We start from the raw sequence: 57,671 nt of genomic DNA, 5'->3' as shown, positions 1-57,671 counted from the left end.
TTGTCGTTGATTTTATTGATATGGAATCGCGACGCGACCAACTGCAAGTTCTGGAACACTTTAATAAAGCACTTAAAGCAGACAAAGCTCGTCCCCAGATTGCTCAACTAACTGAACTAGGTTTGGTAGAACTGACTCGCAAGCGTCAGGGTCAAAATATTTATGAATTGTTTGGTGAAACTTGCCCCACCTGTGGCGGTTTAGGACATACCGTGCGTTTGCCTGGAGAAATCGAAAACCGATTCCCTACACCAACAGAAATACCAGAGCGTGAGCGTTTTGTTTCTCCTCTGCCTCATAGAGAACCGCGTCAGCCATCTGCCCGCATCCCAGAACCACGAGAAACCTATGATGGATTTGGGGAACCATTTGATGGTGATTCGGAATTGAGTAATCTCAATCTGATCAATCATCCTAGTTATCAAGAACTTAACGATAATAAGCGTCGTACCCGCACTCGTCGCAGTCGGATTGGTAGTATCAATGGATTAAACGGAAAAGATGAAGCGCGGACTGGTAGTAATCCACTGGCTTTTGTCAACGAGCCAGACCTAGACCTGGATGGTGAACCAGAACTAGGAGTAACACCAGAAATTCCCTCACCTACCCTTGGGAAACCAGGTTGGAATGAAAGAATAGAACGCACTAAAATTACCAAGGCAGAGCCAGTCAAACCAGTGGTAGAACCACCGGAAATTAGGACTGTAGAAATGACGCTCCAGGAACAGGATATGTTTGCCTTAATGGGAATCTCTCCCTTGGTGAAACTGGAGCAAGAAGTAAAAAATCCTAAGTCTGTGATTATTAACGTGATTCAGCCCGGTCAACTACCAACTACGCCAACTGAATCAATCCCAGAACCAATTAGTGGTCAAAGAGCAACATCTGAACTTACCCCAAGCAGAATACCGATACCAAAAGTTATTGAGCCAGAACAAAAATTCTCAATCCAGGAGACAACCCAAGAGACAACTGAACCATCAGGGTTTACTGACAGCCCCTCGGCACCCTTGATGAACATAGATGAGAGTGATGCTAATAGCACCACCACTGCCAATCGTCGCCGCCGCCGTCGTTCCTCAGCCATCGACGACAATTAATTTGCCTTATGGTAGAAATACAGCAAACTGCTGCTAATTGTTCGCCAGCACCTCTGGAAAAATCCAGTTGGCTGGAGTTTTCTACCTTGTCAGGGATTTCGGGGCTAGTTGCAGGTGTAGATGAAGTAGGGCGAGGTGCTTTATTTGGTCCTGTGGTAGCCGCAGCCGTTATCCTGCCAGATTGTGCTTTGCCAAAACTAATGGCAGCTAAAATTAAAGACAGTAAAAAGTTGTCTAGTCAAAGGAGAACTCAGCTAACGCAGCAAATTTGTGGGCTGGCTGTAGATTGGAAAATTGGGTTTGCTTCCACTGCGGAAATTGACAAGATAAATATTTTGCAAGCGACGCTGTTAGCAATGAAGCGGGCTGTACTGAAGTTAAAGGTACAGCCTGCACTCTGCTTAGTTGATGGCAATCAGTTAATCAAAGACTTGCTAGTGCCACAACAAACAATAGTCAAAGGGGACGAGCGATCGCTTGCTATTGCCTCTGCCAGTATTGTCGCCAAAGTTTGGCGTGACGAGCTAATAATGCGTTTAGCATTAAAATACCCAATGTACAACTTGGAGTGTAACAAGGGTTATGGTAGCCAGCGGCATTTGCTGGCTCTGCAACAATACGGACCATCGCCCCTACATCGCAAGTCTTTTCGTCCTTGCCAAATTAAAGTACTTGATATTCAGTGATGCAATAATTACTCAGGATTCAACATTGGCAGTTTACCACTGTCGCCGTCAATTCCTTGATTTTTCGTTTGTGATATTACCCAGTAGCGATAATCTGCCAAAAGTTGATGTAATAGCCGTTGCTTGACCGTCAACAGCACGCTTTTTAGCAAACCATTGCCAGTAGCCTCTAAAATTGGCTTGGGGGTCAGGGAAAATGGTGGTGGCAAATCTATCTGTACTTCTAGATCAGCTCTTCCTTGTAGGCGAGTACCAGTGCTTAGCTCTTTGGGAGATAAATGCCCTTTTAAATTGAGAGCAAAACGCTGATTAATATACTCGAAACCCAGAATTTCACAGCCGAGCGATCGCAAATAAATTACGTCATTTGATTCTGTCCAAACTCTCATGTCTACAGTCGGTTGAATACTCAGTGACATAAAAGTCAGTGGACGCATTTTCAAGCGAAATATCTCTTCAGAAAGCTGCTGAATCCGGCTATTGTCAACCAAAGCCTTAACCAGACGTTGAGGCTGACGTAAATAGTGCTGAATCGGAATAGGCTCCTCTGGGACGGCGATTTCAACCGATTGGGAGGCAGTAAACCGGGTAGCCATGAGCTAATAAAAATATATGTTTCTCAATTTTAATATTTTTTAACAAATTAGATCTGATTAGAGAAAAGTAGAAAATTTATTTACCATCAAAATTATAGTTGCTGATGACGTATACATCATCAGCAAAAAGTTGGTAGGCTCATTATTATCTTTTGTTAAAGAAAGTCTGGATTAGAAATTAAGCATTGACAAAAAATTACAAATATGTAGCAAAAACTAATAAAATTTCTCTGAAGTATTGAAGAGAAATTTAGGGAAAAAGCAGCCTGCAAATCTGACTGTTGAAAAACTGGTATGATAGCTTATTTACTTAAATTCATCATCCGATTTATTTGTATATGAATAAAAATATCTCGGATGAAATTCTTTTTTATAAATCTTTTTCAATCCCCAGTCCCAGTGAAACTCTCAACTCAAGGCTAAAGACATGACTATATTGATCGCACATTTAGGGCCTCCTGGCACTTACTCAGAACAAGCAGCTGTTTTTTATGCCAATTGGTTGGGCACAAGTACGGGGGTTGAAGCTATGTTATGCCCCTACCCCAGTATTTCCCAATCACTGCACGCCGTTGCTAAAGGTCAAGCCGAGTTAGCTGTTGTGCCAGTGGAAAACTCTATTGAAGGTAGTGTAACCATGACACTAGATACGGTGTGGCAATTGGACGACTTGCGAATTCAGTTAGCCTTGGTATTACCCATTGTTCATAATTTAATTTCTTGTGCGACTAGCTTAGATAACATTCAAACTGTTTACTCTCATCCCCAAGCTTTGGCTCAATGTCAGGGATGGTTAGAGCAATTCCTTCCACAAGCACAAATTATCGCCAACAATTCGACAACCGAAGCACTAGAGCGATTGGAGCAAGAGCCGACAACGGCAACTATCGCCTCTAGTAGAGCCGCTCAACTCCACAATCTGCCCATACTTGCCACTGCTATTAACGACTATCCAGAAAACTTTACTCGTTTTTGGATAGTGAATCATAGCGAAGCAAATGCTGGGTCTGAGAAGTTGAAACCAAGTGCTAGCCACACATCCTTAGCTTTTAGTGTACCTGCCAACATACCAGGAGCGTTGGTCAAACCCTTACAGATTTTTGCTCAACTAGGAATTAACCTCAGTCGGATTGAATCTCGTCCAACGAAGCGATCGCTAGGCGAATATTTATTTTTCATTGATATAGAAGCAGACGCCAACGAAACACAAATGAAATCTGCTTTAACAGAATTAAGTATCTACACAGAGATTCTCCGAATTTTAGGCACTTACAATGTTTTACCAGTGAGCGCTCTTTAGTCATTGCTTAGTTGTGAGTTGTCGTTTGTCTTTTGCAAATTACCAACGATTTCTTAATGGTACAAGCCCACGGATTGATACGTGAAATCAATCAAAGATCCAAAATTGCCAGACGCCCGGTATTGATCTGTGGGTCAATCCAAAATCCCAAATCGTCTGACTTATGACTAATAACTAATCATGATTTCTGATTAAATGTGTCTTTAAGAACAGACCGAGCTGCCAAGTGATTACGAGTAGAAGTTAAAATTTCTGCTTCGCGCTCTAGACGAGTTGCAGTATCTTGCATTTCTAGCAATAACTGTTGTTCTGCGGCTACACCATAGAGGTTACTAGCTACCCAATAAGATAGCTCTATTGGCAGGTCAGGCAAATCTTCTGGTAACTCAATATTTTGTTCGGTTAATTTTGCTGACAGTCGTACAACATCCCGCAGTAATTGTTCTACTTCTGAAGCCAAAGGTCGCAAATCTTTAGTTGGTGGGTGGTCTTCAATCCACTCTACTAAACCAACACGGTATGGCTTTTCACGAACGTACTCTAATACGCGAAATCTTTGCTGCCCCAAAGTCAACATTTTCATCCGATCGTCTGGCAGGCGCTGATGATGAACAATTTCGGCACAGCAGCCAGTGTTTGCAATCGTACCTTTAACTGGATCGAACATCAAAACACCGAACCTACGATCGCTTTCCAAAATCGTGTTCATCATGATTCGGTAGCGAAATTCAAAGATGTGCAGGGGCAATGGTCTGGTAGGAAACAGAACTACTTCGGGTAACGGGAACAGAGGTAGTTCGCGAACTGCAATTTTAGAAGATGATGCCATTGTTACCTTGGTATAAACTTAATCTTTAAAATTTATTTTTCTCTGCTTTTCCCGTACTATGTCTACATTCTATCATTTGTTTTGTGGCTAAATAAAAAGCCCTGAGATATATTTCTTCAGGGCAAGGTAAATATTCATACTGATATCATTATTCTTGCCTTACAAAGCCTAAGGGAAGGAAACTTCTCCTCAGACTTTGTACTTTGTTAGTCGTCCTTTGTCTATTGACCAATGACTTATGACTAAAGACTAATTAAAGTTTGACTTCGATATCTACACCAGATGGTAAATCCAATTTCATCAGGGCATCAATAGTTTTAGAAGATGGCTGGTAAATATCAATAATCCGTCGATGAGTACGGGTTTCAAAGTGTTCCCGTGAATCTTTATCTACGTGAGGTGATCGCAGTACACAGTAGATCCGGCGTTTTGTTGGTAAAGGAATGGGACCAATCGCTGTAGCATTGGTGCGGTTAGCGGTGTCTACAATCTTCTCGCAAGATGTATCTAATAGGCGTCGGTCAAAAGCTTGTAAGCGAATTCTAATTTTCTGCTGCTGTAGAGTTGCCATTTTTAATTGTCCAGGTTCTGCGTAAATAGGAAAGTAGTAAGTCAGGAGTGGGTAATGGGGGATGAGGGAGAGAGAGTGTGTCGGCATCTTTTTTCCTACTCCCTAATTTCCACTCCCTTTAATCAAAGGAAGAGAAAGGAGCAGAGAGGCATCATACCATCTCTGCTCCTTTGTTATGAGCAAAAAGGTGCTATTTCAGAATTTTGGAAACGACACCAGCACCAATGGTGCGACCACCTTCGCGAATAGCGAAGCGCATTCCTTGTTCAATAGCGATCGGGTTGATCAATTCTACTGTCATCTTGATGCGATCGCCTGGCATCACCATTTCTGCTTCACTACCATCATCAGAGGTAAAAGTTTTGATCGTACCGGTTACATCCGTTGTCCGCACATAGAACTGGGGACGATAACCAGCAAAGAATGGAGTCTTGCGACCGCCTTCTTTTTCTGTTAAAACGTATACTTCACCTTCAAATTGAGTGTGAGGTGTAATCGAACCAGGTTTAGCAATTACCATACCCCGTTCAATATCAGCCTTTTGGATACCTCTGAGTAGTACGCCAGCGTTATCCCCAGCCATACCTTGGTCGAGACTCTTCTTGAACATCTCAATACCAGTTACGGTGGTGGCGCGAGTATCTCTAATACCCACTAGTTCAACGTTATCGCCGACTTTAACTACACCCCGTTCAATCCGACCAGTGGCAACAGTACCACGACCTGTGATGGAGAATACATCTTCTACAGCCATCAGGAAGGGCTTGTCAACATCCCGTTCGGGTGTGGGAATGTAAGAATCAACAGCATCCATCAGTTCGTAGATTTTGTCTACCCACTTATTTTCTCCCCGTTGGGTCTTGGGATTTTTGGTCATTGCTTCTAGAGCTTGAAGACCAGAGCCTTTGATGATGGGGATGTCATCGCCAGGGAAATCGTAGCTAGAAAGCAATTCCCGCAGTTCTAGTTCTACTAGTTCCAAAAGTTCTTCGTCATCCATCAAGTCTTCTTTGTTTAAGAAGACAACCAGACTAGGAACGCCTACCTGTTTTGCCAGCAGGATGTGTTCGCGGGTTTGGGGCATAGGACCATCGGTAGCAGCAACCACTAGGATGCCACCATCCATTTGCGCTGCCCCAGTGATCATGTTTTTCACATAGTCAGCGTGTCCGGGACAGTCTACGTGAGCATAGTGCCGCTTTTCGGTTTCATACTCTACGTGAGCGGTATTGATGGTAATACCCCGTGCTTTTTCTTCTGGTGCGTTATCAATTTGGTCGTAGCCTTTAGCTACAGCTTGGCCCATAGCTGCCAAGGTCATTGTGATGGCTGCTGTCAAGGTAGTTTTACCATGGTCAACGTGGCCAACTGTACCGATATTAATGTGGGGTTTAGTCCTTTCAAACTTTGCGCGTGCCATGAATCCTCGTTTCCTTTTTTAATTAAGCGTTCCCTTTGCTTTTTGCGATGATAGTTTCAGCTACGCTGCGAGGCACCTCTTCGTAGTGGCTGAACTCCATAGTGAAGATACCACGACCTTGGGTCTTCGACCGGATATCAGTGGCGTAGCCGAACATGGTCGCCAGTGGAACTTTGGATGCCACCTTAGCGAGTCCCTGTTCAGTGCTTTGGCTTTCAATCTGCCCCCGCCGGGAGATGAGGTCGCCAATGACGTTCCCGATAAAGTCTTCAGGAACTTCCACTTCAACTTTCATCATAGGCTCTAATAGTACTGGTGAAGCTTTAAGCACAGCTTCCTTCATTGCCATTGAGCCAGCAATTTTGAAAGCCATTTCCGAAGAGTCTACATCGTGGTATGACCCATCAATTAGCGTCGCTTTAACATCAATCAGCGGATATCCAGCTAGAACACCGGATTCGCAGCTTTCTTTCATTCCTTGTTCTGCTGGGCCGATGTATTCTTTAGGCACACTACCGCCAACAATTTTGGAAACAAATTCAAAACCAGTACCAGGTTCTCCAGGCTCCAAATCGATCACAACATGACCGTATTGACCTTTACCACCACTTTGGCGGATGAATTTGCCCTCGATTTTGTTCACAGCTTTCCGAATTGTTTCTCGGTAAGCTACTTGCGGTGCACCAACGTTGGCCTCCACCTTGAATTCTCGTAACATTCGGTCTACTAGAATTTCTAGGTGTAATTCTCCCATCCCTGCGATCACGGTTTGGTTTGTTTCCGGATCGACGTTGACACGGAAGGTAGGGTCTTCTTCCGAGAGAGATTGCAGAGCCTTGGATAATTTATCCATGTCATTCTTGGTTTTGGGTTCAACCGCTACCGATATCACAGGCTCAGGAATGAATAGGGATTCCAGAATTACTGGCGAAGCATCATCACAGATTGTGTCACCTGTCAAGGTATCTTTCAATCCCAAGGCTGCTCCCAAATCACCGGCTCGCAGTTCATCCACATCTTGGCGATCGTCTGCCTTCATCAGAACTAAGCGGGAAATCCGCTCTTTTTTATTTTTAGTAGCATTGAGAACGTAGCTACCCTTTTTCAGCACACCAGAATAAACGCGAACAAATGTTAGGCGACCGTAAGGGTCAGCCATAATCTTGAATGCTAAAGCCGCTAGGGGTTCGTTGTCATCAGCCCGCCGCTCAACAGTATCGCCATTGGGCAGTATGCCTTGAATTGGCGGCACTTCACTTGGTGCTGGCAGGTAATCGACAACGGCATCCAGCATCAACTGGACGCCTTTGTTTTTAAATGCCGAGCCACAAAGTACTGGTACGATTGTGCCAGCAATTGTGCCTTTACGCAGAGCAACAGCGATTTCGTCTGCTGTAAGTTCTTCGCCATCGAAGTACTTAGCCATCAGAGTATCATCAGTTTCTGCCACGGCTTCTACTAGCTTCGTGCGGTATTCTTCTACCTGCGCTTGTAATTCTGCGGGAATATCGGTTTGCTGAATATCAGTTCCTTGATCGTTTGCGTAAATATACGCACACTGCTTTACGAGATCAACAATCCCTTGGAAGTCGTTTTCGCTACCAATTGGCAGTTGAATGGCGATCGCATTTGCCCGCAGGCGATCGCGCATTTGCTCGTGAACTTTATAAAAGTTCGCTCCTGTGCGATCCATCTTGTTGATGAAGGCGATCCGAGGCACTTTGTAGCGGTCTGCTTGCCGCCACACTGTCTCCGACTGCGGTTGCACGCCGCCCACAGAACAAAATACCGCGATTACACCATCCAAAACGCGCATGGAACGCTCAACTTCAATGGTGAAGTCTACGTGACCTGGAGTATCGATAATGTTAATTTGATGATCTTTCCAGCTGGTACTGATAGCAGCAGCAGTAATGGTAATTCCCCGCTCCCGCTCCTGCTCCATCCAGTCTGTGACGGCAGTTCCTTCATGAACTTCGCCGATCTTATGAATTATCCCAGAGTAAAACAATATTCTCTCTGTTGTTGTTGTTTTGCCCGCATCTATATGCGCCGCAATACCGATGTTGCGTACTTTCTCTAGCGGGATCGTGCGTGCCACAATTACCTCCTATATTTTTTGCCTCATGATATCTTGTATATTACTCTTTGTTAAGATTCTATACTTTTACGGAAAACCGTCTTTTTTTGTAAATCTACGATATACCGCTTCAGGAATACGATATATCGCTTTTTTACCTAGTAACGATAGTGTGCAAATGCTTTGTTAGCTTCTGCCATCCGGTGCGTTTCTTCGCGCTTCCGAATGGCATTTCCAGTTTCGTTAGCAGCGTCCATTAACTCATTTGCCAGTTTGCTGGCCATTGTCCGCCCTGGTCGAGATCTAGAAAATTGCACCAGCCAACGCAGTGCTAGGGTAGTACCCCGTTCTGAACGCACTTCCATTGGTACTTGGTAAGTAGCTCCGCCGACTCGCCGAGCCTTGACTTCTACTAGAGGTGTAGCATTCCGCACTGCTCTTTCAAAAGTTTCTAAGGCATTATTGCCAGTGCGTTCCTCAATAGTTTTTAATGCATCATAAACAATTCTGGCGGCAAGCGATTTCTTGCCGTGACGCATGATCCGCCTGATAATCATGCTCACAAGGCGACTGTTATATACGGAGTCAGACGGAACTGGGCGCCTTTGAATAACACCACGACGAGACATACTTCACCTTTCATTCGGATTTGGCAACGAAATTATATGCTATCAGACACCGGAAACTAAAAGCGGTGGAACCCAACCCTCAGACTTCCTCAATTTTTTTCGAGCGTTGCAGCTGCCAATTTTTGATTTTAGATTTTAGATTAAAAATTTCCGCTAATATGCCCCTAACCTTGCAGTTGGAACAATTCAAAAATCAAGACTCTGTAAGTCTCATTCCTTTGGGGATTCGATAAAATCCAAAATCGCAAATCTAAAATCTCAAATTGTTTGACTTGCTATTTGCAACTAAATACTCAAAGCGATAACATTCTAAACCTGAAAATATCCAGATGAGAATTCTGTTGTTACAGGATTCTCCTCAGAAATTCTACACTTGCTCGCTGAGTGTAGGGTATAGCTTGCTTGATTGCTCCAAACAAATAAAACAGTCTTCATGAGTGCTGCAAGAACACAGGTGGCGATCGCTTTTTGTTCCTGGGCGTTTCTAGGGCAGACGATTAATCGTGTTTAGTGCGATTAATCGCCTAATCCTATTTTTTCGCTTCTTTTGGACGTTTGGTTCCATATTTGGAACGGCCTTGCTTGCGGTCTTTGACTCCGGCTGTATCTAAGGTGCCACGGATGATGTGGTATCTCACGCCTGGTAAGTCTTTAACCCGACCGCCACGAATCATAACAACTGAGTGTTCTTGCAAGTTGTGACCAATCCCTGGAATGTAAGCTGTAACTTCAAACCCAGAGGTAAGTCTTACTCTTGCTACTTTGCGTAGAGCTGAGTTAGGCTTTTTTGGTGTGGTCGTGTATACTCTGGTACAAACTCCCCGTCGTTGGGGGCATTGTTTCAGAGCCGGGGACTTGGTTTTCTGACGCGCTTGCTCGCGTTCATTACGTATTAGCTGCTGTATTGTTGGCATGAGTTACAGCGCGTAAAGCTGCTTATGGTCTAAGTTTTAACAAATCCTGATTATATCTTTTTTTAAGGCTTTATGTCAATTGTCATTTGTTCTTCATTCTTGGCAAATTAGTAATTACTGATGGAGAACGAATTGCCACAAGTACAGGTAGCGATTGCCTGGGGGTTATGAAAGCGAAAACCACCACCCATCAAGTCTTCTGAATAATCTACTGTTAACCCGTTGAGTTGATTTAAACTTTCGGCATCTACGATTACGTGAATTTCGTCGAAGTTAAAAACCCGATCGCCAGCTTTTATTGCTTCATCGAAGGACATATCGTAAAATAACCCGGAACAGCCACCTGGTTTTATTGCCAATCGAAACAAGACATTTGGCTGTTGCTTAGACTTTATTCGCCCGATTTCACTCGCGGCTGCTTGACTCAGATGAATCATGAAATTCGTTTTTGCAATTGAATAACCTATCTTAATTCTACAGATTGGTTGACCAATGCTTAATTTATCAGATGCTGCGTCTAGCTTACTTCTATGTAGAGTTAAGCTGGAATTTAAATTTATCAAGACTCAATTTATACAGCAAAATTTCAACTTCAAAAGACGAGTGAATATTTTTGTTGACTTTTGATGCTTGATAAATATTTTTGTCTCCAGTAGCGAGCAATTTTTTTGTTTTAGAGGGTTACGGGAGTCTATGTATTTAGTTTATCTAAATGGAGATTGCAATTTTAGCTTCACCTAATATTCGCCCGATAGAGCGATCACTCTTACTACATATTACTACATCTATATGACTAACATAGTTCAATCCCCACCTCAACTAGGCAGGGACTTCTGGTGTGCAGTAGTGACTAAAGACAATTTGCACAAAAAGGTATTCAGTTTTCGGTTTAGAGCTTTTTTTATGGCGCTCTTTTAGTTTTAATCCTTGGTACGAGCATAATCGTCTTGGTAGCGAATAATATCGTCTTCACCCAAATATTCGCCATTTTGCACCTCAATCAAGACCAAAGGAATCACACCAGGATTCTCTAAACGATGAGCTGTACATTGGGGTACATAAGTTGACTCATTATTACTCAGCAATACTTCTTTATCGCCACAAACCACCCTAGCTGTACCAGAGACAACAATCCAATGTTCGCTGCGGTGATGATGCATTTGTAAACTCAGGCGATGTCCAGGCTTAACTTCGATCCGCTTGATTTTGTATCCGCGTCCTTCTTCCAATACTGTAAAAGCACCCCAAGGACGTAACTCAGTTGCAGCAACGCTTTTGGAACTAATAGCTGAAGGTAAATGTAGAGTGTCAGTCTGTGTAGTTTCTTGATATCGAGCCATAGTTACCTCATTTGAAGACATAACAAACCGTTGGTACTCTTAACTATTGATGAAAAATATAGCGCTATCTTGCAACCTGAAAAATGAGTAATTTTGTTGCACTCTGCTAAAGATAACAAAATCAAACGTTATGGTGTAAACTATCACTCTTAAAACTTTTAGGTCTACACTAAATCTTCATCAAGCAAAATAGCAGCTTGTTCTAAACTTTAAAAAGGGCATGGGGAGATAAAGCAGATAAGGGGCACAGGAGAAGTTGCAGTAAGTTTTTCCTTTCTGCCCTCATCCTCTTTCCCATGCCCCAATTCTCTATTTTTGCAGAAAAATACCAATACCATTGTGGACACGAGCAGCGGTACTAGGGAAACGGTCAAGGAGTTGTCCTCCTAAATAAAGGCTGGTTGAACTACCACCGTCCAAATTTAAAGCGTCCACACAACCCATCTGTTGCATTAGTTGGGCGTGTTCTGCCAATGTAGGGCCATAACCACCGACACGATTATGGACGGCAGTTATCATCAGTGTGCCTGTTGGCGTTGTGCAAATACCGCTACGAATAGCTTTTTCTGCAATAAAGGCGTTGCTGAATTTTTCGGCTTTGGCATCAAGGACAATTTGACGATTTTGGATTAATAGCGGTCCTGCTCCGATAATGTGGGGATAACGACTAAAATCAGTGGGAGCAGCGGCGTTGGAAATATTGACTGTGGTGCCGACAGGTAACTGTGAGGCACTAGCAGTAGCGCTGGCACGTAAGGTTAGCAGGTAGCCATCCTGGGGAATAGGAATCGCCTGCTCACCAACTTTGCCGCCTGGTAGTTGATTAGTAATTTGTTCTTTCTGTACCACCAGAATAATTTCGTTGTCTGTTAGGGGTGTGTAAGTAGTGCCCCATGCAGGAGTATAACGAGCAATACCACTCTGGACATAGCCACTATTGAGAAATAGGATTGGTAAGCGTTGGTTATTTCCAGTGATTAAAGTTTCTTCTAAAGTAAGGCGACCGAAGTAAAATTGACCAGAATTATTCCAAGCGATCGCTCCTCGGTTAAGAATAGGACCTGATAACCACTGACCATTTTGGCGAATCGCACCCAAGGGCAATTTATTATTGCGGTTAAAATAACCACCGTTAATTGCAGCTACCGCTAAGTAGCGTTGTGCTGTTTGAATTAAGGGAGCAGTACCAGTAAGTGTATCAGGGCTAACCCAAATCGGTTTTAACGTTAGCCCAACTCTGCGGGGATTAACTTCTAACCAAACTACCGGAAAGCGTTCTTTGCCCAAGTTAATATAATGCTGTCGCCAGAGCAATCCTGGTGCCCAAGTAATATCTCGCTCTTCTAAAGGATCGGGTCGAATGTCGATAATTAGGCGATGGGGATCTGCTACGGTAGTCACTTGAGGCGATAGACCAAAGGGAACGCTCAAGCGAATAATTGTTTGGTTCTTCACCATTTCCACTTTTTGAATTAGTGGTTCTGGGGGTGGTAGTGGTGGTACAACTGGCGATAATTGTTTGAGTATATCTGGGAGTAATGTTGGTGGCGCTACTGGTGGTGGCTGAGGAGTATAGCGTTCTATTAAAACGGGATCGGCTATTGCATCCAGGGTAACTGTCCACTCTCGATTCGGTGGTGTGGTAGATTTTAGCGGTGGTGTATCTGGATCGGGGGATGTAGTTGGAATTGTTTTAACAGCCGATCCTTGTGCAACTTGCCAGGGAGTTGGACGATTTAAATCGACAAGAATCCGAGTTGGTTGTAAAGGAGTAACACTTACGTCTGGAGGTTGCTGGTTGTGAATAATGTTTGTTACTTGGGCTTTTGGGGTGGTAATCACTAGGGTGTTACCATTGGCTTGCATCTGCCATCCAGCTGTTCGAGCAAAATTAGTAATATCCACATAGCGATATCCTCTTAGGAGGGTAGTGCTTAAAACTAATGGCTTGCTCACCGAAGAAAACCACTGTATTGGTTGCCTAGTCCAATTGCTAGTGTTTAAAAAATTTACTCCAATTAATTGCCGGAATGCACCGTCACTGAGATGAGTTGCCATTTGATTGGCTGTTCCAGGCTGCTCTAACCAAGTTCCCGGTAAGGTACGCCCATTGAGGGAAATTTGATTGCCAAGGGAAGGCGATCGCACCGCCGATAAGGGAGATACTGGCGTCTGTGAAGTTAACCTTGGTATTTGTTTATCGTTTTTTGGGGACTCCTGGGCGTTAGCATAAGCAGTAGCTAAGCACACCACTGTCAAAATTATTAGTGACAAAGTAGCTTGGATCGACTTGCTATTCCCTATCAGCGAAATAACACTGGAGTATTGTTGTTGCCAACAATTCGGCATTTTTACCATAATTTACTACGTATTTTTCAAAACTATCACCCAAGGTATAAACTAACTAATTATTTGCAAATATAAAAAACATCAGTTTTTTTGCAAAAAAACATGATACTATATATATTGGATTGTTGTCTCTTTTAAAAAGAAACAATAATTTAGCCGCCTAAACGACTGTAACCAAGTGTTCTAAGTGGCACTAATACCAATCACACCATACACGGTAGTCTAAGTTATCAAAACTGGATTAAGATATTCAATCCTCATTGTTAGTTGCGACTGTTGCTACGTCAGTGGGGTGCAATTGCTAGTGAGATGGGTGGCAACTGGTAAAGAGAAATTTTTGGGAATTGTCAAATGGGTATATATTGTAATACGCTGATTTTATTGCTAGATCGGGATGATTTTGATTTTAAAACCTAGTGCAGCGTTTAATTGTTGTGTAGTAGGGGAGCCAAAAGAGGCTCTACAAACAAGTAGCTAGTGTGCATCTGGAAAGAGGGAATTGAGAAAATACTTAGCTTCACAATATAAGAAAGAAAATGTCAGGGCAATAACAATGTCTTGGCTAAAATAGGTTGTCTAATAGCAGCAAAAATACATAAAAATACGTAATGATTTTAACACGGGTGAACTAAAAAGGAAAACCGAAGTTAAAATTTTTTTTCCCTAAATTTTCTAGTGCTGATGTATTTCTGCATCGCTGAATTGAAAAATTTTTCTCATAAGTAGTGGCAAAATTGGTAACTCAACAGTTCAGGTACATGGTATGAATAATAAATCGATGAATCAAGACCAAAAAATCACGGCGGATATTGACTCAAGGAATGCCAGCCAAGGGCAAAGATGGTTAGTAGAGGAACGAGATGCCTGTGGTGTAGGTTTTATTGCTCATCGACAAAATCATGCCAGCCACGAAATTGTCGAAAAAGCTTTAGCTGCTTTGACCTGCTTAGAACATCGGGGGGGTTGTAGTGCTGACCAAGACTCTGGCGATGGTGCGGGAGTATTAACTGCAATTCCTTGGGAGTTGCTTCAAGAAGAATTTGCCCAAAGAGGACAAGAACTGCTACCTACTAGCAATAAAGCTGTGGGGATGATGTTCTTACCACAAGATCGACAAGCAGCTCAAAAAGCTAGGGCAGTAGTTGAGCAAGTAGCCGCTGAAGAAAGATTGATTGTACTAGGTTGGCGAGTAGTGCCAGTGCAACCTGATTTACTGGGGATGCAAGCAAGAGAAAATCAACCCCAGATCGAACAAGTAATGCTTGCTTCTGAAGATAAAAGCGGTGATGAACTAGAGCGTCAGTTGTATATTACTCGTCGGCGAATTGGAAAAGCAGCACACAAAGTATCAGGAGAATTTTATATTTGCTCATTGTCAAGCCGGACAATTGTCTACAAAGGTATGGTGCGTTCGGCTGTATTGGGCCAGTTTTATCAAGATTTCCAAAATCCAGCTTACAAAAGTGCATTTGCTGTTTATCATCGCCGCTTTAGTACCAACACGATGCCCAAGTGGCCGCTAGCTCAGCCGATGCGCCTTTTGGGTCACAATGGTGAAATCAACACCTTATTGGGTAATATCAACTGGATGATGGCACGAGAAGCTAGCCTCAATCATCCAGTGTGGGGCGATCGCATCAACGAACTCAAGCCACTAGTTCACATTGACAACAGCGACTCAGCGACTTTAGATAATGTACTGGAATTGCTGGTGCGTTCTGGACGCAGCCCCTTGGAAGCTTTAATGATTATGGTTCCAGAGGCTTACAAAAATCAGCCTTCTTTAAATGACTATCCAGAAATTGTTGATTTCTACGAATATTACAGCGGTCTGCAAGAAGCATGGGATGGTCCAGCACTTTTAGTATTTAGTGATGGCGAAAAAGTTGGTGCAACCCTAGATCGGAATGGGTTGAGACCAGCTCGTTACCTGATTACCGAAGATGACTACATTGTTGTAGCTTCCGAAGCAGGAGTGGTGGACTTTCCAGAAGCCAAGATTAAGGAGAAAGGTAGACTAGGACCAGGGCAAATGATTGCTGTGGATTTAGTCAATCATGAAGTGCTGAAAAATTGGGATATAAAGGCGCGCATCGCCAAGCAGCAGCGATATGGAGAATGGCTGCAACAATACCGTCAAGAATTAAAGTCATTGGTCATTAGTCACAGGCCATCAATAAATGGCAACGGCACAGGACAAATAACAAATGACCAAGGACAGTTGGCAATTGATAAACAAACTTTACTTCAACTGCAAACTGCCTTTGGTTACACCACAGAAGATGTGGAAATGGTGATTCAACAAATGGCGATCGCAGCTTCAGAACCGACTTTCTGTATGGGAGATGATATTCCCCTAGCAGTACTGTCAGAAAAGCCACACCTGTTGTATGACTACTTCAAACAGCGCTTTGCTCAGGTAACCAACCCAGCGATCGATCCTCTACGAGAAAAGCTGGTGATGTCTTTGAAAGTTGAGTTGGGCGAACGTGGTAACTTATTAGAACCAAAGCCAGAATATGCTCGGAGATTGAAACTTGAGTCGCCGTTGTTGAATGAGGCAGAATTAGAGGCGATTAAGCTATCAGGATTTGCTACAGCTGAGTTATCAACTTTATTTGCGATCGCTGACGGACCAGAAGGATTAAAGGCCGCAGTCGAATCTTTACAAGCACAAGCGGCTGAATCAGTGCGGGCAGGTGCAAAGATTTTGATATTAAGTGACCGCCTAAATGATGGTATTAATACAGAATACACTTACATTCCTCCCCTGTTAGCAGTCGGTGCCGTCCATCACCACCTGATTCGTGAAGGGTTGCGAATGAAAACATCCCTGATTGCCAATACTGCCCAATGCTGGAGTACTCATCACTTTGCTTGTTTGATTGGCTATGGTGCTGGTGCAGTTTGCCCATACATGGCTTTGGACACAGTGCGTGATTGGTGGTCCGATCCCAAAACTCAAAAGTTGATGGGTTTAGAGAAAATTCCAACCCTCACCTTAGAGCAAGCTTTAGCAAATTATCGCAAAGCAGTAGAGTCAGGTTTGCTGAAAATTCTCTCCAAAATGGGAATTTCTTTACTCTCCAGCTATCAAGCAGCCCAAATTTTTGAAGCGATCGGTATCGGTAGAGATTTAATCGAACTGGGATTCTGTGGCACTACTTCCCGCATCGGTGGTTTGAGTGTAAGCGAACTCGCAGATGAGGTACTTTCCTTCCATAGCAAAGCTTTCCCGGAACTGGCAACCAACAAATTAGAAAACTTGGGCTTTGTGCAGTACCGTCCTAAGGGCGAGTACCACATGAATAGCCCAGAAATGGTGAAGGCGCTGCATAAAGCTCTAGATGGCAAAAACTACGACCACTACGAAGTTTACAAAAAGCACCTCCAAGGCAGGCCAGTAACTGCTTTGCGCGACTTACTCGACTTCCAAGGCGATCGCCCGCCCATATCTATAGAAGAAGTAGAATCGGTATCTGAAATTGTCCAGCGTTTCTGTACTGGAGGCATGTCTTTAGGTGCTTTGTCAAGAGAAGCACATGAAACTTTAGCGATCGCCATGAACCGCATTGGCGGCAAATCCAATTCTGGGGAAGGTGGCGAAGATCCAGTACGCTATACAGTTTTGGATGATGTAGATGAATCTGGACACTCACCGACCTTACCTCATTTAAAAGGATTGCGAAATGGCGATCGCGCCTATAGTGCCATTAAGCAAGTTGCATCGGGACGCTTTGGTGTCACCCCAGAGTATTTAGTCAACGCCAAGCAAATTGAAATTAAAATTGCCCAAGGTGCCAAGCCTGGGGAAGGTGGACAACTTCCAGGACCGAAGGTCAGCCAATACATTGCCATGTTAAGGCGCTCTAAGCCTGGTGTAACGCTTATTTCGCCACCACCGCATCACGATATTTATTCAATTGAAGACTTAGCCCAGCTGATTTTTGACCTACACCAAATTAACCCGAAAGCAAAAGTTTCAGTGAAGCTAGTTGCAGAAGTCGGTATTGGCACGATCGCTGCGGGTGTAGCCAAGGCAAATGCTGATATTATCCAAATCTCTGGTCATGATGGTGGTACGGGTGCATCGCCACTCAGTTCCATTAAACATGCGGGTTCACCTTGGGAACTCGGTTTAAGTGAAGTGCATCGCGTTTTGATGGAAAATAGTTTGCGCGATCGCGTGATTTTACGCGTCGATGGCGGTCTCAAGAGTGGTTGGGATGTGGTAATAGGTGCATTAATGGGTGCTGAAGAATTCGGTTTCGGTTCCATTGCCATGATTGCTGAAGGCTGCATTATGGCGCGTATCTGCCACACGAATAATTGTCCTGTGGGAGTTGCTTCCCAAAAAGAAGAACTCCGCAAGCGGTTTACAGGAATCCCCGAACAAGTTGTCAACTTCTTCTACTTCATCGCCCAAGAAGTACGAAGTTTGTTAGCACGACTCGGCTACCGTTCTTTGTCAGAAATTACCGGACGCGCAGATTTATTGAAAGTGCGCCCAGAAGTAAAACTTACCAAAACGCGATCACTAAATCTCAACTGTTTACTCCAACTACCAGATAGCAGAGAAAATCGTAGCTGGTTAGTGCATGAAGAAGTCCACAGCAATGGCGTAGTTTTGGATGACAAATTGCTTGCCGATCCCGACATTCAAGCTGCTATTAAGAATCAATCTACTGTTGAGAAGACCTTCCCTATAGTTAATACTGACAGAACAGTAGGCACAAGATTAGCAGGAGCGATCGCTTCCCAGTATGGTGATAGCGGCTTTGAAGGACAAATTCATCTCAAATTCACAGGTAGTGTTGGACAAAGCTTTGGTGCTTTCAACCTCCCCGGCATTATTCTGACCTTGCAAGGAGAGGCAAACGATTACGTGGGTAAAGGAATGCACGGTGGTGAAATCATCATCAAACCCCCATCTGATGCCACTTATAATTCATCACAAAACGTCATAGTTGGCAATACCTGTCTTTATGGCGCTACCGGCGGCACATTATTTGCCAACGGTTTAGCAGGAGAGCGCTTTGCTGTGAGAAACTCCAAAGGAATAGCAGTCATTGAAGGTGCTGGGGATCACTGCTGTGAGTACATGACTGGTGGTATAATTGTCGTTCTTGGTAAAGTAGGACGTAACGTTGCGGCTGGAATGACTGGTGGACTGGCATACTTTTTAGATGAAGATGGTTCATTCCCTCAGTTAGTCAACCCAGAAATTTTTAAAAGGCAGCGAGTAATTACGCAAGCAGGTGCAAAGCAATTGCAAGAGTTAATCAAAACTCATGCAGAACGAACTGGTTCACCAAAAGCGAAGAAAATTTTGCAAAACTGGCAAGAATTTTTGCCGAAATTCTGGCAGTTGGTTCCGCTTTCTGAAGCTGATAGTCCAGAAGCCGATCCTCAAAAAGAAACAACTGAGTTCAGTTTAGTAACTAGTAGTCATTGACAAACAACAAAGATCCCCGACTTATTTAATAAGTCGGGGATCTACAGCTTATAAATTGAACAAAATCAATTTAGGATTACCATCTAGCGTTTGAGCCAAAAAATATAATTTTAGTTTTTAGTCAATTACTGTTGGGCAATAACTTAATAATTAATAATTATTACTTTTTGTTCGCAAGCAACTTTATTTCTGTATCTTGTATTTCTAAAAGTTCTGGAACAGTCACAAACCTATAGCCTTGCTTTCTAAAGTTACTAATAATTTCTGGTAAAGCTTGCACAGTTCTAGAACGGTTACCACCACCATCATGCATTAGCACAATACCACCAGGTCTTGAATCTTTAATTACATTATTAATTAACTTTGGTACAGCTGGCAGTTTATAGTCTATCGAGTCAGCTGACCACATCACCACTGTATATTTTTGTCCTTTGGCATAACCAACTAGCCCATTGTGCATCATACCACCAGGAGGACGGAATAGAGTTGTTTTAACACCTGTAACTTGATAAATTAAATCTGTTGTCCGATCGATTTCAAAGGCAGCCGCCTGCTGATTAAAGAAGTGATACCAGTGATGCCAAGTATGGTTGGCGATGACATGACCTTGAGCTACAATTTCTTTTCCTAATTCTGGATAATTTTTGAGATTTTGCCCAACAACAAAAAATGTCCCTTTAATATTATTTGATTTTAAAATATCTAGTACTTGCTTTGTACTTTCAGGCCAAGGGCCATCATCAAAGGTAAGAGCAATAACTTTCTCTGCTTGAGTTAGTTTTGCCTCTTTAATTATTGTGCCTTGAAAACGTGATGGTACAGGGTAAGAGAAGCCTTTTACTTGTGCCTGTTGCTGCCAACTCATCAGCATCGCTCCCTTGAATTTCTCAATGCGCTGCTGAGTTCCTCTGTTTGCAGATACATTATTTACATTTATATTTGGTCTACTCTGAGCTTCCGAAGTATTGGGTCTGAGAAGCATCATCAAACCAAGACTAAAAACACCACCCAAGGCAAGCAACCCAATTAATATTCCTTCCGGCCACAAAAACGGCTTATTATTTTCCACCATATAGCTCCTTCAACTATAAAAACATCAGCCACGTATATGAAAGTATGTTCTAACACATAATTTTTTAGATATTTGAAAACCAATTGTTTTGTATAATTCCGAGAATTAGAATCGAGAAGGCAAACTCTACAGCTTTAATCTCAACCCACTCATAAACAGCAAAGTCTGTATTTATCGGTTGTGACCACTAGCTCTCGGAAGGAGCATAATTTAAATAATTAACCACACATCCAAATCCTCTTAATAGGAGTTTTCAACTTACTATTGTCTCTCACCAGACTGCTAGCTAGAGCAATACTATGCTTTCAGGTGACATACCTTTGCAAATAAATAAGTTTAGTTAAGCTGTCAAGTCTATAATTCCCGCCTTTTCCAAAGTAGACTTTTAATACAAAAGTTCTATATTGACAGCTTAATGAATTATTTAATTAACACACAAAACTACTGACAAAGGGCGAGGTTTTTTGAAAAAAGGGTCTAATAAACTATTAGTTATAAAATTGAATAAAATATATTTTACTGCCTAATGCCATTGCTTCCCTTTTAAGAAAAAGTTAAATTTTGAACTGAGAGAATGTTGTTTTGTACTTTATATCAAGCAGAGAGACGCAAATTAATCCAATATAGTTTCTCATTGCTTAGAGGCACTTAGTCGTTAATCTAGATACTTTTTACTTATTTAGCAAAAATAATTGTATTGGCAGATTAACTCTATTTTTAATGTTGAGATTTTAGTCAAAATTGCTACCGACTTTTTATCTGGTCTCGTTATCTTGATAATTAAAGAGGCTCATACATTATTAATATTACAATTTGATATGGCTTGTTACCGTAAAATTACGTAACTTAATCGTCTTTTTATCAACAATTTGTTAAAGTCTTAATAGACTGTCACAAAACTATTAAAACATTAAACATTGCATGTGAATCAAATGTTTCTTGGCTAATTAGACTAGATTCAGTTAATTTTTGCCGATCGCAGAAAAAACCGACTGGCTATATAGCTTTACAGTCGGCAACTAGCTTTTTTTAGCACGAGGAAGCAAAGCTGAAAATTATCTAGTAACTTGCCTTATAATTGCAGGAATTAGAATTAAAATTTTTAATTGTCTATCTAAGAGTCTTGGTCATCAGCTTATGTTCGGTGAGACTGTTGATAGTTGATTTCCAAGACTTTTGCATAGCTTTGGTAGATACAATAACTGTATTATTTAATCTATGTATTAATTAGTAAGAAACTCAGCTTGCTTATTAGTATACCTTTGAAGCCAAAATAATCAAGGTATTTGTTCCACTCCTTTAACTGACTAAAAATTTCTATGATTCCTCACGAAAGTGATGCAAAGCAAGAGCGTGCGTCGTTAAAAGTATGGCGTAGTTGGCAGGAAAATCTGATTTTAGTGGCAATCGCTTTATGTTTGGCACTCCTAATTCGGACTTTTATCGCCGAACCTCGTTACATACCTTCTGACTCGATGTTACCCACCTTACATACTGGCGATCGCTTGGTGGTGGAAAAAATCTCCTATCATTTTCACCCCCCCATAACTGGGGATATTATCGTTTTTCAGCCACCCGCAGAACTACAACGTCGAGGATATCCCCAAGATCAAGCCTTCATCAAGCGAGTGATTGGCCAGCCAGGGGAGGTAATTAGCGTTGTTCAAGGCAAAGTCTATCTCAACGGTCAACCCTTAGCAGAAGACTACATTGCTGAACTAGCAAATCAGCCGTTTCAACCAGTGAAAGTCCCAGAAGACCAATTTTTTGTCATGGGAGATAACCGCAATGACAGTAACGACTCTCGTTATTGGGGCTTTTTACCCAGAAAAAATATCATTGGTCGAGCAACATTTCGCTTTTGGCCTGTTGATCGCATCGGGTTTATTTAATTAGTTAAGTAGTCAGTTGTTTGTTTCTCACAACTGACTACTTATAAAAGTAACTAATAAATAACGTGTTAAAAACGCAGAAAATACATTAGCTGAGCGATCGCATCACCAGGTAGCTCTAATCGTCGTTGGAAATCAGCTAGGTTATGATAAGGACCAGCAGATTGGCGATTTTGCACTACTGCTTGTGCTAAAGACAAATCGATAAAGGGAATTTGTGCTAAATTTTCAATTGTTGCTGTATTCGGATTAACTAAATTTGTAGGAGAATCTAAAGATTCATGGTCATAATAACTAAAATTTAATAGAGGTTTTAATGGTTCGAGTCGCAGTGCTGGCATAGCCAAAGCCGCAGCGATATCTTCAATACAGTAAAATTTCACACCTGAACGTGAAAGTTCCACAAGCGATCGCGCTTGGTGAATTGACAAACCTGGTAAGCGTAACCAATCATCTACAGTTGCTTGATTAGCATCAATGCGAATGCCTAATTGTGCCGCGATCTGAATTTCTTCCCCAGATTGCAAGCGATAGTAGGGATCGTTGAGCAACTTGGCACGGAGTTTTTGCAGCTTCAAATTGAAAGGTAGCCAATTGTTCATGATTGTCGCTAATATCAAGAAATTTGGTCTAGCAGTTGGCGGCGTTTTTGCTCAAATTCATATTCTGAAATTAGTCCGTCTTGGCGTAGAGCATCTAGTTCCCGCAAAGCATCAGCAACTGCTCCTACTTGATTACTTACCCGGTGTGAATTTTTGGCAGCTGACTTGCCGAGATTAAAATTGCGATCAAAAGCTTCTTCATCTTGGGCTAAATACCAAACTCCCTCGATAGCACTAGCTACCTTGGGGATAGGCGTCCAAGAAAGCAAGACATATAAAATACCCCATAGGTGCTGTCCCAAATAAAATTTATGTAATCCAGAAATTGTCAGCGTGCCAGAAAAAGCTAGAACAGCGGCAACACTTCGGCTTTTGCGCTTAGTCAACATATTCCTAACAAATATACCAGTACCACAGTTCCTACAATCAAACAGCCATCAGCAATTCCAGGTTTCAAATCAAGAAATATAATGGTGGCAAACATCTTGAATATATTGCTCAATTTTTACTTAAATAGTAGCCATATAATTTTATTTTAGTTAACTACTCTACCTTGCCTTTGTGACTTTTGGGTGGAAAGCCCCAGGATTTAGCATTTGAGAATAAACTTGAGAGTAGGTGTCACATGAGTGTGCATTGGGCTTTGATGCTAATTTTAAATTTTTAAGCGATCGGATTACTACGATGTCACAGACTTTCCTTCCGCCGAAATGGCTTGAACAGCTTTGCGATCCTTATGCTGTGCTAGGAATTTCCGTGACTGCTGACGATCGCCAGATTCTCAAACGCTACCACACTTTAGCAAAACTGCTACATCCCGATCGCCATACCAAAAGCAGCAATCGAGACCAAGAATTAGCAACGGCAATATTTAGCCATTTAATCAACCCAGCATATGAGCAGTTGAAAAATCAACACAAGCGCTTTAGCGCCATAGGTATGCTACTTTCACAAGCAAGAGTATTGAAGCAGCAAGCTTTGTCTTCTGAAACCGCTCTAGTCCAGGAAATTCGGGAAATGACTACACCCCAAGCAGAGTTATTTTACGAAGAAGCGATCGCCTGCTATGCAGAAGCTCAATACAAATCACTACATGAGTTTTATCAAGTAACCCAGCAAATTAGTATACTGAATTTAGTTTACTTACAGTTGCATAAATCTAATCTGTTGCTACCTCAAGAACCTCTTTCCATCATTCCCAAGGTAGAAGTCAAGCCAGTTGAAGTGACATTAAGTGAAGAAACTAATGTCAAACCAGTTTTGAAAAACTACGCTCAACGTCACTACGAGCGAGCTATTGAGTATATTAAACTAACCAAATGGACGTTAGCTGTCCAAGAACTACGGGATGCCATCAAGTTAGAGCCTAATAACAGTGATTATCACGCCTTATTAGGTTTTGTACATCTCCGTCAGAAATTACTAGGGATGGCTAGGGTTTACATCACTCAAGCATTAAAACTTAACCCGCAACATTCACTAGCTTTGAAATGCGCTACCAGATTGAAAATTCAACCCGGTGAAAACCGCAATCCGAAATCAATTGCCAAAGCTTTGAGTATTGCGGCTTTATTAGGTGGGTTTAAAGATGGGAAACGTTCTCAAGTCAAGTGTTGAAATTTCGGTAATAAACCGTACTCAAACCGAAGCTTGTCCACTAGATTACTCCCCTAGACTAGAATAAAAATAGAAGTCAAACTATTAAGCTACTGAGTCTGTGCGCTCAGTTTTATATAGGCAACATGGGATTCTTCGATTCTGAGATAGTTCAGCAAGAAGCAAAGCAGTTGTTTGATGATTATCAAGCACTTATCAAGCTTGGCAACAGCTACGGTAAATTTGACCGCGACGGTAAAAAGCTGTTTATTGAGCAAATGGAAGCCATGATGGATCGCTATCGCATCTTTATGAAGCGCTTCGAGCTATCAGAAGACTTCATGGCACAAATGACAGTAGAGCAACTCAAAACCCAGTTAGGTCAGTTCGGCGTCACCCCGCAACAAATGTTTGACCAAATGCACCTCACTTTAGAACGGATGAAAGCCGAGCTAGAGAAACAGCCCTAACATCAAGTTAGGAGTTGGGAGTTTGGAGTTTGGAGTTACAAGTTATCTGTAATTATGTCTTGAAAACCTTGTTAGTGACTTGGTTTTTCCAAAATTATAATTTTGCTAAACTTTGGAAAACCTTATTAAACAAGAGGTTAAGCCGTATAAGGTATGGGTTAGTGAATAACTCATCACTCATAACTCCTAACTCTAATTAGACTTAGGACGGGGAAACTGCGAGGGTGACTTGAAGTTTTCTACTGGCACATTTTTGAGTGCCTTTTCCATAAAATCTTTCCAGATGGGAGCAACCATACCGCCGCCTGTAGCACGGCTAGCTAATTGTCTGTTGTCGTCTCTCCCTACCCAGACAGCTGTAGTTAACTGCGGCACAGTGCCAACATACCAAATATCCTTTTCTGAGGAAGTTGTACCCGTTTTCCCAGCGCTTGGACGGGCAATGGCAGCACCTTTGCCTGTACCATTAGTCACTACTGTTCGCATCACATCAATAATGGCTGCCGAAGCCCAAGGATCTAGAACTAGTTGGGGTTTAGGAGTATTATCTAGTAATACGTTACCACTACTATCGCTGACACGGGCAATTACAGTTGGTGGAGACTGCCAGCCATAGTTAGCAAAGGTAGCATAAGCACTAGCCATTTCCAAAGGTGTGACACCAATTGCGCCCAGAGGTAGTGAGGTCACAGGTTCCATCGGACTCATAATGCCCAAGGTACGGCAGGTTTCGATGACTCTATTCATCCCTACAGATTTACCAATCTTAATCACAGGAATGTTGCGTGACTGGGCTAAAGCTGTGCGGATTGGCATAGGGCCGCTAAAACCCCCATCGTAATTTCTCGGAGAGTACCAACCACTACCATCTTGATATCTAACAGGAGAATCTACCACCGTTGTATCCGGCCCATATTTACCAGTAGCAAAAGCAGTATAGTAAACGAAGGGTTTAAAAGAAGATCCGGGCTGTCGCTGAGCTTGAATTGCCCGATTGAATTCACTGACTTTGGGATCGACACCACCCACCAATGCTTTGATAAAATGGGTGCGCGGATCGATTGCCACCAAAGCGATTTGATTCTTTGATAATCCCTGCCCCAGCAGGGATTTATGCCACTTAACGACAGTTTCCTCTGCCATAATCTGAAAGTTGGCGTCAACTGTAGTTTGCACCCGCATTCCGCCCTTCAGTAGTGCCTCACGCCCAAATTTCTTAGCCAACTCCTGCGCTACAGTATTACTTATATAAGGTAGAGCACTACCTTGAAAGGATTTGATTTTGCCAAGTTTGATTTCTTGCTTGAGGGCATCGTCATACTCTTGCTGGCTAATCCAATTCAATTCGAGCATCCGTCCCAGCACTTCTTTTTGTTTCTGTTTTGCCAGCTTCATACTCGCAAATGGGCTGAATTCTTCTGGTGCTTGAATTAAACCCGCCATCATTGCTGACTCACCCAAACTTAAATATTCTGCTGACTTATTAAAGTAACTGCGTGCCGCCGTCTGTACACCATAATTATTATGACCCCAATAAACTTGATTGAGGTACATTTCTAAAATTTGGTCTTTGGTGAGAATTTGCTCTAACCGAATTGCCAGCACCCCTTCTGCTAACTTTCGGGTAAAGGCACGTTTACGAGTCAAAAATAGGTTTTTTACTAACTGCATGGTAACAGTAGAGCCACCTTCGCGCACTCCACCTGCTACAGCGTTAACTACTACAGCACGCCCAACACCAGTCGGGTTAATCCCGTGGTGATCGAAGAAGTGGCTATCTTCACTTGCCAATACAGCCCGCTTGAGATTCGGGGAAATTCTATCTAAGGGAACTACTTCTCGGTTGGCTTCCCCGTGGACACTAGCTAACAGTTTACCCTTAATGTCATAAATGTAAGTTGTTTCTGAGGGGAAGAAATTACGTAGCTGTCTTACATCTGGCAAATTACGGAAACTAATCGCTAAACCAACCAGTCCTCCGGCTACAATGGAACTTGCCAGCATGGTAATTGAAAGCAGAGTACCGCCAGTTACCTGACCGACTCCTTTCAAAAACTCAAAACCTGATGAAGCCCGACGTTGTGGCTGTTTATCTTCAAAAGTCCTAGACGACGACACGGCGATTTCACTTCCTCACTTGTAAATTTAACTGTAATTCATTGGGCGAAGCAAGGCGGTTAATTTTTTGCAATTATAGTAGTTTGGCAGATGAGAAAGTGGATAAATTGCAAGTGTTTATAACCAACTTAACTTCTAGTGTACAAAGCATAGCTAACAATGGATTTTCTGGTATGACGCAAGATATGAATTGGTTGCGTCGTGGTGTAGTAGAAGTTTTCCCACAACCAGCTGATGTTAACAGTGAAAGTCTAGAAAACCGCTTATTAACTACAAACCAACCTTTGAGGATCAAATTGGGAATCGATCCTACGGGTGCTGATATTCATCTAGGTCATAGCATACCAGTACGAAAACTGCGAGGGTTTCAAGATGCTGGTCATACAGCAGTTCTAATTATTGGCGATTTTACAGCACGCATTGGCGATCCGACTGGTAAATCTGAGGTGCGTCGTCAGCTTACAGAAGCAGATGTAGCCCAAAATGCCCAGACTTATCTTGACCAAGTACGTCCTATCTTGGATTTTGACACACCAGGAAGGTTAGAGGTGCGCTATAACTCCGAATGGCTTTCCCAGCTTAAGTTAGAGAAAATTTTGGAGTTACTCTCCACGATGACGGTCGGGCAAATGCTGGCTAAAGAGGGATTTGCCGATCGCTATAAAAAAGAGAATCCGATTTTTATCCATGAGTTCCTGTACCCGTTGATGCAAGGTTTTGATTCTGTTGCCGTTCAGGCAGATGTGGAATTAGGAGGAACCGATCAAAAATTTAACATTGCTGTAGGCAGAGATTTACAGCGCCATTTTGGTCAAAAGCCCCAGTTTGGAATGCTGTTGCCAATTTTGATTGGCACGGATGGCGTGCAAAAAATGTCCAAGTCTTTAGGTAATTATATTGCCTTATCAGAACACCCAGGACAAAAATACCAGAAGTTACAAGGAGTTCCCGATGGCTTGTTAGAACAATATTTTGAACTGTTGACGGATTTACCTTTAGATCGATTGCCAGAAAATCCCCGCGATCGCCAAACGCTTTTAGCATGGGAAGTTGTCAAACAGTACCACGGCGAAACAGCAGCCCAACAAGCTCTAGAAGCCGCCCAAAGCGGCGGTAAGGAAGGTGCAGTTCCAGAATTCTCTTTAGCTGGGGTGTCGCAATTTCCTGTGAAGTTAGCTTATCTTCTTAATGTCACTGGCTTGTGTAAAAGTACAGGGGAAGGCAAGCGGAAAATTCAAGAAGGTGGAGTACGCTTAGATGGCGATCGCATTTCTGATGTCGATACCACTTTCGCTGCTGCTAGTGATTTACACGGTAAAGTTTTACAAGTTGGCAAAAATAAATTTGTGCGTTTAGTGCTTTAGATGGGGAGTAGGGAATGGGGAGTGGGGAATTGGCTCAACAACGAGTTATTGTGGCTTTGGATGTGCCAGACCAAGAAAGTGCGATCGCCCTTGTAGATCGACTTGAGGAAGTCAATTTCTTCAAAGTAGGCTTGGAGTTGTTTACCAGCACTGGGCCAAAAATTCTCGAAGTGCTAAAGTCCCGGCAAAAGCGTATTTTCCTGGATTTAAAGTTTGACGACATCCCCAACACCGTTGCTGGTGCTTGCCGTAGTGCGGCTCGTTATGGGGTAGATTTATTGACAATTCATGCTACGTGTGGTAGAGAAGCTCTAAAAGCAGCAACAGAGGCGGCACAAGCAGGAGCAGCACAAGCAGGTGTAAAACCACCAAAGTTAATTGCTATTACTTTGTTGACAAGCATTTCCGCTAGACAACTGGCCTTTGACTTAAAAATTCCCTTAGAATTGCCAGAATACGCTCTAGAAATGGCACTGATGGCGCAAGAGTCGGGGTTGGATGGGGTAGTTTGTTCGCCCCAAGAAGTGGCACAGCTACGACAGAGTTGTGGAGATGACTTTTTACTCGTTTGTCCGGGAGTTAGACCAACTTGGGCAGACAAAGCCGATCAAAAGCGATCGCTCACTCCTGCACAAGCTATCATTGCTGGGGCAGATTATTTAGTGATTGGGCGTCCCATCACTACTGCTGCTGAGCCTGAGCTAGCTTGGAAGAGAATTTGTGAGGATTTGAGTGCGATCGCATGAAGGCAGAAATCAGAAATCAAATTTATGGCTTGTGGTTCCTAGTTTGTGGTTTCTGGTTTGTAACACCAAATATCTTGAATAGCTCAGCATTCGCAAAGAATTTTACCTCTAGCTCCTCTTTCCTAGCGCAGAGGGAAAACATTAACGATGGGGCAAAGTCTTTGTGTTCTGAGCAAGATCTAGAAACATTGACTACACAGTTATTGCAAGATTTACCGAGTTACACCAACCGCGCTATTCAACGCGCCCGCCGTCGCAGCCGCAGCGCTGACCTATACAGTTATATGTTGGTAGCAGGAAGACCTGAGTTTAGTCCCCTACCCCTGAACCTTGAAGAACATAGTACCGATGTCCCTGAAAGGTCTGCATCAGGAGTTGAGCAAGTTTTTTTTAGTACATTACAGCGTCAGTACATAGGTAAGACAGCGGTAGAATTGCAAGAATTTCACTGGCTGTTGTTGACTAAAACTAAAATCGGTTGGCGTATAGTGATGATGTTTTCTCAAACTGGTTCTCATTCAGAAAAGCAGGTACTATCCCCGCCACGCGATAGTAGTAATGGTGCGATCGCTCAAGGAGTCAAAGCTTGGTTACGCGATTGTCAAGCAGCAAGCGTGCGGATGCGTCCTGGAAATTTAGGGCTTTAAGTGCTGTATTACTTGGCATCATTAAATACAGCAGATTGCACCTTGGTGAGGTAGAGATAATCCTAGGAGCACAACATGTTGTGCCCCTACCCGTGTACTTCATTTACCTGAAATACGCTGTATATCCGGAAATTTTGTCTAGGCTCGTGTATTTATCCACTTGTTAAGGCGGCTTTTTGAAAACAAGTCCTTCGCAGATGTTTTAGCAGTGGCAATTTACACATTACAGCAATGAGCTTCGATCCGATAACAAGTACGATTAAGGCGATCGCTAGCGCTGGAACTCCAGCCGTCAAAAACTCTCTTGAACGCACAACTTTTGTCATCCAACTCAAAAAACGACTGGGTTTAGATCCCGATCATCCGCCTGCTGATTTCACTGGGGTTTATCAATATGCCCTTGTCGAATATGGTACTACCAAACCCAAGTTAATACTGGAATTATTTGGGCAGAAGGAAATTATACAGGCTTTCCGCCAAGCATTTGAACACAAAGACCAATCACCTCTCCCCAAGCCTATAGAGGATTTTTTGGACTGGAACGAATTAGGCGATAGAATCCGAGAACAGAAAATCGATGTCAGCAAAGAGCTTGATGAGTTTAAAGCTGCATTTATCAATGTTGCTAAGAAAACGCAGACACCAGCAGATGTCATTCTCAATCAAAGCTTGGAGGAGATCCGACAACTGTTAGCATCCCCACCACTTACTCTAGAGCAACTTTGGCAACAATTACAGCGTAAGGCAACCCCCACAAAGCAAATTAAAGTATCAGTCGTCAAAGATGTGCTGGATATGGGGAGTGATTTCCATGACATCATACCTTTGGGTAGTAATATTCGCTTGCAAGTAAATCTTGAGTACGCAGGTTATTTACTGCTGTTAGACAGAGGAACATCACAAAGAGTTTGGTGTTTGTGTCCATCAGGTTATGCTCCCGATCCTTATCTACCTGCGGGACTAACAATCTTACCTCAAAATAGTTCGTCCCGCACTTCAATTAAGGTTACAGGCGATATTGGTTTGGAGCAAATTGTAGCAGTAATTTCTCAGTCAGCACCAAGCCTCAACTGGTTGCATAAAAACATTGGCAAACCATTAGAACTGAAAGAAGACGAGCTGATGGAATTACTGGAGTACCTGAATCAAAACCCAGATTGTCAGGTTCTCTACATGGAATACACAATCACAACTTGAAATCAAAAAGAGAAAAAAATGGAAGAACAACCCCGCCAAGCTTATCTGGATTTAATCATAAAGCTGTGGAGTGCTGCCAGCGAACAGGAAATAGCAGAGACTTTACAGACTAATGAAAACTTATTAGATAGTAACTTGATGGAAACCATGAATATTCTCATGGAAATGATGCTAAAAGAAGGTGGTGAAAATGATGCTAATCGATTGCAAAATATGGCTCAATGGCTAGCAGAGATTATTAGAAATCGGTTAGCAAAACTTAGTAGTGTATATTTTCAAAAAGCACAGTACAATCAAGCAGTAATTTTTACTAAAGAAGCTTTATATTTAGCGCTCATACTCTATGAAGAAGAGCATCTTGAAGTTGCGAATTGGCGGCATAATTTAGCAGTAGTATATAAATACTTAGGACGCTTCAGCGAAGCAGAAGCAGAGTGTAACGAAGCTTTGGTAATTAAAGAGCGCCTTTTAGGGGAAGAGCATATTGAGGTAGCGCTAAGCCGAAGCGCTTTGGCTGAAATCTACCGCGAGCAAGGTCACTACCATGATGCAGAAATTCTGATTGAGAAAGCTTTGAAAATGGCAAAACGTCTAGGTAAAGAGTACCTGGAAATGGTAGCCATGACGCTGAATAACTTGGCAACACTTTACTTAGAACAAGGGCGTTTCACTGAAGCAGAATCCAAGTGTGAAGAAGCTTTAGCAATTGCAGGCAGTTTGGGAGAATCTCAACTAATAAATGTAGCAACTATCCTGAATAATCAAGCTGCCATCTTCCAAAAAAAAGGTCTATTAAAAGATGCTGAATCACAATATTTGCAGGCTTTGAAAATCACTAAATATATCCGAGGAGAAGAAGATGTTGATGTAGCAACAACGCTGAATAATTTGGCAAATTTTTACAGGCAAATGGGGCAATTAAACGAAGCTGAAGATTTTTATCAAAAAGCTTTGGGGATAATCAAACGCTTGTTGGGAGACAATCATTTCCATGTTGCAGCTGGTTTAAATAATCTGGCAGGACTGTACAAGTCTCAAGGGCACTTTCACCAAGCCGAAGATTTTTATCAACAAGCTTTGCAAATCACAAAACTTCAGCGTGGGGAACAGCATCCAGATGTGGCATTGATGCTAAACAATTTAGCAGGATTGTACAATTTTCAAGGGCGCTTTCAAGAAGCTGAAGATTTGTATCAAGAAGCTTTAGCAATGATCAAGCAGCAGTTGGGGGAAAATCATCCCTCTGTTGCAGCTAGTTTGAGCAATCTGGCGACATTATTGGCAGGGGACAATCGCCCTATCCAAGCTCTCGAATGCATGACTCAAGCCAGCTTAATCGAAGATATAATTATTCGCCAAGTATTTGCAGCTAGTTCCGAACGCGATCGCTTCGCTTATCTTCGGACTATCAAAGGTCAGTTTGATGGTTTTCTTTCCCTAGTCTACAATTATCTCTCTAACTCGCCGACAGCAGTGCAAGCAGCTTTTGATTTAATACTAAAACGCAAAGCCCTAATTGCATCGTCTGTTGCTGCTCAAAACTATGCCCTCTACAGTGGTCGCTATCCTCATCTAGCTGAGGATTTCCGAAAACTTCTTGCCTTAAGTGACCAGTTGGTATACCTTGCTTTTTCTCCTCCCCAAGCGGGGGATAACACCACCTACGAACAAAATTGGACACAATTATCGATAACACATAATAACTTGCAGAAATTTCTCGCCTCCCAAGTTCCCGAAATCCAACTACAGGAACAACCCCCTGACTCTAGGGCTGTGGCGTTGGAATTGCCTGAGGGTTCAACTTTGGTGGAATTTGTCCGTTTTGATGTATTTAATTTTCAGACACTTCCAGGACGCGAAGAAGCACAATGGCAACCTGAGCGGTATCTAGCATTTGTTTTACCAGCAGGTCAGCCAGATGCCGTGCAGATGATAGATTTAGGTGCAGCCGAAACAATAGATAACCTGATTCAGGAATTTCGGTTGTCGGTTGCTCCTGAAGAAAACAATTCACTGCAACGTCTAGATTTCGGAGATTGGGATGACGATCTGGTGCTGGAACCTATCAAATACAATCCAGCAGCAGCCATCAAACTGTATGGAGCTATTTTCAATCCCATCCGTGCTGTACTCCCTGAATGTAAACATCTGATACTCGCTCCCGATGGTAATTTGAATTTGGTGCCCTTTCAGATACTCCCCATAGATGAGACGAGTGGACAACTGTTGATGGATGAGTATACCATCTCCTACCTGAGTGTTGGACGAGATATTCTGCGCTCGAAAGTTCAACCAACTCACCCAGCTTCTGCACCTCTGGTTATAGCCGATCCTGATTTTGATTTAGGAGCAAACTCTGTAGACCAACGAGAAGCTAGTACCCCTGCGATTCCACAACAGTTGACGCTGGCAGGATATGATAGCGCAACTTTGGGGAGCGCTCTCTTTTCTCCTGCTCCTGGCACAAGGTTTCTGGGTGAAAGCGTTGCCAAAAAACTCAAGCAGGCAGAGCTATATCTGGGAGCACAAGCACTGGAAACCCGCCTCACAACTAGTCAGTGTCCCAGCATCATGCTCATCGCGACTCACGGTCTGTTTTTGCCCGAATCTGGACTTTTGCCCGGTGTCAAGGAGGCTCAAGAGGGTTTAAGAATTGAAAATCGCTTTTCTGGGGCAAAACTGGAAAATCCGATGGTGCGTTCTGGACTTGCTCTGGCTGGTGCAAATACTTGGCTTTCTGGTGGAACTCTCCCAAAACAAGCAGGTAAAGGTGTTGTCTTTGCCGTAGATGTAGCGAGTCTTGACCTATGGGCTAATGAACTCACTGTGTTATCTGCTTGCAATACTGCTAGAGGAGACATCTTTATTGGTGAGGGTGTGTTTGGGTTGCGTCGTGCCTTTGCTATGGCGGGTGTAAAAACACTAATTATGAGCTTGTGGTCGGTGCCAGATAAAGCAACGGCTCTGCTGATCGAGTATTTCTTTGACAACTTGCAGCGTGGTCTGGGTCGGTCTGAAGCTTTACAGTCAGCACAGAATTATTTGCGAACTGTTACGGTTGAAGAATTACAACAGTCTCCGCTGGGTATTGAGGTGTTAAAACAACTCCTGGGAATTAAAGAATTGCACTCACAGACCACTATTTCTTGTCAAGAATCTAAACCGCTTCAACATCCGCTCTACTGGGGTGCCTGGGTATGTCAGGGTGATACCACAGCTTTGAATGAGCCAGAATTACTGAACTCATCAAGTGTTCTTTCCTGCTGAAGAATACTCCTGCATACAAGCAAGTTAATCAAAACAAGCGATCGCATTTTTTTACAGCGTTTTTCAAGTAATTGAACTACACTACTCCCTACTCCTCGTCTCGGTTGTGATCTAAATACCTGAAAAATGCTGTAATCTAATAACGTGAGTTCGATAGTTAGAATTTGACCTCTCTCCTACAAGAAGAGAGGCTTAAAAGTCTGATTCTTTGATTGCAGGGAAAACAGGCTGGGTGGGAGACGTTTATCGAACTCACGTTCTAATTAAGATGCTTAAAAGCCACTATTTTTCATAATTTCATCCAACTTGGCACGCACGGCTTGGATGTCCTGCCACATCAGCCATTTAGGGCTACCTCTTTCTTTAGAAGGGTTACGCAGCAAATAGGAAGGATGAAAAATTGGCATACACAAACGTCCTTCCCACTCTAGCCACTGTCCGCGAATTTTAGTAATCGGCTGCTTATCGCCAGTCAAGCTTTTGAGCGCAGTTGCACCCGTTAAGAGAATGATTTTGGGATCAACTAGGCGAATTTGTTCTAGCAGGTAAGGTTTGCAAGCTGCTATTTCATCCTTAGTGGGAACTCTGTTATCTGGTGGACGGCACTTATTAATATTGGCAATATATATATCTTGCTCAGTACTCAAATTTACAGATGCCAGAATTTTCTCTAGCAACTGTCCTGATTTACCGACAAATGGTAAACCCGTTTCGTCTTCATTTTGACCAGGCGCTTCTCCCACAACCATTATTGGTGCTTTGAGGTTGCCACGTCCGACAACAGCGTGGGTACGAGTGTCTCCCAGTACACATCGGTGGCAGCGATCGCAATGCTGCGCCAGTTCTGCCATAGCGGAGTATGTTCCGCGAGGGATAGGAATTTTAGCATCTGTGGGAATCAGCTCTCGTTGGTTAAAGGTTGAGTCGTCGAAGAGGCTGAGTTGGGTTTCGCTGCTCATGAAAATTATGATTTGGGTATCAGCACCAGCAGTCTTATCTGATTCAAGTTTGTCTTTGATTGGGCACTTATCAGAAATAGACTTCAGAAATAGACTTTTACTGAATACTTATTATTTATACAAATCTTATTTTATCAGTTAATTTGAGACAAAATTCAGTCATGATAAAAGCAGTGCCGTCCTAAGACACTGGGGAAAACCATGTCACATACCCCACTTTTTGCCGATCGCATCCATGCGGGTGAGGAATTGGCGCGAGTAATTCACGATCTTTTGACTCAGCAAACTATTGATTCTGGGGTAAAGCCTCTACCAATCGTTTATGGTTTGCCAAGGGGGGGGGTAGCAGTAGCGGCACCAATGGCACGTCTTTTGGGTTGTCCGTTAACGATAGTTGTAGCTAAAAAAATTAGCCATCCAGAAAACCCAGAGTTAGCTATTGGTGCAGTCACTAGTTCTGGAAATGTTCTTTGGACTGAGCAAAAGCTATTTCGCCCCAAACATTATGCACAGTGGCGAGAAGAAGCTTTAAATAAAGCCATTAAACAAGCTAAGTCTCTGGAAGAGCAATTAATTTCTGCTTGTCCTCAGGTGAATACAAAAGATTCTACGGCGATCTTGGTTGATGATGGCATTGCCACAGGTATGACTATGGCTGTTGCTGCTATTGCCATCAAAGCCCTTTCGCCGGCAGCAATTTGGCTATGTAGTCCGGTAGCACCACAAAAATTACTACCTTGGTTGAATCAATGGGGCGATCGCATAATTGTTTTGAAAACACCGGAACCTTTCTGGAGTGTGAGTAATTTCTACGCACAATTTCCCCAAGTAGACACATTAGAAGTTATCGGATATCTCCAGCAACAAAAAACAATAGCCAACACAGATTCCTGTGAGTAATTTTCAATTTTTACCTTCTTGCAAGAATTCCTGGGGCGTAAGCCTCAATCACTTTGCCAGTGCGAGTGCAGCTAATCATTAAGTAATCACAACTTGGGCATTGCGTTCGAGTTAATTCATTATCTGTAATATAATAACGCTCGGCATGACTGCCACAATTTGGGCAGTAAATTTTTTGTACTGTCTGCATTTCAAAACCCCTGGTTCTAAATATTTTTTATTTGGTAAAACTGCTACTTCAACCAGTAAAAATTCTGGTTCGACCTAACTTAACAAACAGCCATGAGATTAGCTAATGATTTTAAGCAAAATTTCAGGTTTGAAAAATTTTGGATATCTTTAGTCTATTATCCTCAAATTTACGTGATTTTCCCCTCCTACTTTAGATACATAAATTAAAGTTTTAATAAATTCTGCTTAGAGATTGAGTGATCCCTATGGTTAATACCTTGAGAGAGGCTAATTTTTAATGATTGTAGACAAACACAAAAAAGCCGTTCTAGTATTCAAAAGTTAAAATTCAAGAATTACTGTATCTTTGGTTACAAAATATATGTCTTAAGGTTTAGTTAATATTTATCTACAAGATTTAGTAAGATTAAATTCTGGTCAGATAATATTTCACCGAAAGAAACATACCGAGTGGGTACAGACGGTTTAGCCAATCCGCGTAACCTTCTTTTACTAAGTATAATATTTTATAAATATCTCAAACTAAAAATTCCCAACGTACTTATTCCTGATGCCGTTGGTAATCCCTCCAGAAGTGCGATCGCTTTAATCTTACTCTCACTACTGATGGTGTCCTGAAATTTCTGGCTCGTACTAAAAATCCTTAATTGCACCCTATTGCTTTTTAGATACTATTTAGCTTAATAATTTCATTGCCAAAATATAATGATAGACCGTACCTTTCTTTTACCTGTTCTCGTTTTCATGGGAATACCATTAAGCGTTTTATTCGCATACTTTGGGTTGAATTATTCAGGATTCTGCTTCGCCAAGATGCGTTATCTAAGCGATGAAGAGAGGTTCCGAATGGTTTTTGATTATCAAAATGATCGAACAGATTTAGGACGAAGCAGTTACAACTACATCAAATATGAAAGTTTTGATGAATATATCAAAGAAAATCCAGACTGCTGTTCTATCAATACTGGTGGGCCTTACGAAATTCGACAGCCTTCGTTTTTAAATCGTATATTTGGATATGTGCTCCTGATGTCATAGTTATTAAATTCAAAGTGCGTTATTTAGATGAAATCGGTAATAAAAGAGCATTTGAAACGCATTTTGAAAATACTTTACAAAATTGTGGGCATCCCCAATGAGGATTTTCTCTATTAAACAGCGGTAAAGTGCAAGCAACAGGTATGATGCCAATCTAAAATCCTTGCATTATTTGGCTCATATCAAGATGGATGAAAATAATCGTAAATTTCTTGAGCCAAACGCGGCCCGATTCCGGGAACTTCGGCTAGTTGCGCGGTTGTTGCTTGCCGGATATAATCAACTGAGCGAAAATGTCCTAGTAGCTGCTTTTGTCGATGATGTCCTAAACCGGGAATTTCATCTAAACGCGATCGCTTTAATTTATCACTACGTTGCTGACGATGGAAAGTCACTGCAAACCGATGCGCTTCATCCCGCAGTCGTCGCAATAGCTGTACCCCTGGTTGTTCTGCATCAGTGGTTAATGGTTGAGATTCTCCCGGTAAAAAAATCTCTTCTCGCTGCTTCGCTAAACTAACAACTCGCAAGTCTTCTAATAAATTCATTTCTTGCAAAACAGCAACAACTGAAGATAATTGACCTTTGCCGCCATCAATCATAATTAGATCGGGCCAGTCAGGATTACCCAAACGTGTTAATTGCGGATCTTCGGCATACTTGCGAAACCGACGTTGGATAACTTCCGCCAGACTAGCAAAATCATCGGAATGTCCCGCTGTGACTGTAGGGTTTTTGATTTTATAGTGGCGATAGTACTGCTTGGCGGGTAACCCGTCGATAAACACGACTTGCGAAGCTACAGCATTTGAGCCTTGAATGTGGGAAATATCATAACCTTCAATACGGTGAGGTACATCTGGTAAATCGAGAATAGCCGCTAAATCTTGCATTGCTTGGTGATTGCGATCGCCCAATTTTTGCATCCTTTGTAATTCATACTGGGCATTTCGCTCTACCATCTCTATTAATTCTGCCTTAGTTTGCCGCAAAGGAGCCAAAATCGTCACTTTTCTACCTTTACGTTCAGTTAGGACATCTGCCAATATTTCTGCATCCGGTAACTCATGCTGTACCAAAATTTCTGTAGGTATTTCCACAGAGTCAGCAGTTTGGTAATGTTCTTCTAAGGCTCGTTGTAAAATAGCTCCTGGTTCTGCATGAGCATCCGCCACAAACGCCAAGCGTCCCACCAATTGTCCAGCGCGAATCTGGAATAGTTGAATGTAGGCGTGTTGTGCGTCAGCTGCCAGGGCGATCGCATCCCGTGAAACTGTATCATCTGGTAAGGACACTTTTTGGTCAGCTGTCAGTGACTTTAACCCAGAAATTTGATCGCGAATTCGCGCCGCTGACTCAAAATTCAAGTCTTCAGCAGCAGCGTTCATTTGTTGGATCAAAATATCGATCAACTCTTGAGTTCTACCTTGGAAGACCATCGCGATTTTTTGGATAATTTTGCGATATTCTTCTGGTGAAATCAGCTGTTGACACACACCCGGACAACGCCCTAAATCATAATTCAAACAAGGACGATCTTTGAAAAGTGGTTGAGGTCGTTGTCGCTGGGGAAAGATGCGCTTACACAAACGTAAAATTTCTCGCAACAAACCAGCATCGGTATAAGGCCCATAAAATTTATCCTTTTCTTTGCCTAGCTGGCGTTTTCGGGTAATAAAAATCCGTGGATAGTCTTCCGACCAAGTTATGCAGAGATACGGATATTTTTTATCATCTTTGAGCAACACGTTAAAGTATGGCTGGTGCTGCTTAATCAAATTAGCTTCTAGCGCCAAGGCTTCGGATTCAGTATCAGTGACGATGAATTCAATTTCCGTCACTAATTTTACCATCGTAGCAATGCGTTCGCTTTTGTTGTATCCATCCCGAAAATAGGAACGCACACGCGATCGCAACTTACGTGATTTACCTATATATATGATGCGATCGCTTTTGTCCCGCATAAAATAAACCCCCGGTTCCGGTGGAATTTCCGCAAGACGGTTTTCCAGTCGTTCCGGCTCTTTAACCAGTGGTAGTATTTGAGTGGATATTGTCACAACTAAAATTAAGTAATCTTTCTCTATTTTAAGAAAAATTATTTTTTCTTGCCCATTTCACAGAGTCTTGTAGGGTAAATATACGTAGCTAAGCTTCTAATATATACATATACAAGAGTATAAGTATAAGTTTCCTCAGCCCAGAACCTGCGCTTGGACTTAGTTAATGTAGCTGCAAGTTTAATTTTTAGTAGTTTTAATAACAACTTCGCTTTTTGAATTTATATTTAACATCTTAAGAGTTATATTTTTTAAATAAAAAGTATTCAAGTTTCTTGAGCGTGGCAATTTTAGATTTGAAATTAAAAATTATTTCCGTACTCTTGGAAATAAGTAAGCTATATCCTCAGATCCTATTAGACCTAACAAATCTTTTCATCCCAGATTTAAAATCCGACGCTCGTTCGAGTAGCGTCTTCGACAGGAGAGGACTCGCTTTAAGCGAAGCTATGCCGTGGCGAAAGCTTTACGCTGCGCTTTCAAACCCTTACCGAGTATGCTCTGTTTCCATCCACAAAAAGCTTTTGCTGCTTGCTTTTTTGTAGGAGTACGCCGACACACTGCGAGGTAGCTATCAGTAATGCAAAATCCAAAATTGATTGACTGTGTTAGGTTTATATATTTTTTATCAAACTCACTAATTTATTGAAGTTTTAATATTAAGCGAATTAACGGATTTAGTAAATTAAATTTATGCTTATTATTGGGAATATAACTATTATGATAATTACAGACAAATAAATTATGAATTTGCAAGAGTTTGAAGCCCAGTACCGTGAGACTATAGCTGAAACGCTCAATGAGCTGCAAGCGGCGGTTTTATTGCTAGCAGAAGTACAAAATAAAATTTCTAAAGTTGGCAATTCTGTACAAAATCTTAGTCAGCGTGTTGAAGAGTTCATCACTGAGCAAAAAGTGGAGTAAATATAGATATGAAAAAAATTTTTATCTATGACGAGAACTAAACTCTTCTTCAATTTTCAGGATAAGATCTTTGAGTTTTAGAGGTTTAACAAAATAGTGACGTGCCCCCAAACTCATAGCTAGTTCTTGATCTGCTTTAAAAGCAAAGGCTGAAACCACAATAATAGGTATTTTTGACAAATGGGGTTTTTGCTGGACTTGTTTTAAAAGTGAGTAACCGTCAACATCTGGCAATTTCAAGTCGAGTAACATTAAATCTGGTTGAAATTTTTCGATAGTTGAGAAAAAAGCAGAACCTTCCGATAAACTCTGGACATCGTACCCACAATAACTTAGGTAGTCACTGAGTAACATCCTATTAAGATAGTGGTCTTCGACTAACAAAATTCGTCTAGCTTGATTTGAACCGAGTTGGTGATTTATATTCAGTAATTGTGCTGTCATTGCCATCTATCATCATTTTAAGTTACAAGCCAATTATCGCCAGATGAATTGTGAGATCAATGGAAATCTGAAGCTATCTTATGCACTCAAAAATTATAATATACTATTTTTAGGTATACTGGTATAATTAAATCATATTATGTAAAAACAAAAAATTAATAAAAAATTAAGCTTTTCTTCACAAAGCTTTTATTATTAATTGTATTAAATAATTTGCTATTAGGGTAAATGCCTTAATAAAGCAGTTTTGATTTATATGTTATGGAAAATAATAAACGCAATACATTGCAATACATTGTTCGATAGTTTCCAGGGAAATATTCATAAAAAAGGGAGCTAATAGCCCCCTAATTATTTTATAGACTTACATCCACTATCTCAAATAGATGCTTTTTTTAGTTGGCGTCGGGTAGTAAAGATACCAGCAACACCCAGCAAACCAAGTATTACTGATGGTTCTGGAACAGCTGTGGGAGGTACACCTTTGATGCTGACTTCGTAATTACCACTGTGAGATTTGCCATCAGCGCCTATTCCTGCACTGTTAGTTAGCCCACTTGCAGTAGCAGAGAAGCTGTAAAGAAAATCGGTCTTGCCATTGTACGTAACTTTAACAACTTCACTGGCTTGGAATCCATTTTTGAGAAGATTACCCAAAGGCCCTAACAGAGGAGCATAGTAATCTTTTAAATTGTAGTGACCTGCTAAACCAATTTTGATTTCGCCCGTCGTATCGTTTTGGTTAACGTAAGAGATGTTGGGGTCGCTAGAGCGTTGAAAACCACCGATGCCCAAAAAAGCACTAAAGGCTTGAGCGCGAGAGACATAACTTGGTAGACCAGCTGCATCATAGAATTGATTAAACCAAGTATTTGCAAAGTTCTGTGCGCCATAGCTTGTACTCAATCCTGACCCAGTACTAAACCAATCTGTTGCTGTCAGACTGCTGAGGGTAATACTTTTACCACCGATTTGTCCGCTCAAGGTGGTGTTTTTGTTGAAATCAAAACCAGACTGCTCGCTAGTGGCTCGTAGCTCTACATTTCCGGTGGGGTTTACAGCAGAGCCATCCAGAACTTTCTGGACGTTTGTTTGGTTACTTGGTACAAGTACAGTACTGTTACCTGAGACATCATAGACTAAATAATCACTTGCTGCTGTTCCGCCTATAGTAGCGCCCGTCAGCGTACCAGCTTGTGCTGGTGCAGTGGCAAGAGCGCTCACACCAATAGCCATTGATGCACCAATCACAAGTTTCTGAAAAGTCATCTTCATTTTTTTTAAGTCTCCGTCAGTTTGGAAGTTAAGGTTTAAACTACTGCTGTTTCTAGGCTTGGACTGTCTTGACTACAGGCTTTTTGGCAATACAGCTGCTTAAAAAACACAATTTGTATTGTTAGCCATTTCTGGTAGCTGAACGTACAAACCCAGTTTAAGAAACGGGAAGACTTAATTGGGTGAAGTTCGTGTTGATTATCAATAAAATGATGACGAATATTTTTCTCAAATTTTATGTATAATTACTGCTTAATATCAAAATACACAGTAACAGGAAATACGTAAAAATTTAATTTTATTTTATGTATATATACGTAAATATGGGGTAGTAGAGCACGTCTGTCCTACCCCAGCTAAAAAATGCATAGCATTCAGTTTGAATTTAGGAACTTAGCCATTCTTTCTACAGCGGTTTCCAACAAACATGGCTCATGCACCAAAGCAAAGCGCACATAGCCTTCGCCGGATTTGCCAAAACCTGCACCTGGGGAAGCAGCTACGCCAGTTTGTTTAACCAGCTGAGTGCAAAATTCTATGGAGTTTTGACTCCAAAATGAAGGCAACTTTGCCCAGATGTACATTGTGGCCTGGGGAGTGGGAACATTCCAGCCAATACGGTGTAAAGCAGTAATGAAAGTATCACGGCGCTGCTGGAAGGTAGCTACAGCAGTTTTGACCCCAATTTGAGGGCCAGTCAAGGCAGCGATCGCCCCATTTAAAATTCCCCGATACTGGTTAAAATCAACAGCAGCTTTTACCTGGCGTAAAGCATTAATTAACTGGGCATTGCCGATGGCATAACCAATGCGGAAGCCGCCCATATTGTAGGACTTGGAAAGGGTAAAAAATTCAATTGAAATGCTTTTCTCTGGATCGGCTTGCAAAATGGAAGGGACTGGGGATTGGGAAGAGGACGCGGAAAGGGAATTGTCCCCGTGTCTTTGCGTCCCCATGTCTCCGTGTCCTTCTTTGCCCCAGCCCCCAGTCGTTTCAAATACCAAATCCACGTAAGGGAAATCGTGAACCAAGACGAGATTGTGTTGCTGACAGAAGGCGACGGCTTCTTGGAAGAAAGATAAAGGAGCGATCGCAGCTGTGGGATTGTGGGGATAACTTAACACCATCATCCGTGACTGAGCCAAGACTGGGGCGGGAATATCAGCAAACACTGGTAAAAAACCGTTTTCTTCCCTTAATGGCATTGGGTAAATTTGTCCGCTAGCGAGGTAGACTCCTCCAGCATGGGATGGGTAACCGGGATCTAGCAACAGAGCAAAATCTCCGGGATTGAGTAATGCTAAGGGTAAATGGGCGGTACCTTCTTGAGAGCCAATCAGGGGTAGCACCTCAGTTTGCGGATCGATTTTGATGCCAAATTTTTGCTCGTACCAGTTGGCTGCGGCTTCGCGAAAGCCTTGGGTACCATTAAATAATAGATAGCCGTGGGTGGTGCGATCGTGAAGAGATTGGGCGATCGCCTCGATAACATGTGCCTCGGCTGGTAAATCAGAAGACCCCAAAGACAAATCAATCAGCTGTTGTCCAGCAGCCAACGCAAGTGCTTTGGCTCTATCCATATCAGCAAATACATTAGATTGTAGGGGTTGTAAACGTTTTGCAAACTGTATGTTAGTCATTGTTACTTTGTCATTAGTCATTAGTCATTAGTCATTAATCATTAGTCATTTGTCCTCTGTTACAAAGTTCTGTACCCTTCTCCTGACGGAGACGCTGTTGTTAGCTTGCTTCTCCGTAGGAGTACGGGATGGCAAAGCCAGACGTTCGCGGACACCGCGAATCGCTACTCTATCGGAGGAAACCTTATAAGAGACTTGGCGCTTTGTCATTTGTCCAAAGTCCGATGACCAATGACTAATGACCAATGACTATTGACTAATTAGTATCTAAATGCTTAGCTAGAAGGCTGAGTAATTTTTCTTTGCCGATGACTCCCTCAGTAGATTCTAGTAGTTTTTCTCCTTGAATTAGCCTGAGGGCAGGGACTCCTTCCACTTGGTATCGCTTAACCGTGTCTGGGTTGGGGTCAATTTCCATTTTAACGACTTTGAGGCGATCGCTATAAGTACTCGCCGCTGAGTTAATCATGGGCGCCATCAATTGACAAGGCCCGCACCAAGAAGCCCAAAAGTAAACTAATACAGGCTGCTCGGCTTTTAACACTTCGGTTTCAAAATCAGCATCAGTTATGGTGATTACAGCCTTACTCATTGCAGTCTCCATCAGGTGGCGATCGAAGTTGGCACACACAATACTCTATCCCAAACTGAGTCCTGAGTCACCGAACTTCTAATTTGGGCAAGCCTGAAGTTCCAAAGTTATTGCCCAGTGCTGAGAAAATAGTAAAGATCATTGTAGGGGCACAACATTAGTCGTTGGTCTGCCTTAGTTATCTGCCTCATTCAAATGAGAATTGTTATAGATTCAAGCTAAAGTGAAATGTAAATATTACAGGCTGATACAAGTTAAAACAGCCAAATAATAGCGCCTGGATATCACTCTGTTTAATTATCAAAAGCAAAGCGCGATTCTCTTGCCAAGAGGCTGCGCCCATGTGTGCAGAATACTTACAGTGTTGCCTAAAATTATGGATAATTTCCCAGTGGTCGCTCAAGCGGATGCATCCCTACCCAATTACCCCCAAGAAAATACATTTCTAATGCGGCCTAATACCGATTCGGATTCACCACCGAAGGAAAAAGTCGGAACCGACTTTGACTCTCGCATGATGCTGCGGTGTTTGGAACTTGCTCGCCGCGCTTTAGGGCGTACTTCACCAAATCCACTAGTGGGAGCAGTGATTGTTAAGGATGGCGAGATTGTCGGGGAAGGATTTCATCCTCGTGCAGGTGAGCCTCATGCAGAAGTGTTTGCCTTGAAAGCAGCAGGAGTTCGCGCTGAAGGTGCAACAATTTATGTCAGCCTCGAACCTTGCAATCACTACGGACGCACTCCTCCTTGTTCGGAAGCCTTGGTGAAAGCAGGAGTAGCAAAGGTGGTAGTGGGTATGGTCGATCCTAATCCACTGGTGGCTGGAGGAGGTATTGCTCGCTTACGTGCAGCGGGGATTGAGGTGCTCTTGGGAGTAGAAGAAGAGGCTTGTCGTCAGCTAAATGAAGGTTTTGTTCATCGCATTCTCTACAAACGACCTTTGGGAATTTTAAAATATGCCATGACTCTAGATGGCAAAATTGCTACTACCTCTGGTCACAGTGCTTGGGTAACAAGCCAAGATTCCCGCACTGAAGTACATCAGTTGCGGGCGGCTTGTGATGCTGTCATTGTCGGGGGTAATACAGTACGACTGGATAATCCTTATTTAACTAGCCATCAGGTGGGGGCACATAATCCCCTGCGGGTGGTCATGAGTCGTCATCTTAACTTACCGGAAAATGCCCACCTGTGGCAAACTGCGGATGCTCCAACTTTGGTGTTGACAGAGGAGGGTGCTAACCCTAATTTTCAAGCACTGTTGTTTAAACAAGGGGTGGAGGTAGTGGAATTGACATCACTTACACCAGATAAAGCAATGGCGTACTTATATGAACGGGGTTTTTGTAGTGTGCTGTGGGAGTGTGGTAGTACTTTAGCTGCTAGTGCGATCGCTCAAGGAGCAGTGCAAAAAGTTTTAGCGTTTATTGCCCCAAAAATCATTGGAGGTAGCATTGCTCCCACACCTGTTGGCGATTTAGGTTTTACTACTATGACTCAGGCACTGTCTTTAGAACGTGTTCGTTGGCGTGTAGTAGGCTCAGACTGCTTAGTGGAAGGTTATTTTCCCCAAACAAGTCCATCGCGAGAAGCAATTTGAATTCAGAATTCTGAATTTTAAATTTAGTGAATTTTGCTCTTATCCACACTGACGTTCATGAGCAATATCACGTATGAGTGCTAGCCGAGATTGAATGTAGTGGCTGAGAAAATCAGTTTCGTTAGAATTTAACAAAATTTGCATTTCTGTTTGTTTCACCAACCACTGCACCAAGCTAGCATCATCCAGTTGTAAGAGGATCTTAGCTTGGGCAGTTTCAACCACAGACCAAAGCTGACGCATAATTGTAGGAGTCATCAGACCTCAATAGAATCATTAGCTTAGCTGTTTTCAGATTACACAATTTTGATTGCACTTTACGACATGAATGTGGAAGCTGAGACAAGTATTATTAAAAACTTAATAATGGTATTTATAACTTTATGATGATTCAGAATTGAAAACTTTAACTTGAGAAAGGAAGTAGGGAGTGGGTATAGACAAGGGTTAACCCTTGTCTGTAGGAGAGTATGGGAGAAAACGTCTTTTTTGTTTGCTTGTGGGCAGATGCCCTAAGACATGGACAAGACTGAATGTTATAAATTTAATTCCAAAATTTATAAGAGAAATTTACTAATCTTCAAAAACAGATTTTTGTACTCGTAAACACTGAAATTGTGTTGATTTCAGCCCAAGACAGCCAATTTGTTAAGTTCTTTGTTGAATAGTTTATTTGTGTTTTAGAATACAAAAATCTTAATGATTGAAAATTCAGAATCCAAAATTGGCAAATTAGGAATACTTTAATTCTCAAGCTTAATAATCAACAAGAAAATCAAAAACTCTTAACAAGCCTGATTTTACAAAAACTCTGCGTTTTGACTCTAATTTTTGAAATCAATTTCTGCTAAAAAATTAACATTTTTTGCCTGTAGATGGACTGACAAAATCATGTAAATCTTCATCCCAAATACTAATGTAAATAAAATTACATTCTTGACGAATAATCTGACCCTTAACTGAACCATTTTTGAAACTAAAATTATCAGACTGGCGTTGCTGTACCTGTTTAAGTCCCTGCTTAATATCTTCAGTGGCTTGCCCACTTAAGAGTCCATTTAAGGTAGTCTCCATTACTTGTGGGTCTACCGTTTCTGCAAAAGATACCTCGGTTTGGCGCAGTACTTGAGAATTACGGTCAAATAAGTAGCCCAGGTCTATTTTGTTTGGTACAAGTTTGTAAACAACAGCGCGGGTATTACCCCATGCACCTCTTAAATCTTTCCTTGGTTTGCCGAGGCTAGCTTCTACAATACTTCTGGATGTACCTGTGGGAAATGCGGGAACGTCTTGTTTACTGGCAGTTGCAGCTAATTTACTGCGGGGCTTTTTTTGTGGTGTGGATCGCACTTCTGGTGTGGGCACCGCTACCTGATTCTCTGGTTCTGGCCGTGGTGTTGATGTTGCTACTGCTGTTGGAGTATTTAAAGTTACAGGCTCATTTTCCGGCTGTGGCGTGGATACAACTGGGGGATTAAAAGTTGGTATAGATTCGGGAGTTACTTGTGGCTGCGGTGGTGCGATGGGTACAACTGGGACTGAAGAAGGTTGAGAAGAAACTGCTGGATTGGTAAATGTAGGAGTAGGCAGAGATTCCGAGGATGGAGTGGGACTTGTAGCAGTGGTTGTCTGTAGTTCTTGCTGACGAGTAATACCAGAAATTGCAGCTGTACCAATTAACCCGCCGACTAACAAAATACCAACAATCACAGCAGGCTTTTGCCAGTTTCCAGGAGTAGAAGATCCATTAATAATTGGAGTTTTTGGGGGAGAAGATATCGCTTCTGTTTGTCGAGTTGATGTAGGAGTGGGAGATAAGCTGACTGTGTTAGCAGTTGTAGGTGATTGTGGGAGAATATGACTAGGAGACTGCAATGCATATAGCATTTTACTAGCAGTACTGTAGCGATCGCCTGCATGAGGTTTAATTGCCTGATTGAGTACCGCAGCTAATTCGGCAGAGACATTAGAGGCGTGCTGCTGCCAAAGTATTTCCCCAGTTTGCAAATCGGTTAGTAGTTCTTGTGGGTGCTTGCCAGTTAGCAGATAAATTGCCGTCAAACCCAAGCTGTAGATATCAGTAGCGTAAACTGGACGCCCAACAGCTTGTTCACTAGGCATATACCCAGGCGTACCAATAACGAGCGATCGCGTGGGGTATCCTGGGGAAGTCACCACCGAACGAATTGTTTCTTTGACTGCACCAAAATCAATCAAAACTGGCTTGCCATCAACAGAACGGATAATGATGTTCTCAGGCTTGATATCGCGGTGAATGATGCCTTTGCTGTGGACATAATCCAAAACTGACAGCAGACTCAAGAGGATTTCCCGAACAGCAGTTTCACTCTCAAATCCTTTGGCTTCAATAATTTTTGTCAGAGTTTGGCCGTGAATCCATTCTTGGACGAGGTAAAATTGCCCATTCTCAGAAAAATAAGCGTAGAGCTTGGGAATTTGGTTACAACTTTCACCCAAATACTCTAAAGTTGCTGCTTCTCTCTTAAACCGTTCTTGGATTATTTGGTAGGTTTGCGGGTCATTATTCGTTATCGGTTTGAGTTGCTTAATTACGCAGCAACGCCGAGAAGGCATGTGGGTGTCTTCTGCGAGCCAGGTTTCGCCAAACCCCCCAGCACCGATTACCTGGATAACTTGATAGCGATTGTTTAGCAGCGTTATTGTCATGAAAACTTACAAGCGTGCGCCCTTTCCCAATGTACATCAGATATTTTCCTTATTTTGGCTTTAACCTGCTATATCTGATGACAAGATTCTGCTAAGAATCTATCTATAATTTAATTTTGCAAAGCGACTTCTGCCCAAACTGCCGTATATGCAGAAGCGAGTTAAGGTCTGTGAAATAATCTAGATTAACGATAAAGCCGTAGTCACACAGGTTAGGACATTTTGAAAGCATGGAAGCTAGGAATAGTAATACTTTTACCTCCTGCCTCCTGCCTTCTGCCTTCTGCCTCCTGCTATATCAACCATTTTTCTCCAACTACAAAAACACCTTTCTGCTCTGGGAGCCAAAGATTTTGCAAAAAACTTAAGTTTATGAATGCAGGCAAAAATAGTACAAATGTAAATTCTTATTTAAAACTAGAAAACAAAGGCATAATCTTATACTTTGAACTGAAGGAGCAACAACATATATTGGGGCGCGATCGCACTTTTGCCGATCTGGTTGTCCCTAAAGATTGGCAACTTGTGGGAAGATGTCAAGCTCTTTTACGCAAAGATGGTGAAGACTATCGCATTTATGACGGAAATGGTGATAAACCTAGTACCAATGGGCTTTATATCAATAACATCCGCATAACTCCAGAATCTGGCTATAGCCTCAAAAACGGCACAGAAATCCGCATTGGTGAGAACTCTCAAGACCAAATAGTACTGACATACTATAATCCGATCCAACCTTCTCCTAACAATACACAGCAATTACAAAGGGTTTCTCTGAAAAATCGGTCGGTTTTACTAGGCCGCGATGTCAACGCTACTTTACCTTTAGAAGCTCCTACTGTTTCTCGCCGCCACGCCACAATTGATACTGACGCTCAAGGGCGTTATATTCTGCGGGATTACAGTACTAATGGTGTTTTTATAAATGGGCAAAAAGTCAATAGCACTGCTGTATTACCAGCAGGAGCAACAATTCGCATTGGGCCATTCACACTGGTGCTGCGTGGCGATGAGTTACAAATACTCGATCGCGGAAATCAAATTCGCTTAGATGCTTGTAATTTAGTAATCCAAGATCGAGACAAGCGGCGATTGGATGACATTTCCATACCGATTGAACCCGGACAGTTTGTCGCCTTGGTGGGAGGAAGCGGTGCTGGTAAGTCAACTTTGATGCGGACATTATTGGGAGTTGAGCAAACAACCCAAGGTGTAGTCTATTTAAATGGTGAGAATTTGCGGAACAATTTCAACATGTACCGCACGCACATTGGTTATGTACCCCAAGATGACATTATTCACCAAGAACTCACCGTGTCTGAAGTTCTTACCTACGCCGCCAAGCTGCGGCTACCCCCAGATATTGATGTGACTCAGGTGGTGGAAAAGACTTTACAAGATGTAGAAATGTCCCATCGTCGGGATGCTAAGGTGTCTGAACTGAGTGGAGGACAGCGGAAGCGGGTAAGTATTGGAGTGGAATTACTAGCCGATCCGAAATTATTTTTCTTAGATGAACCAACTTCTGGACTCGATCCTGGATTGGATAAAAAGATGATGCAGCTGTTACGAAAATTAGCCGATCAGGGACGGACGGTTATTTTGGTGACTCATGCAACGACGAATATTAAATTGTGCGATCGCGTTGTCTTTCTTGGTCGAGGAGGACGGCTATGTTATTTTGGCCCGCCTCATGAATGTTTACAGTTTTTTGGCGTTAAAGATGACTTTGCCGATATTTATAATCAGCTAGAAAAACCAGAAAACATCATCGACCAAGCTAACAAATTTCGGCAATCAGATGATTATCGACGCTATATTGATAATCATCTCAATTCTGGAACCCAATTACGAGAGTCAAATATTGTCAATAATCACAGTCATGGCATTTCTTTTTGGGAACAGCTTAATATTTTAACCCAACGTTACTTTCAAATTCTCAAGCGCGATCGCGTCAACCTCAGTTTAGCACTTTTAACAGCACCTATTAGTATTAGTTTAATGACATTCGCTATCCGAGATCAAGACCCTTTAGTATTAGGAGAACAACCCGATCCGGCTCTTGCACCTTTAGCTTTGCGTGTGTTATTCGTTTTTACTTGTGCTGCATTATGGGTAGGACTTTCTAGCTCATTACAAGAAATTGTCAAAGAGTCAGGGATTTACTTGCGAGAACGGTTAGTAAATTTAGGTTTATTTGCTTATCTTGGTTCTAAAGTCGCAATTCTTTCAGTTTTAGCAGGATTACAAACTCTGTTAATGACAGCGGTGATTTTCCTCTTTTTTAAATCCCCACAACCAGAATTAATTTCTTGGCAATGGGGATTAATTATTACTACATTTTTGACACTTGTAACTAGTTTTAGTCTGGGTTTATTGGTTTCAGCATTTGTCAAAAATACTAGTCAAGCCAATAGTGCTTTACCCTTGTTGCTGCTTCCTCAATTTATTTTTTCTGGCGTTTTATTCAAAATGGAAGGTATTGCCAGTAAAGTTTCTTGGTTAATGCTGAGCCGTTGGTCAGTGGGAGCTTACGGTACTTTGGTTAACCTTAATCAACTGGTTCCCGAACCGATTAAATTACCTGATGGTAGTACACTTCCCCAACCATTTGAACCAACACCTGTTTATGAAGCAACATGGTCTAATTTGAGTTTGAATTGGGGTATTTTATGTTTCCACGCATTTATTTATTTAGTTATGACCTTTTATTTGCAAAAGCGAAAAGATATTTTTTGAATAATTCAGGAATTATTTTTGTAGAGACGACAATTTATTGCGTCTCTTGTTTTAAAATCAATTTACTTAGCACCAGTTATCACCCATCTACTATTTACCTCATCCCATAAAAGAAAGAAACGCACAGAACTAGGTGCTTGTTTGCCATTTTTAAGTAAGTATCTCAATTGAGCATTAACCGTAGCTGTTTCTGAACTATTTTCTATTAAACTCACTTGCTCAACATCTACGTTTTCTACTTGTCCTCCCCACCAATCAATATAAGAAAGATAACCTTTGGGGTGAAGACGTTGATTATTTTGATAACTAGGAGATAACAAATCCCAAGCTTTTTGATATTCACCATTATTAATAGTTTGATAATAGTCTTCCACTGCTTCTTCTGGTGAGGGTCGAGTAATTTGTTGTTGTGTCGAAGTAGGCTGCTGTTGAACAGGAGGCGTAGTTTGTTGTGCAACTGGAGAATCAACAGGTTCTTGAACAGATGGCGTAGTTTGTTGTGCAACTGGAGAATCAACAGGTTCTTGAACAGATGGCGTAGTTTGTTGTGCAACTGGAGAATCAACAGGCTGTTGAGAAGTTACCGATGGTGGGACGTTTTTGTCATTACTATTTGTTGAAAGTTCAGTTGATGAAGGTGTATCTGCTATTGGTTGATTTGATTTATTAAGAGCAAAACCAATAACTATAGAACTACCAATTAAACCACCAGCAATTAAACTACCGAGAAGGATTCCCTTTTGTCCACTCTTGTTTCCAGTATTTTGATGGGTACGTTGACTACTAGAACCTGGACTGACAGCAACTGTATTTTGTAGCGTTGCGGGAGGTTGTACGTTTGCTACTGGCGGTTGGTTGTAAGGTAGTGTTGGCGCTACTGGTGGTTGATTGTAAGGTACTGTTGGTGCTACTGGCGGTTGGTTGTAAGGTACTGTTGGGGCAACTGAGCCAAATTGCAAAGTGTCTAGCATTTCTCTGGCTGTAGCAAAGCGATCGCGTGGATGGTAGGCGATCGCTCGATCTATCACTCCTGCTAATGTAGGACTAATACTCAAAGCATGTCTGTGCCAGATAATTTCTCCGCTACGTGAATCTGTCTCCAATTCTTGTGGTTGTTTTCCCGTGAGAAGATAAATTGCTGTTATTCCCAAACTATATAAATCACTGGAATAAACTGGTCTACCAGCGGCTTGTTCGCTTGGCATATATCCTGGCGTACCAATCACAATCGAACTCGTAGGTAACCCTTGGGAATTCACTACTGTTCCCATTGATTCGCGGACAGCACCGAAATCAATCAGCACTGCCTTATGATCTCGATGACGCAAAATGATGTTATCTGGCTTAATATCTCGATGGACAATCCGCTGATTGTGTACTTGTTCTAGTACTGGTAATAAATTTATTAATATTTCTCTGACGGCGCTTTCACTTAATAAGCCTTGTTCTTGGACTTTCGCTGTTAAGGTATCACCTTCTATCCACTCTTGAACCAAGTAGAATTGTCCATTTGACTGAAAGTAAGCATACAAGCTGGGAATTTGGTTACTTGTACCGCCTAAGTCTTCTAAAATTGCCGCTTCCCGCTGAAATCTTTCTTGCACTAACTGATAAATTTGCGGGTTGTTTTGAATTGGTCTTAGCTGTTTAATTACACAACGGCGATTAGAAGGCATTTGGGTATCTTCGGCTAAGAAAGTCTCACCAAACCCACCGCTTCCTAAAGTCCGAATAACTCGATAGCGGTCGTTTAGCAGTGTTTCCATAAATTAGCACTGGTAATTTTAAGGATGTTTTGAGGTATTGTTCTATCTACTTTAGTTTGTATCTGATTTTTTTTCCTACCAGCAATATAATTAACAATTCAAAATTCAAAATGACGCTCGCAGACTCGCTAACAAAATTCACGCATTAAAGACAATTTCAGACGAAGAGGAGTGCGGTCTTGGGGTCTCCCCAAGAGGAGCAACTCCGGGGGATTTAAACCCCGACTGAAACTGGGGCTACCTGTAGAGGTAGGGGTCTTAAACCCTTTTATTTACGATAATACTGAATATAATACCCCTCAGAGAGTGAGCATGAGAAAATAGCGCTGCCCACTCAATAACTGGGAAGCGCTATGCTTTTAGTAATGAAAATATCGCTATTTTGACCTTTTTCAGGTGCGATCGCCACACTGAACTTCTGACACCTGAATTGCTTAGCACAAGATTTCTCTACTAACGGTCTTGCTGATCTTTAGGCTTGGATCTTTGCCGATGTTGCTCAACCTGTTGATCGACGGTTTCTTTGATTTTTCGCTCAGTCGCGTCCATTGCAGAATATTTAAACCGGTTGACTATGCTACTGAATAAGTTACCAAAGAATCTCTCAATTTCTTGCATGATTTTATACCTCAATATTTAAAGGTAAATTATTGACTCTATATAGTAATCCACTTTGATTTTTGAATTTATTTGTGTAGTCAGCGAGTAGGGAATCAACCTTTTTGAATTGAGGGCAAGTTTTTTCAAAAATCAAATAGGAGTCCTAGTATTTGGTTTTGCACTTTCTGGTAGAAGTTGGAAATCAAACGCTAAACTGTCTTTTTTGAAGTATCTGTTAGTCTCTTAGCTTCTCTGGGTCAGGACTTACGCAAAATTATGAAAAAACGAACCACAAAGGACACAAAGGAATAAGAGTTTCAGAGAGTTTTTGCGTAAGTCCTATGGGTGATAGATTGAAACTCGGTAGACACCCATCTATTGTAAGATGCTTAAAGTAATAAATTTGACTTGATAATAATTCGTAATTCGTAATTCGTAATTAAAAGTACAAAAAATTTACTCAATAGTATCGGGGTCTATGTTGAGCGATCGCAATTTTGCCTTTAACTGTTCTATTTCTAATTGCGCTTGTTCTGCACGTTGACGCTCTTGTTCTGCGCGTTGACGTTCTTGTTCTGCACGTTGACTTTCTTGTTCGGCGCGTTCCTCTGCCTGCTGCCTTGCTACAACTTCCTGCCGTAAAGCTTCTACCAATTCATCGGCGATGAGTAATTTTTCGCCTGTATCCTCTCGATAAAACGCAATTATCTTTCCTTCGATCGCTAAACGCAGTTGTAGTGGTTCACTGCGTCCATCCTCTATGGGTTCGTAGATTTCTCCCCGCAAGCGATAACCGCGTAACTGTTGTTCTACCCACTCGCCTTTCGGGTCAAATAACCAGTATTCTTTAACACCCAGCTGCTCATACAAGGTCTTTTTGAAAATTTCGTCTTGTCCTTTAGTACCAAAGGATGTCATTTCAAAAATCACTGTTGGTACTTGACCCTCTTCCCAAATTTTATAGTTGTCCCGACCGCCGGGTGCAACATCAAAAATTACCATCACATCTGGGGCTACCCGTAATTTGGGAAAACCTTGTGCATAGTAAAGAAATTGATTTGCTAATACTGTTGCCTGACGATCTGACAAATACTGTTTGAGTACTTCTAAGGTAGTTAATAAAGCATAAAGGTGGTCGTAGGTTTCTGCCACTGGTTGACCATCAGCACTAGGGTAGAAAATTTCTGATTCGACACTAATAGGTAGAGTAGCCGTCATGTAGCTTTGCTCCGAATTCAAAATTCAAAATTCAAAATTAAGAATGCCCATAAGTAAAATCAGTGGTACAAGATTATTGTAGAGCAAGTGCGATTCTCCCTAATTTGGAATTTAGAAGCTTTGCAAAATGTAACTAGATAATTCACAAAATCCATCGCCTTCGGCAGCAGTGGTAATATAAGCGGGCTGATGTTGCAATTTGTCTACATATTCCAGCACATTTGCCACGCCTACAGAAATAGGAAAATAATGGCGATCGAATAAACTTTCATCATTGGGACTATCGCCTACGGTGACAATTTGTTCTGGTGAATAATCGGGCAAGTATTCCCGTAATACTTGCAACAATCCCACAGCTTTATCTTGCCCTTGGGGTTTAATGTGACACTGGACGTTACTGTAAGTAAATCCCCAACCCATTTGTTGACAGAGACGCTCTAAAATTTGTAGTTTATCTTGACTCAAACCAGCTACATCAAAAGTCCAATCGGTGACGCGAAAGCGATTATCAACAGATTCTTGGATTTGGGGAAATTGAGTTTGTAACTTTTCAAAAGTTGTAGCCAACTGCTGGCGATGCTTAATTAAATCGGCAATGGGTGTTAAGACTACTGGTTTCTGGTTACCAGGTGGAAAGTACAAACCGCCATTTTCTGCCATAGCACCTGCCACTGGCATCAAACTACTCAATCCACTCACCCATCCAGCAGAACGTCCTGTGACAATCAGTACCTTAATGTTAGCTGCTGCTAAATCCTCTAAAGCTTGCAGCAGTGCGGGAGTAAATTTTCCTCGTTTAGTGAGAGTGCCATCCATATCTGTGGCGATGAGACGAATATTCCTCAGGCAAGTAGATGAAACCTCAGACAGGGCAGTGAGGCTCAGATGTTTTGGCATATGCAGTTTGTAAAAAGCTGTAAAAAATATTAATCATACAGCAAGATGACCTTGAAAATTTGGGCATCCTAAACATCAGGAGTCAAGTTTTTCAGTTTCCCCACCATGCCCACTTCGATGTTTCTTGCCCAATCCTCCGGGACAAAAACTAAAAAGGCATCCCAAGAAGTGCCAGCAAATAATCCTCAAATACCACCATTCTTGGTGCTAACCTCTGGAGGACTGGCTTTAGTGGTGATTGCTTTGATTGTGTATAGTAAACTCCAGATGAATCAACTGGAGAAAAAAATTAAGTTTGAACAATTCCGCGCGCGAGAATTAGAAAAAAAATTTAAGCTAGCTCTGGAAACAATTCGCAAAATGGAAACTAATCCCGATTTAGTGAACTCACGGGATTTTAACCTAGATTATCTGCGAATGCGGATGTCAGAGGAGGTGTTTCACTTTGCGATTCTTAATCAAGTAAAGATTAAGGTCAAAGATAAAATTTCTCAAGCGCTGCGCCCAAATCAAGCCCAACAAGGATCGGTCGGAATTGCTAACAGTGCCGGTCGTCAAGTGGATGAAATTTTTGATGTAGAGTATGAAACTGGTAATCCACCGAACTCTGCTAAGCGCGTACTATTTCGTATTCAAGTCCGGTTAATGAAGTTACCGACGCAAGCAACTTCCGCAACTATTAGTCAAATTATTGATTGTATAGAAACTTATTTAAGTCCTATGGACGATGAAGATAGTTGGCAACCAACTATTCAAGGTCGGATTGCTACCATGCATTGGGATCAAAAGGCTAAACCTACACCTTTACTGGTGTTGGAGCAATCAAATGAAGGCGTGAATGTGACTTTTCGTACTAGTCGCCAACCAAATGCTCCAACTCCACCAAATCAACCTGGAACGAAAAAATCAGGCTTGGCTAAACAATAATTTTCATTAGTCATTAGTCATTAGTCATTAGTCATTAGTCATTAGCAAAATCAAAATGACATCAAAATTATGACTGAATAACTGTATTTGAGGAATTACGAGTTAACAGGCCATCTTCCATTTCTACGATGCGATCGGCGATGTCTAAAATGCGGTTGTCGTGTGTGACTAACAAGATAGTTGTACCTTGATTTTTAGCTAGACTCTGCATGATTTCTACGACATCGCGTCCTGATTGTTTATCTAATGCGGCTGTTGGTTCGTCTGCCAGCACTAGAGGAGGACGATTCACTAGGGCGCGGGCGATCGCAATTCTTTGTTTTTGACCACCAGAAAGATTATCTGGATAATAATTAATCCTTTCTTCTAAACCAACAGCCCGCAGCATCATTTCTGATTTAGCGATCGCTTCTGCTTGAGAAATGCGATCGTTTAATTCTACTGCCATTTGTACGTTTTGCTTCGCAGTCAAGAACCCCAGCAAATTGTGAGCTTGGAAAATATAACCAATGTTACGCCGCATCTGCACTAGTTTGTTCTGACTGACACCAAACAGTTCTTCACCTAAAAATTTCAAACTTCCCTCTTGTACAGACCGCAAACCACCAATCAAGCTCAGTAACGTTGTTTTACCTGAACCTGATGGGCCGGTCATAATTACAATTTCACCTGGATTAATTTCTAGGTTGATGTCAAATAAAATTTGTTTCTTCAGTGCGCCTTTGCCATAGTAATGATTCAGGCTTTTAATGGCAATTACAGGTTCTTGTCTCTTCATAATTTTGTTAGCTATGAGTTGGGAGTTCCGAGACGGAACTGTATTGATTGCCAGAAGTTGGGGAGAATTAACTATTAATAATTATAATTCTCAAAACTGACAATAATTAATCATTAATCTTCAATTAATTAAAATATATCTGCTGGATCGGCAGAGCGTAATTTTCGGACTGCGATCGCACCAGAAACAAAACA

47 protein-coding genes (2 of these 47 cut by a window edge) are annotated in these 57,671 nt (G+C 42.0%); 18 read left to right on the top strand and 29 right to left on the bottom strand.

Annotated elements, in window-relative coordinates; translation table 11 throughout:
* Both ACM0OY_RS00415 and ACM0OY_RS00410 read left to right on the top strand, forming a co-directional pair.
* Positions 1-1,100 carry the 3' portion of an Rne/Rng family ribonuclease gene (locus tag ACM0OY_RS00415; RefSeq protein ID WP_414566931.1) on the top strand. 1,006 nt of this gene lie to the left of the window's left edge, so only the last 1,100 of its 2,106 coding nucleotides appear in the window; its start codon lies beyond the left edge, outside the window; the stop codon is at positions 1,098-1,100.
* 8 nt (positions 1,101-1,108) lie between these two features.
* Positions 1,109-1,786, top strand: coding sequence for a ribonuclease HII (locus tag ACM0OY_RS00410; RefSeq protein WP_414566930.1), 678 nt, complete (start codon positions 1,109-1,111; stop codon positions 1,784-1,786).
* Between the two features lie 8 nt (positions 1,787-1,794).
* On the opposite strand, the gene ACM0OY_RS00405 is transcribed toward ACM0OY_RS00410, so the two are convergent.
* Positions 1,795-2,382 carry a DUF1997 domain-containing protein gene (locus ACM0OY_RS00405; RefSeq protein WP_414566929.1) on the bottom strand — a complete coding sequence of 196 codons (588 nt, stop codon included), beginning with the start codon at positions 2,380-2,382 and terminating at the stop codon, positions 1,795-1,797.
* Positions 2,383-2,809: 427 nt separating this feature from the next.
* Here ACM0OY_RS00405 and pheA point away from each other — a divergent pair, with 427 nt between their 5' ends.
* Positions 2,810-3,682 (top strand): prephenate dehydratase, encoded by an 873-nt coding sequence (pheA, locus tag ACM0OY_RS00400; protein WP_414566928.1) that lies wholly within the window; start codon positions 2,810-2,812, stop codon positions 3,680-3,682.
* Between the two features lie 178 nt (positions 3,683-3,860).
* Here pheA and ACM0OY_RS00395 read toward each other — a convergent pair whose 3' ends face one another.
* From ACM0OY_RS00395 to ACM0OY_RS00355, 9 genes are all read right to left on the bottom strand, one after another.
* Entirely contained in the window at positions 3,861-4,511 is a 651-nt protein-coding gene (locus ACM0OY_RS00395) for an LON peptidase substrate-binding domain-containing protein (protein ID WP_414566927.1), read from the bottom strand.
* A 253-nt stretch (positions 4,512-4,764) separates the two neighbouring features.
* A complete protein-coding gene (rpsJ, locus tag ACM0OY_RS00390; RefSeq protein ID WP_008232935.1) occupies positions 4,765-5,082 on the bottom strand; it encodes a 30S ribosomal protein S10 in 318 nt (105 codons plus the stop codon).
* 190 nt (positions 5,083-5,272) lie between these two features.
* Positions 5,273-6,502 (bottom strand): elongation factor Tu, encoded by a 1,230-nt coding sequence (gene tuf / locus ACM0OY_RS00385; protein ID WP_414566926.1) that lies wholly within the window; start codon positions 6,500-6,502, stop codon positions 5,273-5,275.
* A 22-nt stretch (positions 6,503-6,524) separates the two neighbouring features.
* Positions 6,525-8,603 (bottom strand): elongation factor G, encoded by a 2,079-nt coding sequence (gene fusA, locus ACM0OY_RS00380; protein ID WP_414566925.1) that lies wholly within the window; start codon positions 8,601-8,603, stop codon positions 6,525-6,527.
* Between the two features lie 137 nt (positions 8,604-8,740).
* The gene (gene rpsG, locus ACM0OY_RS00375) at positions 8,741-9,211 is read right to left on the bottom strand and encodes a 30S ribosomal protein S7 (protein WP_073641192.1); all 471 of its coding nucleotides are present in this window, start codon (positions 9,209-9,211) and stop codon (positions 8,741-8,743) included.
* A 530-nt stretch (positions 9,212-9,741) separates the two neighbouring features.
* Complete coding sequence (gene rpsL, locus ACM0OY_RS00370; protein WP_012410236.1) at positions 9,742-10,125, bottom strand: 30S ribosomal protein S12; 384 nt, start codon at positions 10,123-10,125, stop codon at positions 9,742-9,744.
* 107 nt (positions 10,126-10,232) lie between these two features.
* On the bottom strand, positions 10,233-10,562 hold the full coding sequence (locus ACM0OY_RS00365) for a HesB/IscA family protein (RefSeq protein ID WP_414566924.1): 330 nt from the start codon (positions 10,560-10,562) through the stop codon (positions 10,233-10,235).
* A 483-nt stretch (positions 10,563-11,045) separates the two neighbouring features.
* Positions 11,046-11,465: a phosphomannose isomerase type II C-terminal cupin domain gene (locus ACM0OY_RS00360; RefSeq protein WP_414566923.1), complete on the bottom strand. Its 420-nt coding sequence runs from the start codon at positions 11,463-11,465 to the stop codon at positions 11,046-11,048.
* Between the two features lie 309 nt (positions 11,466-11,774).
* On the bottom strand, positions 11,775-13,814 hold the full coding sequence (locus ACM0OY_RS00355; protein WP_414566922.1) for a phosphodiester glycosidase family protein: 2,040 nt from the start codon (positions 13,812-13,814) through the stop codon (positions 11,775-11,777).
* A gap of 763 nt (positions 13,815-14,577) precedes the next feature.
* Between ACM0OY_RS00355 and gltB the strand changes: the two genes are divergently transcribed.
* Positions 14,578-19,269: a glutamate synthase large subunit gene (gene gltB, locus ACM0OY_RS00350; RefSeq protein WP_414566921.1), complete on the top strand. Its 4,692-nt coding sequence runs from the start codon at positions 14,578-14,580 to the stop codon at positions 19,267-19,269.
* 160 nt (positions 19,270-19,429) lie between these two features.
* Here the strand turns inward: gltB and ACM0OY_RS00345 are convergent, their stop codons facing one another.
* Positions 19,430-20,338, bottom strand: a complete 909-nt coding sequence (locus ACM0OY_RS00345; protein ID WP_414567075.1) for a polysaccharide deacetylase family protein — start codon at positions 20,336-20,338, stop codon at positions 19,430-19,432.
* A gap of 1,322 nt (positions 20,339-21,660) precedes the next feature.
* On the opposite strand from ACM0OY_RS00345, the gene lepB reads away from it, so the two are divergent.
* Positions 21,661-22,233 (top strand): signal peptidase I, encoded by a 573-nt coding sequence (lepB, locus tag ACM0OY_RS00340; RefSeq protein WP_414566920.1) that lies wholly within the window; start codon positions 21,661-21,663, stop codon positions 22,231-22,233.
* Positions 22,234-22,301: 68 nt separating this feature from the next.
* Here lepB and ACM0OY_RS00335 read toward each other — a convergent pair whose 3' ends face one another.
* Both ACM0OY_RS00335 and ACM0OY_RS00330 read right to left on the bottom strand, forming a co-directional pair.
* A complete protein-coding gene (locus ACM0OY_RS00335; RefSeq protein ID WP_414566919.1) occupies positions 22,302-22,835 on the bottom strand; it encodes a helix-hairpin-helix domain-containing protein in 534 nt (177 codons plus the stop codon).
* A 14-nt stretch (positions 22,836-22,849) separates the two neighbouring features.
* Positions 22,850-23,224 (bottom strand): NINE protein, encoded by a 375-nt coding sequence (locus ACM0OY_RS00330; protein WP_414566918.1) that lies wholly within the window; start codon positions 23,222-23,224, stop codon positions 22,850-22,852.
* A 295-nt stretch (positions 23,225-23,519) separates the two neighbouring features.
* On the opposite strand from ACM0OY_RS00330, the gene ACM0OY_RS00325 reads away from it, so the two are divergent.
* Together ACM0OY_RS00325 and ACM0OY_RS00320 are read left to right on the top strand one after the other, a co-directional pair.
* Positions 23,520-24,452, top strand: a complete 933-nt coding sequence (locus tag ACM0OY_RS00325) for a J domain-containing protein (protein WP_414566917.1) — start codon at positions 23,520-23,522, stop codon at positions 24,450-24,452.
* Between the two features lie 125 nt (positions 24,453-24,577).
* On the top strand, positions 24,578-24,901 hold the full coding sequence (locus tag ACM0OY_RS00320) for a DUF1825 family protein (RefSeq protein ID WP_414566916.1): 324 nt from the start codon (positions 24,578-24,580) through the stop codon (positions 24,899-24,901).
* A 192-nt stretch (positions 24,902-25,093) separates the two neighbouring features.
* On the opposite strand, the gene ACM0OY_RS00315 is transcribed toward ACM0OY_RS00320, so the two are convergent.
* Positions 25,094-27,019 (bottom strand): transglycosylase domain-containing protein, encoded by a 1,926-nt coding sequence (locus ACM0OY_RS00315; RefSeq protein ID WP_414566915.1) that lies wholly within the window; start codon positions 27,017-27,019, stop codon positions 25,094-25,096.
* A gap of 173 nt (positions 27,020-27,192) precedes the next feature.
* Between ACM0OY_RS00315 and tyrS the strand changes: the two genes are divergently transcribed.
* The 5 genes from tyrS to ACM0OY_RS00290 all read left to right on the top strand — a co-directional run bounded on the left by tyrS (position 27,193) and on the right by ACM0OY_RS00290 (position 34,240).
* Complete coding sequence (gene tyrS / locus ACM0OY_RS00310) at positions 27,193-28,383, top strand: tyrosine--tRNA ligase (protein WP_414567074.1); 1,191 nt, start codon at positions 27,193-27,195, stop codon at positions 28,381-28,383.
* A gap of 14 nt (positions 28,384-28,397) precedes the next feature.
* Complete coding sequence (pyrF, locus tag ACM0OY_RS00305; RefSeq protein ID WP_414566914.1) at positions 28,398-29,129, top strand: orotidine-5'-phosphate decarboxylase; 732 nt, start codon at positions 28,398-28,400, stop codon at positions 29,127-29,129.
* Complete coding sequence (locus ACM0OY_RS00300) at positions 29,126-29,776, top strand: hypothetical protein (RefSeq protein WP_414566913.1); 651 nt, start codon at positions 29,126-29,128, stop codon at positions 29,774-29,776. The genes pyrF and ACM0OY_RS00300 overlap by 4 nt, the downstream gene beginning before the upstream one ends.
* 231 nt (positions 29,777-30,007) lie before the next feature.
* Positions 30,008-30,973 (top strand): DUF4384 domain-containing protein, encoded by a 966-nt coding sequence (locus ACM0OY_RS00295; protein WP_414566912.1) that lies wholly within the window; start codon positions 30,008-30,010, stop codon positions 30,971-30,973.
* Between the two features lie 18 nt (positions 30,974-30,991).
* The gene (locus tag ACM0OY_RS00290; RefSeq protein WP_414566911.1) at positions 30,992-34,240 is read left to right on the top strand and encodes a tetratricopeptide repeat protein; all 3,249 of its coding nucleotides are present in this window, start codon (positions 30,992-30,994) and stop codon (positions 34,238-34,240) included.
* 272 nt (positions 34,241-34,512) lie between these two features.
* On the opposite strand, the gene ACM0OY_RS00285 is transcribed toward ACM0OY_RS00290, so the two are convergent.
* Positions 34,513-35,199 (bottom strand): uracil-DNA glycosylase, encoded by a 687-nt coding sequence (locus ACM0OY_RS00285; RefSeq protein ID WP_414566910.1) that lies wholly within the window; start codon positions 35,197-35,199, stop codon positions 34,513-34,515.
* A 201-nt stretch (positions 35,200-35,400) separates the two neighbouring features.
* On the opposite strand from ACM0OY_RS00285, the gene ACM0OY_RS00280 reads away from it, so the two are divergent.
* On the top strand, positions 35,401-36,099 hold the full coding sequence (locus ACM0OY_RS00280; RefSeq protein WP_414566909.1) for a phosphoribosyltransferase: 699 nt from the start codon (positions 35,401-35,403) through the stop codon (positions 36,097-36,099).
* A gap of 10 nt (positions 36,100-36,109) precedes the next feature.
* Here the strand turns inward: ACM0OY_RS00280 and ACM0OY_RS00275 are convergent, their stop codons facing one another.
* Complete coding sequence (locus ACM0OY_RS00275; RefSeq protein ID WP_414566908.1) at positions 36,110-36,289, bottom strand: replication restart DNA helicase PriA; 180 nt, start codon at positions 36,287-36,289, stop codon at positions 36,110-36,112.
* Positions 36,290-36,741: 452 nt separating this feature from the next.
* Between ACM0OY_RS00275 and ACM0OY_RS00270 the strand changes: the two genes are divergently transcribed.
* Complete coding sequence (locus ACM0OY_RS00270; protein ID WP_414566907.1) at positions 36,742-36,909, top strand: hypothetical protein; 168 nt, start codon at positions 36,742-36,744, stop codon at positions 36,907-36,909.
* A 602-nt stretch (positions 36,910-37,511) separates the two neighbouring features.
* Here ACM0OY_RS00270 and uvrC read toward each other — a convergent pair.
* Positions 37,512-39,389, bottom strand: a complete 1,878-nt coding sequence (gene uvrC / locus ACM0OY_RS00265; RefSeq protein WP_414566906.1) for an excinuclease ABC subunit UvrC — start codon at positions 39,387-39,389, stop codon at positions 37,512-37,514.
* A 744-nt stretch (positions 39,390-40,133) separates the two neighbouring features.
* Here uvrC and ACM0OY_RS00260 point away from each other — a divergent pair.
* Entirely contained in the window at positions 40,134-40,313 is a 180-nt protein-coding gene (locus tag ACM0OY_RS00260) for a hypothetical protein (RefSeq protein WP_414566905.1), read from the top strand.
* A gap of 21 nt (positions 40,314-40,334) precedes the next feature.
* Here the strand turns inward: ACM0OY_RS00260 and ACM0OY_RS00255 are convergent, their stop codons facing one another.
* From ACM0OY_RS00255 to ACM0OY_RS00235, 5 genes are all read right to left on the bottom strand, one after another.
* Positions 40,335-40,757, bottom strand: a complete 423-nt coding sequence (locus ACM0OY_RS00255) for a response regulator (protein WP_414566904.1) — start codon at positions 40,755-40,757, stop codon at positions 40,335-40,337.
* Between the two features lie 378 nt (positions 40,758-41,135).
* The gene (locus ACM0OY_RS00250; protein WP_414566903.1) at positions 41,136-42,032 is read right to left on the bottom strand and encodes an NF038130 family PEP-CTERM protein; all 897 of its coding nucleotides are present in this window, start codon (positions 42,030-42,032) and stop codon (positions 41,136-41,138) included.
* Positions 42,033-42,406: 374 nt separating this feature from the next.
* Positions 42,407-43,672 (bottom strand): LL-diaminopimelate aminotransferase, encoded by a 1,266-nt coding sequence (locus ACM0OY_RS00245; RefSeq protein ID WP_414567073.1) that lies wholly within the window; start codon positions 43,670-43,672, stop codon positions 42,407-42,409.
* 45 nt (positions 43,673-43,717) lie between these two features.
* Entirely contained in the window at positions 43,718-43,882 is a 165-nt protein-coding gene (locus ACM0OY_RS00240; protein WP_414566902.1) for a hypothetical protein, read from the bottom strand.
* Positions 43,883-43,928: 46 nt separating this feature from the next.
* On the bottom strand, positions 43,929-44,264 hold the full coding sequence (locus ACM0OY_RS00235) for a thioredoxin family protein (RefSeq protein ID WP_414566901.1): 336 nt from the start codon (positions 44,262-44,264) through the stop codon (positions 43,929-43,931).
* Between the two features lie 376 nt (positions 44,265-44,640).
* Here ACM0OY_RS00235 and ribD point away from each other — a divergent pair, with 376 nt between their 5' ends.
* Positions 44,641-45,864 carry a bifunctional diaminohydroxyphosphoribosylaminopyrimidine deaminase/5-amino-6-(5-phosphoribosylamino)uracil reductase RibD gene (gene ribD / locus ACM0OY_RS00230; RefSeq protein WP_414566900.1) on the top strand — a complete coding sequence of 408 codons (1,224 nt, stop codon included), beginning with the start codon at positions 44,641-44,643 and terminating at the stop codon, positions 45,862-45,864.
* Positions 45,865-45,903: 39 nt separating this feature from the next.
* On the opposite strand, the gene ACM0OY_RS00225 is transcribed toward ribD, so the two are convergent.
* Both ACM0OY_RS00225 and ACM0OY_RS00220 read right to left on the bottom strand, forming a co-directional pair.
* The gene (locus tag ACM0OY_RS00225) at positions 45,904-46,122 is read right to left on the bottom strand and encodes a hypothetical protein (RefSeq protein ID WP_414566899.1); all 219 of its coding nucleotides are present in this window, start codon (positions 46,120-46,122) and stop codon (positions 45,904-45,906) included.
* A 597-nt stretch (positions 46,123-46,719) separates the two neighbouring features.
* Positions 46,720-48,552: a serine/threonine protein kinase gene (locus ACM0OY_RS00220; protein ID WP_414566898.1), complete on the bottom strand. Its 1,833-nt coding sequence runs from the start codon at positions 48,550-48,552 to the stop codon at positions 46,720-46,722.
* Positions 48,553-48,924: 372 nt separating this feature from the next.
* Here ACM0OY_RS00220 and ACM0OY_RS00215 point away from each other — a divergent pair, with 372 nt between their 5' ends.
* The gene (locus tag ACM0OY_RS00215) at positions 48,925-51,291 is read left to right on the top strand and encodes an ATP-binding cassette domain-containing protein (RefSeq protein WP_414566897.1); all 2,367 of its coding nucleotides are present in this window, start codon (positions 48,925-48,927) and stop codon (positions 51,289-51,291) included.
* Between the two features lie 62 nt (positions 51,292-51,353).
* Here ACM0OY_RS00215 and ACM0OY_RS00210 read toward each other — a convergent pair whose 3' ends face one another.
* The 3 genes from ACM0OY_RS00210 to ACM0OY_RS00200 all read right to left on the bottom strand — a co-directional run bounded on the left by ACM0OY_RS00210 (position 51,354) and on the right by ACM0OY_RS00200 (position 55,772).
* Entirely contained in the window at positions 51,354-53,057 is a 1,704-nt protein-coding gene (locus ACM0OY_RS00210; RefSeq protein WP_414566896.1) for a protein kinase domain-containing protein, read from the bottom strand.
* Positions 53,058-54,113: 1,056 nt separating this feature from the next.
* Positions 54,114-54,875: a Uma2 family endonuclease gene (locus tag ACM0OY_RS00205; RefSeq protein WP_414566895.1), complete on the bottom strand. Its 762-nt coding sequence runs from the start codon at positions 54,873-54,875 to the stop codon at positions 54,114-54,116.
* 111 nt (positions 54,876-54,986) lie between these two features.
* A complete protein-coding gene (locus ACM0OY_RS00200) occupies positions 54,987-55,772 on the bottom strand; it encodes an HAD family hydrolase (protein WP_414566894.1) in 786 nt (261 codons plus the stop codon).
* A 105-nt stretch (positions 55,773-55,877) separates the two neighbouring features.
* Between ACM0OY_RS00200 and ACM0OY_RS00195 the strand changes: the two genes are divergently transcribed.
* The gene (locus ACM0OY_RS00195; protein ID WP_414566893.1) at positions 55,878-56,699 is read left to right on the top strand and encodes a hypothetical protein; all 822 of its coding nucleotides are present in this window, start codon (positions 55,878-55,880) and stop codon (positions 56,697-56,699) included.
* Positions 56,700-56,766: 67 nt separating this feature from the next.
* Here the strand turns inward: ACM0OY_RS00195 and ACM0OY_RS00190 are convergent, their stop codons facing one another.
* Both ACM0OY_RS00190 and devC read right to left on the bottom strand, forming a co-directional pair.
* Complete coding sequence (locus tag ACM0OY_RS00190) at positions 56,767-57,477, bottom strand: DevA family ABC transporter ATP-binding protein (RefSeq protein ID WP_414566892.1); 711 nt, start codon at positions 57,475-57,477, stop codon at positions 56,767-56,769.
* Positions 57,478-57,605: 128 nt separating this feature from the next.
* On the bottom strand, positions 57,606-57,671 hold the 3' portion of the coding sequence (gene devC, locus ACM0OY_RS00185; RefSeq protein WP_414566891.1) for an ABC transporter permease DevC. It continues 1,089 nt past the right edge of the window; 66 of the gene's 1,155 nt are visible here — the last part of the coding sequence; its start codon lies beyond the right edge, outside the window — the gene reads right to left on this strand; it ends in the stop codon at positions 57,606-57,608.

The sequence above is a fragment of the Nostoc sp. CCY 9925 genome, assembly GCF_963920935.1.
Taxonomy (GTDB): Bacteria; Cyanobacteriota; Cyanobacteriia; order Cyanobacteriales; family Nostocaceae; genus Nostoc.
The sequence above is the reverse complement of the archived record's forward strand: the minus strand, read 5'-3'. Positions and strand labels throughout refer to the sequence as shown.

Bases quoted from the DNA above. Each gene is read 5' to 3' on its own strand.
- ACM0OY_RS00410 (WP_414566930.1), top strand. From the start codon at position 1,109: ATGGTAGAAATACAGCAAACTGCTGCTAATTGTTCGCCAGCACCTCTG.
- ACM0OY_RS00405 (WP_414566929.1), bottom strand. From the start codon at position 2,382: ATGGCTACCCGGTTTACTGCCTCCCAATCGGTTGAAATCGCCGTCCCA.
- pheA (WP_414566928.1), top strand. From the start codon at position 2,810: ATGACTATATTGATCGCACATTTAGGGCCTCCTGGCACTTACTCAGAA.
- ACM0OY_RS00395 (WP_414566927.1), bottom strand. From the start codon at position 4,511: ATGGCATCATCTTCTAAAATTGCAGTTCGCGAACTACCTCTGTTCCCG.
- rpsJ (WP_008232935.1), bottom strand. From the start codon at position 5,082: ATGGCAACTCTACAGCAGCAGAAAATTAGAATTCGCTTACAAGCTTTT.
- tuf (WP_414566926.1), bottom strand. From the start codon at position 6,502: ATGGCACGCGCAAAGTTTGAAAGGACTAAACCCCACATTAATATCGGT.
- rpsG (WP_073641192.1), bottom strand. From the start codon at position 9,211: ATGTCTCGTCGTGGTGTTATTCAAAGGCGCCCAGTTCCGTCTGACTCC.
- rpsL (WP_012410236.1), bottom strand. From the start codon at position 10,125: ATGCCAACAATACAGCAGCTAATACGTAATGAACGCGAGCAAGCGCGT.
- ACM0OY_RS00365 (WP_414566924.1), bottom strand. From the start codon at position 10,562: ATGATTCATCTGAGTCAAGCAGCCGCGAGTGAAATCGGGCGAATAAAG.
- ACM0OY_RS00360 (WP_414566923.1), bottom strand. From the start codon at position 11,465: ATGGCTCGATATCAAGAAACTACACAGACTGACACTCTACATTTACCT.
- ACM0OY_RS00355 (WP_414566922.1), bottom strand. From the start codon at position 13,814: ATGCCGAATTGTTGGCAACAACAATACTCCAGTGTTATTTCGCTGATA.
- gltB (WP_414566921.1), top strand. From the start codon at position 14,578: ATGAATAATAAATCGATGAATCAAGACCAAAAAATCACGGCGGATATT.
- lepB (WP_414566920.1), top strand. From the start codon at position 21,661: ATGATTCCTCACGAAAGTGATGCAAAGCAAGAGCGTGCGTCGTTAAAA.
- ACM0OY_RS00335 (WP_414566919.1), bottom strand. From the start codon at position 22,835: ATGAACAATTGGCTACCTTTCAATTTGAAGCTGCAAAAACTCCGTGCC.
- ACM0OY_RS00330 (WP_414566918.1), bottom strand. From the start codon at position 23,224: ATGTTGACTAAGCGCAAAAGCCGAAGTGTTGCCGCTGTTCTAGCTTTT.
- ACM0OY_RS00325 (WP_414566917.1), top strand. From the start codon at position 23,520: ATGTCACAGACTTTCCTTCCGCCGAAATGGCTTGAACAGCTTTGCGAT.
- ACM0OY_RS00320 (WP_414566916.1), top strand. From the start codon at position 24,578: ATGGGATTCTTCGATTCTGAGATAGTTCAGCAAGAAGCAAAGCAGTTG.
- tyrS (WP_414567074.1), top strand. From the start codon at position 27,193: ATGACGCAAGATATGAATTGGTTGCGTCGTGGTGTAGTAGAAGTTTTC.
- pyrF (WP_414566914.1), top strand. From the start codon at position 28,398: ATGGGGAGTGGGGAATTGGCTCAACAACGAGTTATTGTGGCTTTGGAT.
- ACM0OY_RS00300 (WP_414566913.1), top strand. From the start codon at position 29,126: ATGAAGGCAGAAATCAGAAATCAAATTTATGGCTTGTGGTTCCTAGTT.
- ACM0OY_RS00295 (WP_414566912.1), top strand. From the start codon at position 30,008: ATGAGCTTCGATCCGATAACAAGTACGATTAAGGCGATCGCTAGCGCT.
- ACM0OY_RS00290 (WP_414566911.1), top strand. From the start codon at position 30,992: ATGGAAGAACAACCCCGCCAAGCTTATCTGGATTTAATCATAAAGCTG.
- ACM0OY_RS00285 (WP_414566910.1), bottom strand. From the start codon at position 35,199: ATGAGCAGCGAAACCCAACTCAGCCTCTTCGACGACTCAACCTTTAAC.
- ACM0OY_RS00280 (WP_414566909.1), top strand. From the start codon at position 35,401: ATGTCACATACCCCACTTTTTGCCGATCGCATCCATGCGGGTGAGGAA.
- ACM0OY_RS00275 (WP_414566908.1), bottom strand. From the start codon at position 36,289: ATGCAGACAGTACAAAAAATTTACTGCCCAAATTGTGGCAGTCATGCC.
- ACM0OY_RS00260 (WP_414566905.1), top strand. From the start codon at position 40,134: ATGAATTTGCAAGAGTTTGAAGCCCAGTACCGTGAGACTATAGCTGAA.
- ACM0OY_RS00255 (WP_414566904.1), bottom strand. From the start codon at position 40,757: ATGACAGCACAATTACTGAATATAAATCACCAACTCGGTTCAAATCAA.
- ACM0OY_RS00250 (WP_414566903.1), bottom strand. From the start codon at position 42,032: ATGAAGATGACTTTTCAGAAACTTGTGATTGGTGCATCAATGGCTATT.
- ACM0OY_RS00245 (WP_414567073.1), bottom strand. From the start codon at position 43,672: ATGACTAACATACAGTTTGCAAAACGTTTACAACCCCTACAATCTAAT.
- ACM0OY_RS00240 (WP_414566902.1), bottom strand. From the start codon at position 43,882: ATGACAAAGCGCCAAGTCTCTTATAAGGTTTCCTCCGATAGAGTAGCG.
- ACM0OY_RS00235 (WP_414566901.1), bottom strand. From the start codon at position 44,264: ATGAGTAAGGCTGTAATCACCATAACTGATGCTGATTTTGAAACCGAA.
- ribD (WP_414566900.1), top strand. From the start codon at position 44,641: ATGGATAATTTCCCAGTGGTCGCTCAAGCGGATGCATCCCTACCCAAT.
- ACM0OY_RS00225 (WP_414566899.1), bottom strand. From the start codon at position 46,122: ATGACTCCTACAATTATGCGTCAGCTTTGGTCTGTGGTTGAAACTGCC.
- ACM0OY_RS00220 (WP_414566898.1), bottom strand. From the start codon at position 48,552: ATGACAATAACGCTGCTAAACAATCGCTATCAAGTTATCCAGGTAATC.
- ACM0OY_RS00215 (WP_414566897.1), top strand. From the start codon at position 48,925: ATGAATGCAGGCAAAAATAGTACAAATGTAAATTCTTATTTAAAACTA.
- ACM0OY_RS00210 (WP_414566896.1), bottom strand. From the start codon at position 53,057: ATGGAAACACTGCTAAACGACCGCTATCGAGTTATTCGGACTTTAGGA.
- ACM0OY_RS00205 (WP_414566895.1), bottom strand. From the start codon at position 54,875: ATGACGGCTACTCTACCTATTAGTGTCGAATCAGAAATTTTCTACCCT.
- ACM0OY_RS00200 (WP_414566894.1), bottom strand. From the start codon at position 55,772: ATGCCAAAACATCTGAGCCTCACTGCCCTGTCTGAGGTTTCATCTACT.
- ACM0OY_RS00195 (WP_414566893.1), top strand. From the start codon at position 55,878: ATGCCCACTTCGATGTTTCTTGCCCAATCCTCCGGGACAAAAACTAAA.
- ACM0OY_RS00190 (WP_414566892.1), bottom strand. From the start codon at position 57,477: ATGAAGAGACAAGAACCTGTAATTGCCATTAAAAGCCTGAATCATTAC.